The sequence below is a fragment of the Aeromonas sp. QDB54 genome (genome assembly GCF_027707385.1).
Taxonomy (GTDB): Bacteria; Pseudomonadota; Gammaproteobacteria; order Enterobacterales; family Aeromonadaceae; genus Aeromonas; species Aeromonas hydrophila.
Genome location: NZ_JAPCIT010000012.1, coordinates 1 through 56,307, shown reverse-complemented (window position 1 = coordinate 56,307; position 56,307 = coordinate 1). Strand labels below are relative to the sequence as shown.

The window sequence follows — 56,307 nt, the reverse complement described above, 5'->3', positions numbered from 1 at the left end:
CCCCGCCGGTGCCAGCGGGAACACCACCGGCTTGATGGTGGAGCTGAGATCCAGCACCAGCCGCAGACCGCCCTTCTCCAGCGGCGAGCTCTCGCGGATCTTGCGCACCAGCTCGCTCTTGTTCTCGATGCGGGCCAGATTGGTGACGTTGCTCGCCCCTTTCAGGTCGATCACCAGCCGGTCGGGGCCGGTCAGGGTGAAGTAGTTGTAATTGGGGGCGCTGCTCATGTCGAGCACCACCCGGGTGTTGTCCGGCGACGGCCACACCCGCACGCTCTTGAGCTGATTCGCCCAGGAGGGTAAGGCCAGCAGGGAGAGGGCAATAACAAGGATCAAGCGCACGTAGATGACAACCGTTCCAGAATGGCTTCGCCAATAGCGGTGCGGGCCTCTATCAGGACCTCACGCTGCTCGTTTGCATAACTCAGGGTAATGTCGAGATCGGGGGCAGGCAGCCAGCCATCGCCCTTCTCCGGCCACTCCACCAGACAGAGGGTATTGGCGCCGAAGTAGTCACGGATCCCCATGAACTCCAGCTCCTCCGGGTCGGCCAATCGATAGAGATCGAAGTGGTAGAGCTGCCAGTCGGCCAGCTCATAGGGCTCGACCAGGGTATAGGTCGGGCTCTTGACCTTGCCCTCATGCCCCAACCCCTGTACCCAGCCCCGGGTCAGGGTGGTTTTGCCGGCCCCGAGAGAGCCGTGCAAGAACACCGTGGTTGCCTGCTGGCAGGCGTGGGCCAGTCGGCCACCCAGTGCCACCGTTGCTGCCTCGTCCGGCAGTGTCATCATCAACTGTTTTGCCATGTTCTTCTTTAGCTTGTTATGGTGTCGGGATTTACCAGTCGACGGATAAAGGGCAGCAGGTCCGATGCCAGCATGCCCCGCTCTCCGTCTGCAGCGGCCAGATCGGCCGCTTCCCCGTGGATCACGGCGCCCAGTCGGGTTGCCTCGGCGGCAGACCAGCCCTGGGCCAAAAGGGCGGCGATTATACCAGATAACAGGTCGCCCATGCCGCCACTGGCCATGCCGGGATTGCCCTCGTCGCAGAGCGCCATCCCCTTGCCGTCGTGGATCAGCGTCCCCGCCCCCTTGAGCAGCACCACACCGCCGAAACGCTGCTGCAGACGCTGCACCGCGGCAAAACGATCCGCGGCAATCTCGGCAATGGTGCAGCCCAGCAGGCGGGCTGCCTCGCCCGGATGGGGCGTGAGCACCCAATTATCCTGATGACGGGGACATTGCGCCAGCCAATTCAATCCATCGGCATCCAATACCAGCGGCACCTGCTCGTTAACAAATGACTCAAAATGACGCCGACCCCACTCATCCCGACCCAGACCAGGTCCCACCACCCGCACCGAGGCCCAGCGCTCCTCGTCCCCGCCCTGACTGCCCATCAATTCGGCCTGGTAAAGGCTGGCGGGCAGATGGTCAGGATGCTGGCACACCCGCACCAGGCCGGCACCAGCCCGCAGGCAGGCACGAGCGGCCAGCACGATGGCCCCCTGCATCCCCGCATTGCCCCCCACCAGCAGCACCTTGCCGTGGGAGCCCTTGTGGGACGAGCGCTGGCGCGGCGCCAGCCGGGTGTGCAGGGAGGGATAATCGATGCGCTCGGCGGCCGACTGCCACCCGGGCGGGACACTGACGCCGAGGGGGTCACAGTCGAGGTGACCGACGCAGTCCACTCCGTCAGCGGTGAGCATGCCCTGCTTGATGCCGATGAAGGTGAGGGTGCGGCTGGCGCACACCACGGCCCCCATGGCGCAGCCGGTGTCGGCATTGAGGCCGGAGGGGAGATCCACCGATAGCACAGGCACCTGCAAGCCATTGATTGTTGCGACGATCTTTGTCATAAGCGGTGACAGTCGGGTATGGACACCGGTGCCGAGCAGTGCGTCGACCACCAGGTCCGGCGCCGGCAGCCGGTCGAGCTCGCCCGCTTCGGCCGACACCACTGCGCCCCCCGTCGCCAGCCACTCGTCTGCGGCCCGCCTGGCGTCTCCCGTCAGCTCGGCGGGATCCCTCAGCGCGATCACCTGAGGCTCCAGCCCCAACTGCCTTGCAAGGCGGGCCAATACATAGCCGTCGCCACCGTTGTTGCCAGGGCCGGTGAAGATCCACCAGCATCGGCTGTGCGGCCAGTGGTGGGTGGCGTAAGTGCGCAGTGCCGCCCCGGCCCGCTCCATCAGGGTGTAGAGTGCCAGCCCCTCGCGCTCGGCCCACTCCCGCTCCAGGGCACGGATCTGTTCAGCCCGCCACAGTGATTGTGGTAAACTGCGCACCTCTTTCCCGCTGATAGCATCCCCGATGATCTGTACCATGACGGCTCCTGACTCTCATCCATTCATCCGGGCCAGCCGGCACCGGGCACATGATGCAGTATGACGGCAACCGCCATGCCCGTCGGTCAACCTTGGCAACAAGACCCCAGAGATGCGATACAGCATGACAGTACACCTCCATCCCGGTCAGCACCCGGGCAGGCAGACGGCCCCATGACCACCACCGAACTCCATCAACTGGCCCAAGATATCAAGCTCTGGGCGAGCGAGCTAGGATTCGACCAGGCCGGTATCACCGACACGGATCTCACCCTCGAGGAGCCCAGGCTGCAGGCCTGGCTCGATGCGGGCCATCACGGCAGCATGGATTACATGGCGCGCCACGGCATGATGCGGGCCCGCCCCCACGAGCTGCTGCCGGGCACCTTGCGGGTGCTGTCGGTGCGGATGAACTATCTGCCGTTCGAGGCGGGCTTTGCCGCCACCCTGCGCGATCCCACCCTCGGCTACATCAGCCGCTACGCCCTCGGGCGCGACTACCACAAGCTGCTGCGCAACCGGCTCAAGCAGCTGGGAGAGCGCATCGAGCAGCGCTGCGAGGCGCTGGGCTGGCGCCCCTTCGTCGACTCGGCCCCCATTCTGGAGCGGCCGCTGGCAGCCAAGGCGGGCCTCGGCTGGGTGGGCAAGCACTCGCTGCTGCTCAACGAGTCGGCGGGCTCCTTCTTCTTTCTGGGGGAGCTGCTGCTCAGCCTGCCGCTGCCACTGGATGCCCCGGTGGAGAAAGAGCAGTGCGGCAAGTGCATGGCCTGCATCAACATCTGCCCCACCGGCGCCATCATCGCCCCCTACGTGGTGGACGGCCGTCGCTGCATCTCCTATCTCACCATCGAGAACGACGGGCCCATCCCCGAAGAGTTCAGGCCGCTGATGGGCAACCGCATCTATGGCTGTGACGACTGCCAGCTCATCTGCCCCTGGAACCGCTATGCCAACGCCAGCCCGGAGCCCGACTTCAGCCCGCGCCCCAATCTGCATCGCCCGCCGCTGTTGACCTTGTGGGGCTGGAGCGAGAGCGAGTTTCTCAAGCACACCGAAGGCAGCCCCATCCGCCGCATCGGCTATCAGCGCTGGCGCCGCAACCTGGCGGTGGCCCTTGGCAACGGCCCGGTCAGCCCGCAGGTCATGACGGCCCTGCAGCAGGCGCTGGCAGCAGCCGAGCCCATGGTGGCCGAACATATCGAATGGGCGCTGGCCACCCTGGCCAAACGCCAGCAGGATGACAACAAAAAGACGCGCTTGCTGATCCGCTGCATCGAAAAAGGTCTGCCGGATCACGCATAGACGATCTGCCCCTTGCCGGATCGAAGCCATTTTTTCATGCTCTGCCGACGGTCGATCGTCGGCACTATAAAAGGAACAAGCTGATGCAGATGTTGGGAGTGGATATCGGTGGCTCGGGGATCAAGGGATGCCTGGTCGACACCGCAACGGGCGAGCTGATTGGCGAACGTCACCGACTGGTGACGCCGCAGCCGGCCACCCCGGCCGCCGTGGCTCATACCCTCAAGGCACTGGTGGAACACTTCGACTGGAAGGGCCCGGTGGGCTGCGGCTTTCCCGCCACCATCCACAACGGCATCGCCAAGAGTGCGGCCAACATCGACAAGAGCTGGATTGAAACCGACGTCGCCCACCTGTTCGCCGACGTGACCGGCCAACCCTGCCACGTGCTGAACGACGCCGATGCGGCCGGCCTGGCCGAGATGCGCTTCGGGACCGGCAAGGATCGCAGCAAGGGGGTCATCATACTCATCACGGTCGGCACCGGCATCGGCACCGCCATATTCGTCAACGGTCAGCTGCTGCCCAACACCGAGCTGGGTCATCTGATGCTGGAAGGGATGGTGGCCGAGCACTACTGCTCGGATGCGGTGCGCAAGCGCGAGGATCTCTCCTGGGGCCGCTGGGGCAAGCGCTTCAACAAGTACCTGGCTCGCCTCGAGTTTCTGTTCTCCCCCGACCTCTTCATCCTGGGCGGCGGCAGCGCCGCCAAGCTCGACAAGTTCATCGACAAGATTGAGACCCGGGCCCCGCTGGTGGCGGCCGCCAACCTTAATCAGGCCGGCATCATAGGCGCAGCCCTGCACGCCGCCGAGCTCACCGCCGCCCGCCAATCGGCATGATGCCGTCGTGAACAAACAGCAGAGGCCCGGCATTGCCGGGTCTCTGCTGTTTTCAGCGCCCATTTTTCACCCTACTTATCGCCCGGGGACATGTCGCCCGGCCGGCTATTTCCTATAAGTCGTCGAGCCGATGGGCGCCGTGCACCAAGCGGGTCAGGCGGGTCTGCTCCTGCTCGGCCAGGCCGCCGAGCAGCCGTACCGTCTCCTCGGTCGGACACTCCCTGGCCAGATGGCTGAGCTCGCCGATGAGCTTCTCCTCCTGACGGCACACCAGCTGCACTATGTCCTGGGTCTGGGCCGTGGCGGGCAGGCTCAGGCGCCGGATCCCGGGCAGCAGATCCTCGCTGAAGCCTCGCTCCAGCCAGGTCTCCTTCACCCCTTCGCCAAGTTCACTCAGGTAGTCATCCAGCTGGCTCTTTGCCGCCTCCTCGCGCTGCTGCAGATAGGCCAGCAGCAGCCGGCTGCGCTCGCCATCCACCTGTGCCATGAGACGCCCGTAACAGAGCCCAAGCTGGTGATGCACCTGCTCCAGATAGAGCAGCAAGTCTTTGATTTGTTGAAATCGCATCAGGTTGCCCTCCTGTATATCGTGCCCTTCAAGTATAAAAAACAGGCAATTGCAATCCAAGCCAAAGCGCGGCCCTTGTTGTGCTGCATCAAGCCAGTGGCCAAGAAAGCAGCGATCGATACAAAGTGGAATGATTTGTGCCAACCCGGAGGCAATAAAAGGATGAGCAGGTGAATCCGGCTGGCGGCTAATAAAGGAGGTTGTAAGCGGATATTTACCATGTGATATTCGGCAATCATGCCATACCACCAAATACAATATTGATGTGAGCGAGATCACCGTCGGCGTTAGTCGGCAGGCGGGAATCCTTAGCACTTTTTTAGACGTCTAGATGTATAAAAGCGCGTTGACACGGCCATCCAGACATCTTAGCATCATCCTCCATGATGGCAGAGCAACCCAGTGAAACCTCTGCCCAATTCACCCGCCTGTAGCGCCCTGTGCTTTAAGGCTGTTAGCACGGAAGAATCCATGATTAAGTTGATCGGTCTCAACAAAGTCTACGGTAAAGGCAGTGATGCCGTGCACGCCCTGCGTGACGTGAGCCTGCATGTGCCGCAAGGCAAAATTTTCGGGGTGATCGGCGCCTCCGGTGCCGGCAAGAGCACCCTCATCCGCTGCGTCAACCTGCTGGAGCGCCCGACGGAAGGTCAAGTCATCGTCGACGGCCAGGATCTGGTCGCCCTGAGCGAGCGCGACCTGACCCAGGCACGCCGCCAGATCGGAATGATTTTCCAGCATTTCAACCTGCTCGCCTCCCGTACCGTGTCCGCCAACATCGCCTTCCCGCTGGAGCTGGCGGGCTGGAGCAAAGAGAGGATCCAGCAACGGGTCGAAGAGCTGCTGGCACTGGTCGGGCTGGAAGCCCGTGCCCACGCCTATCCGTCCGAGCTCTCCGGTGGCCAGAAACAGCGGGTCGCCATCGCCCGGGCGCTGGCGCCGGCCCCCAAGGTACTGTTGTGCGACGAGGCCACCTCGGCCCTCGACCCGCAGACCACCCGCTCGATCCTGACCCTGCTCAAGGAGATCAACGTCAAGCTGGGGCTCACCATCCTGCTCATCACCCACGAGATGGACGTGGTGAAGGGGATCTGTGACGAAGTGGCCATCATCAGCGACGGCCGCCTGATCGAACAGGGCGAAGTGGCCTGGTTCTTCAGCAATGCCAAGACCCAGCTGGCGCGGGATTTCATCCACTCCACCATCCACCTGGAAGTGCCTCAGGAGTATCAGGATCGGATGAGTGCGGAGCGGGTACCCGGCAGCTATCCGCTGGTGAAGCTCGGCTTTACCGGCAGCACGGTCGACACGCCGCTCATATCCGAGGCGAGCCGTCGCTTCAACATCGACATCAGCATTCTGAGCGCCGATATCGAGTACGCCGGGGGCGTCAAATTCGGTTTCCTGCTGGCAGAACTGTTCGGGGATGAAGCCCAGTGCGAGGCGACCCAGCAGTTCCTCATCGACAACCATATTCAGCTGGAGGTAATGGGTTATGTCCGAAGCCATGATTAATCTGCTGTTCACGGCCCTGGGCGACACCCTCATCATGGTGTTTGCCTCCGCCCTGTTCGGCTGTCTGCTCGGTCTGCCGCTCGGTGTGGCGCTGCACGTGACCAAGGCCGGCCAGATCCTGGCCAACCCGCTGCTCAACCGCACCCTGGGCATGGTGGTCAACGTGGGTCGCTCGGTGCCCTTCATCATCCTGCTGGTCGCCATCATCCCGCTGACCCGGCTGATCGTCGGCACCAGCATCGGCACCATCGCCGCCATCGTGCCGCTGACCGTCGGTTGCATTCCCTTCATCGCCCGTCTGGTGGAAGGGGCCCTGATGGAGGTGCCGGACGGCCTGCTGGAAGCGGCCAAGGCCATGGGCGCCAAGCCCCTGCAAATCATCACCAAGGTGCTGCTGCCAGAGGCCCTGCCCGGCATCCTCAACAGCGTCACCATCACCCTCGTCACGCTGGTGAACTACTCCGCCATGGCCGGTGCCATCGGGGGCGGTGGTCTGGGCGATGTGGGTATTCGTTACGGCTATCAGCGCTTCGACCCGACCGTCATGCTGGTAACCGTGGTTATTCTGGTCGTACTGGTTCAACTCATCCAGAGCGCGGGTGAGCGCCTGGTCAACAAATGTGATCATCGTTAATCGTCGATTTCTGACAGGAGGTTTTATGAAATTTGGCATCAAATCCGTTGCGGCAGCCCTGCTGGCCACTCTGGTACTGGCCGGTTGCGGTCAAAAAGAAGAGAACAAGACCCTGAAAGTAGGCGCCATCGCCGGCCCCGAGACCGAACTGGTTGAAGTGGCCGCCAAAGTGGCCAAGGAGAAATACGGCCTGACCGTCGAGGTGGTCAACTTCTCCGACTACGTCACCCCGAACGTGGCGCTGAACGATGGCAGCATCGACGTCAACGCCTTCCAGCACAAGCCCTATCTGGATGCCCAGATCCGTGATCGCGGCTTCAAGCTGGTGCCGGTCGGCAATACCTTCGTCTACCCGATCGCCGGTTACTCCAAGAAGATCAAGGCGCTGAGCGAGCTGAAAGATGGCGCCCAGATCGCGGTGCCGAACGATCCGACCAACCTGGGCCGCTCCCTGATCCTGCTGGAGAAGCAAGGTCTGCTGAAGCTGAAGGAAGGCGCCGGTCTGGAAGCGACCGTGCTGGACATCGCCAGCAACCCGCGCAACTTCAAGATCGTCGAGCTGGAAGCTGCCCAGCTGCCGCGCTCGCTGGAAGACGTGGACTTGGCCATCATCAACAACACCTTCGCCGGTCAGATCGGCCTGACCCCGACCGAGAACGGTCTGTTTGTTGAGGACAAAGAGTCCCCCTACGTCAACCTGATCGTCGCCCGCGACAACAACAAGGACGACGAGAAGGTCAAACAGTTCGTACAGGCTTTCCAGACCGACGACGTCTACAAGAAAGGGCTGGAACTGTTCAAGGGCGGCCTGGTGAAAGGTTGGTAATCACTCACTCGGCAAAAAAGGCCACGCAATGCGTGGCCTTTTTTTTTGCTGCCGTTATCATATCGGCGAGCACGGCAACACGAACATATTCAGCACATGAAAAAATGGTATCTGGCCTACTGCAAGCCAAAAGAAGAGGCCCGCGCCCGCGCCCATCTCGAAGCCCAGGGGATCGAGTCCTACTACCCCATGGTGGAAATTGAAAAACTGCGGCGGGGCAAGCGTGTCCCGGTGCGGGAGCCCATGTTCCCCAACTACCTGTTCATCTATGTGGATCTGGAAGAGGTCACCCCGGTCACCCTGAAGTCGACCCGCGGCATCAGCCGCATCATCCACTTCGGTCGGGAGTGGACCTCCATCAGCAGCCAGCTGGTCTATCAGCTGATGAGTCGGGACGACAGCGACGAGGCCCGCGCCAGCTACGCCAGCCTGCCGACCCAGGGCGACAAGGTGCTGATAGAATCCGGTCCGCTGGCCGGCTTCGAAGCCATCTATCTGGAGCCGGACGGCGACAAGCGGGCGATCCTGCTGGTGAGCCTGCTCAATCAGGAGACCAGCAGCAGCTTCGACAACCAGTCCTTCCGCCGGCTGGACTGACCCGGTCATAAATCACGGCAGCCCAGAGCAACCATCCCTTGCGCCAGCGAGGCTAAAAAAACGGGGCAGGCCCAGCGGCCTGCCCCGTTTTCACGACCCTTGTCCGCCTCAGGCATCCAGCTCGAAGCGGCTGATCACCGCCGTCAAGCGGCCGGTATCCTGCGCCAGCCGGGCCACTATCTCCTCCCCCTGCTGGCTGCGCTGGCTCGACTGTCGGCTCAGGCCGGCGATCTCCTCCACCGTTCCCGCCACCTCCTGAGCCACCCGTGACTGCTGCTCGGTCGCGGTGGCGATGGCACCCAGCTGGCCCGACAGATCCTGCACCAGCTGCAACATGGCATTCAGGGTGCCGGTCACCGAGTCGACGGCGCCACGCCCCTCCTCCACCAAGCGGGTGCCGCTGCCAACCGTATTGACGGTCTGGCGGGTCTGCTGCTGGATGCTGGCGATGGTCTGGCTGATCTCCTCGGTGGACTGGCTGGTGCGGCTCGCCAGCAGCCGTACCTCGTCGGCCACCACGGCAAACCCGCGCCCCTGCTCGCCGGCCCGCGCAGCCTCGATGGCGGCATTGAGCGCCAGCAGATTGGTCTGCTCGGCGATGGTGGCGATCACCTCGGTGACGCGTCCCACCTGCTCGCTCTGGCTGCTGAGCTGCCCCATCGCCTCGTTCGCCTCGGCAATCATGGCGGCGATCTGCTGCATGGTGGCGGTCATGCGGGCCAGCTCGTGGCCGCCCTGGCGAGTCTGCTGCTCCGCCTGCTGAGCGGCTCGCGCCGCTTCGGCGATATTGCCCGCCACATCCCGGGTACTGACCGACATCTGCTCGATGGCCGCCGCCACCGTATCGACCCGCTGATTCTGGCTCGCCAGATCGGTGACGATGGCGCGGGTGGTGCTGCCTACCTCGCCACAGGCCCCGTCCACCTGCCCCACCGCCCCCTGGATCTCCCCCACCAGCTGGCGCAGCTGGCCGGACATCTGGTTGATGGACCCCGTCAGCCCGCCCAGCTCATCCTGGCTCTGTACCGGCAGGGGGCGGGCCGGCAGCCGGCCGTTGGCCACCAGATCGGCCCGCAGCACCAGGCTGGCAATATCCCGGGTCAGGCGGCGACTGAACAGCAGCGCCACCAGGGTACCCAGCACGATCACCGTCAGGGTGGCCAGCAGCAGGGTGCGATTGATGGCCTGACCGGCGCTGGTCATCTTCTGGCCCATGCTTTCCACCTCGGCGCGGGTCTGGGTCACCTGGCCGGCCAGCTGGGTCGCCAGCTGACCGAGAGCCGGTTCAATCTCGGTCGCCATCAGATGGTTGGCCTGATCCCAGTCGGGTGCCTGCCGCTTGCTGATCACCTGCCCCACCAGCTCGGCGAAGGGGGCCGACATCTCCTCGAACAGCGACCAGATCCCCTTCTGTGCCTCGGTAAAGTTGGCCTCCTGCTGCTTCAGCTCGGCCACCCGCTGCTGGTGGAACTGGTAATAATCCTGGTATTTGGTGCGATAGTCCGGATCGCCGGAGATGAGGAAGTCGCGCAGGGCGGAGAGCGCATTGGAGAGGCCGTTGTAGGCATCCCCCACCTGCTTGAGCAGCAGGCGGCGATCTCCGGGCAGCTGATCCTGCGGGGTAGCCACCTCTTCGTTGGCAAAGGACTGCAGCTGATCTAGGGCCGACTCCGCCAGCGGCCCGGCCTCCTGCAGCATCAGAGTATGGGCGGGCAGGTTCTCGTCGGTATGGGCGATGTCCCACACCTTCTGCTGGCTGGTCTTGAAGGCCTTGAGCGAGCGGGCCAGTTCGGCGGTGAACTGCTGATGCTCGATCACCTGCCAGGCCCCCTCCCACTCTTGTTTGAGGCGGGCGGCCTGCGCCGGATCCTTGCCCAGGATGAGATAGGCCCGCAGGGAGGAGATGGTCGCCACCAGTGCCTTCTGGCTGGCCTCATCCCGTTGCAGGGCGGGTAGAGCCTGCTCCAGCAGGGCGTTGCCGGCCTGCCCGATACGACCGAGCTGGTGGTAAACAAGGCTGGAAGAGAGGATCACCAGCAGATTGATAAAACAGAAGCTGAGCAGCAACTTGCTTGAAATTTTCATGAACATCCTTGTTTCGTTGCGGGCATCCTGCCCGACATTCACTCCCCGAGCAGCGCCGGTAGCCGTTCACGCCAGGAGTCATGCCATCCCAGCAACTCCTCACGCGGCATGGGCCGGGCCGAGAAGAAGCCCTGGCACACGTCGCACCCCAGCCGCGCCAGCAGCCGCCAGGTGAGCTCATCCTCCACCCCTTCGGCGACGGACTTGAGCCCCAGTTTGCGGGCCAGCTCGATGCTTGACTCTATTATGGCCAAGCGGGAGGGGTCCTCAAAGCAGCGATCGACGAAAGAGCGATCCAGCTTGAGCTCGGTGAAGGGCAGCAGGGCCAGCTGCTGCATGGAGGAGTAGCCGGTACCGAAGTCGTCGATGGAGAGGCCGAAACCGTGCATGCGCAGGCGGGTCAGCACCTCCAGCGACTTGCCCAGATCCTTCACGAACGAGCTCTCGGTCACCTCCAGGGTGATGAGCTCGGGGTTGATGCTCCAGCGCTGGCACTGGTTGATCAGGGTATTGCACAGATCCCCTTCGATGAGGGAGGTGGTGGAGAGGTTCATCGACAGGTTGAGGGAGAGCCCGGTCTGCTCCCACAGATGGCCATCGCGCAGTGACTTGCTGATGATCACCTCGGTCAGCTGATCGATGAGGCCGTTGTGTTCCGCCAGCGGAATGAAGCGGGCCGGCGAGATGAGGCCGTACTCCGGGTGCTGCCAGCGCGCCAGCGCCTCCATGCCGACCCACTGGCCGGAGCCGAAGCTCACCTTGGGCTGATACCAGGGCAGCAGCTGATCCTGCTCCAGCGCCAGGCTCAACTCATCCAGGGTCAGGCGGTGGCCGTCCTCCTCCTGGGCTCGCTCCTGCTGCGGGCGCCAGGCGCCGATGAGCTGGCTGATCTGCTGCTGGCTGGAAGGCTTCTCGATGCGCCCCAGCACCTGCAGACCATAGGCGGCACTCATGCGCAGCACGGCCTCGACCACGTCATCCTCCAGCGCGCTGGAGAGGATGATGCCGCCGCGAAAACCGCCCAGCGAGAGGCGACGCAGCAGCGCCATGCCATCCATGCCCGGCATGCGCAGATCGCAAAACAGGATGTCGACCTGATGACGCTGACACATGGCCAGCGCCTCCACCCCGTCCTGCGCCTCCAGCAGGGCGCCGTAACCGAGCCCGCGGATCTGGTGCATCAACGCCTTGCGCTGGAACGCGTGGTCTTCCACCACCATGATCACCAACTCATGCTGTGTCTTGTTCATCGAGCCATAATCCAATTTCGCATGTAATAGAGTTCATCAGCGCCAGTACCGTCTGACTCAACTCGGTAAGTTCGTCCAGCTGCTTGAGGCGGGCCGCCGCTTCGAGCCGGGCCGCCTCCTCCGCCAGAGCCTGCTGCCCCACCATGCGGGCAGCCCCCTTGATGCGGTGCGCCGTCTCCACCAGGGCATAGGTGTCCTGCCTGGCCAGTGCCTGCATCATGTCATCGCCGTCCTGGCGATTGGAATCCAGATACTCCCGCGCCATGCTGCGCGCCACCGCCTCATCGCCAAACAGCGAGATCCAGCACTCCCCCTGCTCGCTGGCTGGCGGAGCGGGCTGGTCCGGCTCCTGGGTCTGAGGGCTCACCGGCAACCAGCGCATCAGCATCTGATGCAGCGTCTCCAGGGTATAGGGTTTGAACAGCATGTCGTTCATGCCGGCTTCCTGCATCTGCAGGCTGGCCTCTTCGGATGTATCGGCCGTCACCCCGATGACGGGAGCCGACTCCCCCTGTGCCCGCAGGGCCCGGGTCAGACTGTAGCCATCCATCACCGGCATGTGGCAGTCGGTCAGCAGCAGGGCGAATGCCTGCCCCTGCCAGGTACGCAAGGCCTTGTCACCGTCATCCACCACCTCGGCATCCACCCCGAGGATCGCCAGCTGGCGAGCCAGCAGCGCACGGTTGATGGGGTGATCGTCGGCCACCAGCACCCGTCCCTGCAATTTGGGGGCATTGGCTTCGACCGGGCTGGTCGCCGCCTCTCCCAGCAGCTGGTGACAGGTCTCCAGCAGCAGATCAGGATAGAGCGGAGACTGCCCCAGCCGCCACCAGGCACCCGACCCCATGCGGCCGCGCAGGGCCTCCTGCGGGGAGAGCACTATGCCCTTGAGGGCCGAGCGCTGCAAATGTGTCAGCCACTCGCTGCCAAGGGCCTGCTCGAGCCAGCTCTCCTCTGCTAATAACAAACCACTCACCGGCTGCTGCCACTGCTGTGGATCCATACGATGCAGCCTGGCCCCCAGCCGCTGCATCGCGCTCTGCAGGGCCGCATCCTCGCCAAACAGCCACCAATCGTGGCCTGCCAGCGGCGGGGCATCCCACTGACACGCCGCCAGCGGGAAGTCGAAGGTAAGCCGGGTACCGTGCCCCGGCTTGCTCTCGAGCACCAGCGTGCCCCCCATTTTCTGGGCCAGCTGGTGACAGATGGCAAGGCCGAGCCCGGTACCACCGAAGCGTCGGGTTATGTCGGACTCCACCTGCTCGAACGGGGTGAACAGGCGATCCTGCTTGTCCTCGGCAATGCCGATGCCGGTGTCGCTGACCGCGATGGCGAGCCGCTCCTTCTCAAAGCTGACCTGGATACGGATCTCGCCCCGCTCGGTAAACTTGACCGCATTGTTGAGCAGGTTGGAGAGCACCTGCCCCACCCGCACCGCATCGATGCGGGCCTGATCCGGCACCTCCGGCGCCCACCCCAGCGTCACCTTGAGCCCCTTGCCATGGGCCAGAGTGGCGTGACCGCGGATCACGTCGCAGATGACGGAGGCGAGGCGGCAATCCTGATAGTGCAACTGCAGCTGACCCGCCTCTATCTTGGAGAAATCGAGCACGTCGTTGACCAGATAGAGCAGGTTGTTGGTGGAGGTCACCACGTTGCGCAGCAGATAGCGCTGGTCGTCGTTCAGCTCGCTCATCTGCAGCAGCTCCAGCATGCCGTGCATGCCGGAGATGGGGGTCCTCAACTCGTGGCTCATGGTGGCCAGGAAGCGGCTGCGCACCTGCATCGCCTGCTCGGCATAGGCGCGCGCCTCCCTCAGGTCGTGCTCCTGGTGCTTGAGGGCCGTGATGTCCTGGATCACCCCGTTGAGGATCAGGTGCCCCTCCTCCTGCGGCACGAAACTGCCGCGCACCTGCAGATAGCGGGCTCCCTCCGGCCGCTCCACCCGCACTTCCAGATCGAGCGGGGCCAGGGTCTCGGCATGATTGGCCACCTTGCTGACGAAATCCTGCAGTGCCTCCTCGGTAAAACCGAACACCTCGCCGCCCGACTCGGCCGACAATATCTCCTGCCGGCTGGCGCCCAGGATCTCGCTCGCCCCCTGCGAGGCATAGAGGAAACGCCCCTTGCCGGGACCGAGCCAGAGATACTGATAGACGATGCCCGGCATGCTGTCGGTGATCTGGGTGAGCCGGGTCTCCGCCTTGCGGGCCCGCGCCTCGGCCTCCTTGATGCGGGTCACGTCGGTCAGCACCGTCAGGACCCCCAGCATGTCGCCCTTTGGCGAGCGATAGGGACGCTTGGTGTAGATGACGTGGAACATGGCGCCATCCTGACGGCGGCTGTTGCCCGCCCCTTCCAGCTGTTCGCCACTTTGCCATACCCCCGACTCTTCGCGCAGCACCCGCTCCCGCTCTCTGGCCGGCATGCGGTCCAGATCGTCGCCATCATCCTGGGTCAGCTCACCGATAAAGGCATCCCGATAGGCCTGGTTGCAGAGGGTGATGCGCTGCTCGCGATCCCGCAGCACCACCATGTTGGGCAGGGAGTTGAGCAGGGTCTGCACGAAGGTCAGCTGCTCGCTTAACTTGTGCTCGGCCAGCTTGCGCTGCACTATCTGGCGGCGCAGGGTTCGGTTCCAGCCCATGAACAGCAGCACGCAGAGCAGGAAAGCGCCCACGCCGACCGCGGACCAGAGCGCCACAGTGGCAGGGGAGATGCCGGTCTGGATGGTCAGCGCCAGCCACTTGTGCTCCAGCTTGGTCATCTCTTCCGGGCGGATGGAGAGCAGCACCTTGGTGAGGATCTGCTGCAGCATGGGGTCCTGCTGGTGCACCGCCATGGCGACCGGCACCCGCAGCTCGTTGCCGGAGAACACCACCTGATAGCGGTTGTTGAACCCCTTTTGCAGCGCCTGCTCCAGGGTGGTCATGCTCATCAGCACGTAGTCGACCTGATGCCCGTCCAGCAGCGGCAGCAGCTTGGTATCGCTGCTCACCGTCAGCGGATGGGCCCCCACCTCGTTGAGTACCAGCTCCTCCACCGAGCCGCCGACGATCCCCACCCGTCGCCCCTTGAGCTCGTTGAGGTTGTCCAGCTCCTCGCTCCCCTGTCTGGCGGCGATCACCCGGTGGATGAAGGCGTAGTCGGGAGTAAACAGGGAGTATTGACGCCGCTCCGCGGTCGGAGTGATGGCAGGCAGAAAGTCCAGCTTGCGCGCCTGGAACAGCGCCTGGGTCTCGGCCCAACTGCTGGTGGGCACCAGGGTAAACTGCAGGCCGGAGCGCAGGCTCACCAGCTTGAGCATGTCGGCGATGAAACCCTTGAGCTGGCCATTGCCGTCGATCTCGCTCACCGCCGGCCAGTCCGGTGCCACCCCGAAGCGCAGGGTCGGATGCAGGGCCAGCCAGTCGAGCTCGCTCTGGTTGAACACGATCTGGCGGGGACCGTTGGCCAGCTCGTAGTCAACTATTCCGCCGGTCTCCAGAATGCGGCGCCGCTCATCCAGCGGAATGTCGTTGAGGGCCAGCTCCAGCAAACCGAGCAGCCCCTGATTGTCGGGCCCCACCGCCATGGCCAGCGAGGTGTCCGTCACCCACTCCGGGGTCATCACCTTGAGCCCGGCCTGCTGCTGCAGGCGCTGCAGACGAACCAGAGAGGGCAGATCGGAGAGATAGGCATCCGCCAGCCCCTTCTTCACCATGAAGACAGCTTCGTCACTGCTGTCCGCCTCGGTGAGCTGGGTCATGCCAAGCTCCGCCAGCTCCTCGCAGGAACTGAAACCATGCTCGCACACCCAGCGCAGCTGACGCGCCGTCGCCAGAGTCGGCTCCCCTTCCTCTCGCGCCAGCAGCACGGCGCGCGGCAGGGTCATCAGATCCGAGGTAAAGCGCATCTTCTGCTGACGTGACTGGCTCGGGGTCACCCCGATCAGCATGTCCACCTCACCATCGAGCAAAGCCTGCTGGGCGCCGGCATAGTAGGGGTAAGTCTTGTAGCGCACGGTCAGCCCCAGCCGGCCGGCAATCAGGGTGGCAAAATCGTCGAGCGGGCCGCTGAAGCCACCCCGGCTATTGGCATAGATGTAGGGCGGCCAGGCTACCGACGGCATGCCGACCACCAGGTCGCTGCGCGAGGCGAGCCAGAGCCGTTCCGCCAGCCCCAGCTGATCCTTGTCCAGGGAGGTTTCTGCCGCAGCCACCAGGCTCCAGCAGGTAAACCAGCACAACAAAATGGCGCGATAACAGAGGCGCAGCATGGGTAACTCCTGAACGGCTTGGAGAGCGATCATAGGGATTTTGGCAAAATGTGCGAATAGAAATTCGTAACAGAACTCGTCCGGATACGAAAAACGGCAGGCTCACGCCTGCCGTTTTCTAGCAAGAAGGGGGCCAAGACCCCCTCTTGTCAGGTTATTCGGTTCCCGAGTCGGAAGCCGGTTTGATATTCCCGCTCACGGATGTGGGCGATCTGCACATTTTGCCCTTCCAGACCGATGTCCTTGAGCAGAGCAGGCGACAGATGCAGGTAGCTGACACGACGCTCCAGCCGGGTAATCCGTTTCTGGACCAGGGTTTCGACGGTGCGCAGCAGGGTCAGTTCGATAGACATAATATTCTCCAGTTGAACGTGCGGTTCCCCCGGAGAGAAGAGATCACCCTGCGGGACAACCGCGGGTGATGAAAAAGCAGGTGTTACCTGTTTCCTCCACGCGGCAGAAAAAGAGCACGAGTCTTCGCGCTGCTGATGCAGCGGTCGAACGCAACGTTTAGCATTGAATGTTGCATATCCGTCTCCTTACCGAGTGAAAGTTGAACAAGTTGCCACAGTCTAAAAAAAGACCGAATTTTATACAAGAACCTCACCCCCCATATGGGGAGGTGAGTCATCTGTCAATACTCATCCGGCACAGGCTGACCCGTGCCGCTCTGGCTCAGATCCCGGACAACAGCCGGAACTCCTCCAGCGCATAGGTATCCGTCATGCCGCTCACGTAGTCGAGCAGCAGCCGTACCCGGAAGTACCACTCCTGCTCCGCCCCGTCGCTGAAGCGCGGATCCCGACCGGCCACCGCCAACCGGTATGCCTTGAGATGACGGGCCGACAGCCGATGAAACAACCGGCGAGCAAAGAACAGCTCGCTGCCCCCCTGCCCGGCCAGCAGCCGCTCGAACTGCGTGGCCGGCAGCGCCAGCAGACAGGCATAGGTGGAGAGCACCCCGCGCAGGGCGGCATAACCCTCCAGCTCCAGCGCCTCCACCTCTGGGCGCATGAATACCAGCTCGCGAGCCACTTGCTTGAGGGTATCGAGCACCCGCGCCGCCGGTGCCTGACCGTGCAGCAGGGCCTGGGGATAGGCGCCGCTCAGGATCTGCGGGTGCTCGCTCACATAGGTGTGAGCGGCCAGTTCCACCAGATCCCGGGTCAGCTGCTGGCGAAAGTGGGGGAAGAAGCCCCTGCCCGAGGCGGTCGCCTCCGCCAGCAAGCCGGCCATGTAGGCGCCGTCATCGGCCAGCCGTAGCGCCTGTTGCAGCTCGCTCAGGCTGAGGATGCGCCGGTCCACCGCATCTTCGAGATCGGCGATGCAGTAGGAGATGTCGTCGGCCGCTTCCATGATGTAGACCAGCGGATGACGGCAGCCGGGGGCCAACCCCAGGCTCTGGCCGAGGGCGCGGTAGAGGGGTTGTTCGCTGAAGAAGATGCCGCGCTTGCTGGCCCAGCCGTGATGTTGACCGCCGTGCAGGGGTTGCTGCGGGTACTTGCACAGCGCCGCCAGCTGCCCCAGGGTCAGGTTCAGCTCGTGCAGGCTGTGCACCAGCCGCAGACTCTGGGCATTGCCGTCAAACACCAGCAGATCCTGGCGAAGCGTTGCCCACTGCGGGCTGGGGTTGCTGCCAAGGGCCTCGGCAAACAACCCATCCAGCGCCTGCGCCAGCCACTGGCTCATCACCTGCTCGCCAAAGTGACCGAACGGCGGGTTGCCGACGTCGTGCAACAGGCAGGACATCTCCACCAGATTGATGAAGGCCCCCTCGCACACCGACCCCGCCGGCAGGGCCGCCAGAATGCGGCGGCTGATCTGGCGGCCGGTCTCCTGCACCTCCAGCGAATGGGTGAGACGGCTGCGCACCGAGGCCTTCACGTCGAGCGGAAAGACCTGGGTCTTCTGCTGCAGCCGGCGCACCGGCGCCGCCTGCACGATGCGGGCGCGATCCTGTTCGGTCGCCTCCAGCAGATCTTCGTCACCCCAGCGATGGATGCGCTCGGGAGTAATCAAACGGCTATACATGTTGCGGCTCCTTGCCTGCGGCTCGCATCTACGAGAGCAGCCAGCGCTTCAAGCGGGCGATGTCGCCCGGACATTCGCGGCGCAGCGACTCTATCCAGTCTTCCACGTTCTCCCACCAGGCGGGATGATCCGGGCTCTGGATCAGCTGGGCCAGCTGCTGCAGCCGGCGCAGACCGATGGAGCCGGCTGCCCCTTTTATCTTGTGCGCCTCCTCCACCACGCCGGCCTGATCCCGGGCAATCATGTTGGAGTCGAGCACCGCCATGTAGTCGGGCATCATCTTCTCGAACAGCTCGACGCTGGAGATCAGCACCTGTTTGCCCACGGTATCGGCGTAATCGGTGAGGAAGGGCAAGTCCAGCAGCGCATCCTGACTGTCCGCATCCGCCTGTTCGTCCGCCTCATCCTCGGCCAAATCGGCAAACAGGTGGCCAATCACCTCCCGCACCGCCTTCGAGCCGAGCGGCTTGTTGATCACATCCTGCATGCCGTGATCCCGGTAGTACTGGCGATCGCCGGTGGCGTTGGCGGTAAGTGCCACCATGGGCGGCAGGCTGTCGCCGTAGCGGGCGAGCAGTTGTTCCGCCACATCGAAACCGGTCATGTCCGGCAGCTGGATATCCAGCAGGATCAGATCAAAATCGTCGGGATTGGCCATGGCCAGCGCCTGGGCGCCATCCCGCGCCACCTTGACCTCATGACCCAGCTTGTTGAGCAGGGCGCAGGCCACGGTCACGTTGAGCTCGACGTCCTCCACCAGCAGGATATCGAGGCAGGGCATCTCGGGCTCGGCCGCGGGCGCCTGGGCGGCGACGCAGTCCACCTCCAGCTCGGCGGTGAAGCAGGCGCCCTCGCCCGGATCGCTGTCTACGTAGAGCTGGCCGCCCATCGCCTGCACCAGCTGGCGGGAGACCGCCAACCCGATACCGGTGCCGGTGGCGTGCTTCTTGCCCTGCACCTGATAGTACATGGCGAAGATCTTCTCCTGCTGGGCACGGGGAATGCCGACCCCGGTGTCTTCCACCTCGAAGTGCAGGGCCAGCTTGCCCGGTGTGTCGGCCGGGTGAGTGAGGCAGCGCACCGTCACCCCCCCCTCGTCGGTAAACTTGACCGCATTGCCCACCAGATTCCACAACACCTGGCGCAACCGGGTCCCGTCCGCCATCACGAACTGCGGCACGTCGCCATCCCGGTCGAAATGCAGATAGAGCCCCTTCTGCTCCGCCTGGATGCGCGACAGCGTCTCCAGCTCGTCGAGGAAGGCTGGCAAGTCGATGGGGGTCGGGGCAATTTCCAGCCGGCGCCGGTCCAGCTTGTCGAGATCGATGATGTCATTGAAGATGTTGCCGAGCGTCACCGCGCTCAGGTGAATGGTCTTGAGCTGCTGGTGCTGCTTGGGATCGAGCGGCGTATCCATCAGCATCCGGCTCAAACCGACGATGCCGTTGAGCGGGGTACGCAGTTCGTGGCTGATGGTGGAGATGAAGGTGGTCTTGTCGCGGCTCGCCTTCTCCAGCTTGTCCTGATACTGCTTGCGTTCGGTGATGTCGCGACCAAAACCGAGCAGGCCGAGCCGCTTGCCAAAGCGATCGAAGAAGGGCACCTTGCGCAGCTCGAAGTAGGCCTTGCGACCGTCTGGGTACTCCAGCCACTGTTCATAGGTGAGCGGCTCGTTCTGGGCGAAGACCTGCTTGTCGGTCTCCACCACCTTGCTGGCGATGTCGTGCTTGTAGACATCGAACGGGGTCAAGCCGATGAGCTCCGCCTCCACCTTGCCGGTCAGCTCCTCCATGGCGCGATTGCAGCCGGAGAACTGCTCGTCTTCGTTGCGGTAGTAGACCAGATCGGGGGAGCAGTCGATGAAGGAGCGCAAGAGGGCGGTGCGCTCCCCCAGGTGCAGCTGGGCCTTCTCGCGCTGGAATACCTCGTTCTCCAGATCCTCGATGGCCTGCTGACGCAGGGTCTCGGCCCGGTTGGTCTCGGCGATCTGGGCGTTGAGGCGGCTGATGTTCTCCTGCAGCTGGCTGTTGAGCTCGAGATCCCGCTCGCGCATGTCCTGCAGCTTGCGCACCATGCGGGTCAGCCGCTGGCGGGAGTCCTCCAGCTGATCCACCACGATGGAGAGAAAATAGACGGCCCAGGGGGTGACCAGCAGGCCGAAGAAGACCGAACGCACCAGGTCGACGATGTCCACTGTGCCGCGCAGGAACAGGGTGACCCCCATCTGGATCGAAACGGCCAGCACTATGATGCCGGTGGCCAAGAACATGCTGAAGCGCACCAGTCCCAGCTTGGTCATCAGGTCGACGTAATATTGCGCCCAGGATTTGATTTGTTTCATCTTATTGTTTTCTCCCCGATATTCGCCGAACAGAATACCAGCACGGCGCGCCGAACTCTTGTGCCGTCGCACGATAAATTATCGGTTAACCTCCTCCGCCCGCTGGGGTAGCATGCCGGAGTCAATTCGGTCAGCCCGGGTTAAGCCTTGCTCGCTATAATGTTCGGCCGTTCAATTCAACCAACTGATATTTCAGGAGTCTCATCGATGCGTAATCTCACCCTGCTGAGTCTTGGCCTGCTGGCAGCCAATGCCGCCCACGCCGATCTGGGCGAGATCCCCAAGCAGTCCGGCTGGTCCGGTTTCCTGCTGGGCGGGGTCAACGCCGTCAGCTACAAGTCCAACTTCTATGCCGGCGATGACAACCACAGTCGCATCAATGACCTCGGTTCGCCTGACAGCGAGAGCGGCCTGACGCCGCTGCTCAACGCCGATATCCGCTACACCTTTGCTGATACCCGCACCCAGATCTTCCTCGGCAACCTGATCCAGGACGCGGTGCGCTTCGACTTCACCCAGCAGCTCGGCCTGCGTCAGGAGATGGGTGACAAGGGCATAGTCGCCACCTCGCTGGTGTTCAACGTCATGCCGGTCGAGCTGTGGAGCGATCCCTTCGCCACCGGGGTGGATCGCAGCTCCACCGATGTGAAATCAAAAGGGGCGCGTTTTGCCTGGGACAAGATCTGGGGCAGCAACTTCTACGGCAACCTGACCACCCGGGAAGTGGACATGGATGAGGAGCGCAGCGGCCAGCAGTATGACCAGAGCCACGGCACCCACTACGCCGACCTGCTGGATCGCAACGGCAAGATGCACGACATGGAGCTCTCCTACCAGTGGCACTTTGGCGGCAACCAGCTGCTGGAGCCGGCCATCGTCTACAAGCAGGCTCGCCTTGACGGCAGCGCCGAGAGTTTCAAGAACACCGGTCTGAAGCTGACCTATGCCAAGCGCGGCCCCCAGTGGTCCTTCGTCAGCAACCTCTATACCGGCAAGCGCAAGTATGACGAGGCGAACCCCATCTTCGGCCAGCGCGCCGATGCCGACGAATTCGCCATCAACGGCACCTTCTTCTGGCACAACCTGTTTGGCGTCAACGCTCTCGCCGCCACCTTCACCGCCGCCTATGCCAGCGCCGACTCGGACATCAACTTCTACGACAGCCAGTCCACCCGTTTCAGCACGGGTCTGCTCTACAACTTCTAAACCCGACCCTCACCAACAAACGAGGCCACCCCATGGGTGGCCTCGTCATTTGCAGCGGCCTGCGGCCATCAGATCCCGAGCGAGTCGAGCAGATCGTCGTGATCGTTGGCCACCGGGGCGGCGGCCGGAGCCGGCTGGGCAGCCTCGCGCTTGGTCTGGGCGATCAGGGCATCCGGATCCAGCTCCTCTTGATCCATGCCGTCGTTGTGGATGCGGATGAACTCGGTTTTGTCCATCGCCAGCTCCAGATAGAAGATGTTGTTGCGGGCGGTGAAGAAGGTGACCCGGCGCGACTCCGGACTATCGAGGTTGGTATCGACGCTCAGCATCACCTGCTTGTTGAGGGCCAGCATCTTCGGCTGGTTCTGGGTGATGTGGGTCTGCAGATCGCGGCCGACCTTGACGGTGAAGCTGCCGACGATCTGGTTCATCAGCTCGCCCATGACGTTGCTCACCTCGTCCGAGGTATGGGAGATGGCGAGATCCTCCTTGGAGAGCCCCATGCTGAGCATGTAGCTCTCGTACAGCTCCATGGCGGCGGAGGCGGAGAAGTTGATCACCACCAGGCCGGAGAAGCCGCCGTCAAACAGCACGAAGCAGCCGATATCCGGCTTGAGGCAGGTCTTGCTGATCCGCTGCACCATGCCGGAGAAACGCACCTGACTCTGGGTTGCCGCACTCAATACATCCGTGACCGAATGGCACAGGCTCAGCAGCACGTCCTCTGTGGTCAATACGGTATCGTTGTCGGCTCTTGTCACTATCATGGGACCTTCCTGAACATCGAAAATGGGCTTATCTATACCATAACTCTAACAGATAGCGCGGCTTGGGCTTCGAAATAGCGAGCCGCCTCTCAGTTGATTCAATTGTCAGTGCCAAGCGGACTGAATCCGGCCAGATTGGCCAGCTTGAGACGCCAGCTGGCCGCCTCTGCCAGCAATGCGGCTTCCTCATAGGGCACGGAGGGGTGAGCCCCCCAGATGGGACCGGGCCAGGCCTTGTCGGTACTGAAACGGGCGACATGATGCAGATGCAGCTGGGGTACCAGATTGCCGAGCGCCGCCACGTTGATCTTGTCCGGCCGCAGCGCCTGCTCCATCAGGGTGGCGACCGCGCAGGACTCCTCCATCAGCTGCTGTTGCTGCGCCGGTGCCAGGTGGTGAATTTCCCGCAGATTGGCCACTCTCGGCACCAGGATCAGCCAGGGATACTGGCTGTCCTTGGCCAGCAGGACGCGGCAAAGGGGCAGATCGCCGAGCAGGCGGGTATCTGCCTGCAGGCGGCTGTGCAGTTCAAACATGAAGACCTCGTTGACGTAAGGTGGGCGCGATGCACGATGAGAGCCCCCACGTTACTGCAACGGGCCGCAAACTTAAAGTCGCGGCACGGCCCAGCTGACAAAGCGCTTGCGAAGCGCAGGATCAGCCTTGAGGAAGAGTTGCTGCAACTGCCCCTCCAGCGCGCTGGCCGCCACCGGTTCAACCACAGCGGCGGTTGCGGTCACGGGCACGACCGTGCTCAATGCCGCCTTGCCGCCGCTCTGGTTGTATTCGACCAGCTTGGCCCGCCAGTCCATGCCAATCAGCATGCCGCTGGTGACCAACGCATCCTGCTGGCTGGCAATGCTCTGGCCACCGGCCTGCAGCCCCATGACGGGAGACTCGGCATACTGCGCCATGCCTCGTTCATCGCTCGGCAAGTTGGCTACCAGTCGTACCTGCTGCTGACTGGCTTGATAACGCAACACCTGCGGCGCGGAGCGCAGCTGGCGGTCATTCTCGCTGCTGCTGCGACTCGGGATCACCCCTTCATAACGCACCAGCAACTGCTGCTCCCCATCCGGCAGGGTGGCATGCTGCTCGTCGTGCAGCGTGCCCGCACTCACCGCCAGGATCTGGAAATCCGCCGGCACCGTCACTTCGACAGCCGCCCAAGCCGCACTGCCCAGTACCATCTTTATGCCCAGCGCTGCCCACAGCAGCGATACCCCACGCCCGTACCGATAACCCTTCATATTTGCTCATCTTCCTGTTCGCGTTGATGGGCGCAGGCTAGCAGCCAAAGATGACAGAAAAATAACGAGGGTTCAGAGCAGGTAGTGGGGGCGCTCGGCAAACCACTGGGCCAACACCTGCTTGAACAGCCGGATCTTGCGCGGCACCCGCCGCTGCTGGGCGTGCAGGACGTGCAGCGGGTGCAACCCGGTCTGCCACTCCGCCAGCACGGTGACCAGTTCCCCCTGCGCCAGCCAGGGCTCCACCAGCATCAGCGGGCACTTGGCGTACCCCATGCCGGCACGAGCCAGCTGCAGCACGGTACTGTAGTGGTTGGCCCGCACCTTGCCCTGCACCAGGATGTGCGCCTCCTCCTCTCCCTTGCGAAAGTGCCACTGCTCCCAGGCCGGGTTGTGGCCCTGCAGCAGACAGGGCCGTCCGCCCAGCTCGTAAGGGGTGGCGGGGATCCCCTCCCGCGCCAGCAGGGCCGGGCTGGCCACCACCACGTCCTTGAGCTGACCGAGCGGCAGCGCCACCAGGTTGTCGGGAATGCTGCTCATGGCGCGCAGGGCGATGTCGTGCTCCCCCTGGCTCATGTCGATCATGGCGTTGGTGAAGTTGAGTTCGACCTGAACGCCGGGACAGAGCTCGGCAAAGCGAGCCAGCAGATCGTTCACCATGCGATCGCCGGTACTGACCGGGCAGGTGAAGCGCAGCCGGCCACTATCCTCCTCGGTCAGCGCCTGGATATCCTGCTCCGCCTGGCGAGCCAGCGCGAAGATCTCGCCAGCCTGCTGATAGAGGGTCCGGCCCGCCTCGGTGAGGCTGAGTCGGCGAGTGGTACGCTGCAGCAGCTGGGCATTGAGGGTCGATTCCAGCGCGCTGACGTGACGGCTCAGCATCCCCTTGCTCACCCCCAGGCTGTCGGCTGCGGCCGAGAAACTGCCCTTTTGCACCACCTCGTAAAAACTGGCCAGGTGGGAGATGTCCATTCATTAGCTCCAATATGGAAACAATGCGTTTATTTTACGCGCTTTTTCTCTCTTTTCATCGCGCTAGAATCAACACATCCCAACCAGGAGTGAAACAGATGAAGATTGTGATTGTGGGTGCCTCCGGCACCGTCGGCTCCGCCGTCAGCGAGTTGCTTGCCAAAGACCACCAGGTGATCCGGGTCGGTCACAGCCAGGGGGACGCCACGGTCGACATGCGCGACCCCGCCTCCATCAAGGCGCTGTTCGCCAAGCTGGGCCAGTTCGATGCGCTGGTGGTGGCCAGTGGCAGCGTGGCCTTCAACGCCCTCACCGAGATGACCGACGAGCAGTGGCAAGTGGGGCTTCAGAGCAAGCTGATGGGCCAGATCAACCTGACCCGGGCCGCCATCCCCCACCTGAACGACAAGGGCTCCATCACCTTGATCAGCGGCATCCTGAGCGAGGAGCCCATCAACTGGGGGGCGAGCGCGACCACCATCAACGGCGCCATCGATCACTTCGTCAAGGCGGCAGCCTGCGAGCTGCCGCGGGGTCTGCGCATCAACGTGGTGAGCCCGACCGTGCTGACGGAGTCGATGGATAAATACGCCAGCTTCTTCCCGGGCTTCGTCCCCGTGCCCGCCGCCAGGGTGGCGCAGGCCTACCAGAAGTCGGTACTGGGGGTGCAGACCGGCCAGGTATTCAGGGTCAACGGTTGATCGCCGCCCTGCTGCCACCCAGCCGGCACGGCAACAAAAACGGGCCCCGTGATGGGGCCCGTTCCATTGCTGCCAGCGTACGTGGCTTATAGCCAGCAGATAGCAAACGTTTGTTTTTACGACAACAAAAAAGGCGGTGTGCCTCAGTCGATCAGCCCATACTGCGCGCGCAGCACTTCGATGATCTCCTGCTTCGGATTGGCGCTGCGTACCAGCGGCTGACCGATGATCTTCTCGGCAATCCCCACATAGGTGTTGGAGATGTCCATCATCACCTCGGTCGGCAACTTGTTGTCGCGGGCCAGGGCGAAGCGCTCGGGCATGCGGTGCTTGTTGAGCAGGATGTCCGGATCCGGGAAGTGGTTGAGCAGCCACTGGCGGAAACCCTCTTTCGACTTCTCGACGATCTGGCCGTCGCGCAGGGCGGCGCCATCCCAGATGCGGGAGCTGTCGGGGGTGCCCACTTCATCCATGTAGATCAGCTTCTCGTTGCCGGCGGCGTCATTGACGTAGCCAAACTCGAACTTGGTGTCGACGAAGATCTGATCCAGCTCGGCCAGCGCATCACTGATGACGTTGAAACCTTCCTTGAGCAGCACTTCGTAGCGGTCGATGTCGGCCGGCTTGCTGAAGTTGAAGCCCCGGTAGTGGCGTTCTATGTCGGCACGGGAGACGTTGACGTCGTCGGCTTCCGGCACGCCGTCCAGCCCGGTCAGCACGCCCTTGGTGGAGGGGGTGATGAGGATCTCAGGCAGCTTCTGATCCTTCTTCAGTCCTTCCGGCAGGGTGATGCCGCAGAACTCGCGCTCGCCATCCTTGTAGGCACGCCACATGGAGCCGGTGATGTACTGGCGGGCAATCGCCTCGATCATCACGGGGCGGGCTTTTTGCACGATCCAGACGAAGGGATGGGGGATGTCCAGGATGTGGCTGTCGGCCAGCCCCTTCTCCTTGAACAGCTTGAACCAGTGGCTGGAGATGGCGTTGAGCGCAGCCCCTTTGCCCGGCACGCCGTTGAGCCCGTCCACGCCCTGCCAGATGCAGTCGAAGGCCGAGATCCGGTCACTGATCACCATGATGGCGAGCGGCGCATCTGCCGGCACGTCGTAACCCTTCTCGCGGATGAGGCGGGCACTGTCTGCGGCGGTCAGCCAGTAGACGCTGCGCACCTTGCCGGAATGGACGGGTTTATCGGTACGGATCGGCAAATCATCGTTCACCGCCAATACTTGATCTGCAAGACTCATGGTAAGTAACACTTCCTGTTTGTGGGGGGTTTACATAACAAAACAGGGGCACAAGGCCCCTGTTTCTATTCTGTTTTTGCAGCTTGGTCAGCCAGACCCTTGGCGAATGCCTCGGACAGACTGATGTACATCTGGGAGATGACACCGGACGACACGGGCTTCTTGTCCTTGTCGAACAGGGTGATGGAGGTCTTGCCCCCCGCCATCTCGCCAAGCTGGAAGCGATACTTGTCTTCGTCCAGCTTGAACGGCTCGCTACCCTTGGCCTTCCAGAATTCGCTGCCCGGCTCGTCGTACTCCACGTCGATCCAGCCCAGCGACTGCTGGGTATCCTTGATGGTGAAACCGTAGGCCGGCAGCACCTGATTGAGACGGCGCCACACCTGGTCGAACGAACCATCGACGATCCAGGCGCTCAGCTCGTTGTTGTCCAGACCCAGTTCCAGCCCCATGCCATCGTTGGCCTTGTGCTGTTCGCGGGACTTGAGCTGCTTGTCGTAGTAGAGCGAGAACTGGTTGAGGGCCCGGGTCGCGTAGCGCTGGGCATCCGCCGGGGTCAGCTCCTTGCTGGTCTCGCCATCGACGGTCTCTTCATGATCCAGTACCCGCACCGACATGTTGACGGCGTGGCGCTGAGGATCGTTGCGCAGGGTGAACTGGTAGCGCTGACGAATGACGAAGTCATCGTCCTCTTCACTCCAGCCGTCGAGCGCCTTGGTGTTGTCAAACCAGCCGGTCTGCAGCACGCCGGCCTGCTGATCCAGCTTCTCGGTGGTCACCTTGTACTGGGCGAGGAAGTTCATCAGGAAGGCCCAGGTATCGCGCTCCACGCTCTGGGAAGTGCTGAGGGCGTAGAAGGCCATGGTGGGTTCGCCGGCATTGGCCACCACCTGGCTGCCCGGTACCACGGTCAGCAGCTGGGCGGGTGGGCGCACGTCAACCTTGGCACCCAGCGCACCGTCACGGCTGCTCTCGGGCAGGGCCGGAATGTCGAAACTGCTGTTAAAGGCGGGGGTATTCAACCCGGCCGGCACCAGAAACGCACGGCCTTCAAGGCGGGCATCCTCGTACTCGAAACCACGGTTGGCCATCTTGCGTTCCTGGGGTGAGCTACAGGCTGCCAGCACGGCAACGGTCGCCACACTCAGCACCAGGCGCACTGCATTTCCCTTTCCATTTGCTTTAAACACTCGCCATCAACTCCGCAGTCGTCAGTGCTCGCGCCATCGCCTGTTCGCCCTCGGGGGTGAGGTCGGTGAGCGGCAGACGCAAGGTGGCCGTCGCAATCAATCCCAGCTGGGCACAGGCCCACTTCACCGGGATAGGACTCGGTTCGCAGAACAGAGTCTGATGCAACGGCATCAATCGATTGTTGATGTCGTGCGCTCGTCCGGCATCACCGGCCAGCGCAGCACGACACATGTCGGCCATCTGGGCCGCTGCAATATTGGTGGTGACCGAAATGACTCCGTCCCCGCCTTGCAGCATGAAATCACATCCACTGGCATCATCGCCACTATAAAGCGCGAATTGTGCGCCGCACAGCTCGCGCAGCAGCGGCGTACGGCTCAAGTCCCCGGTCGCCTCTTTCAGGCCTATGATGCCGGGCACCCTGGCCAGTCGGGCTACCGTCTCCGGTTTGAGATCGCAACCGGTACGACCGGGCACATTATAAAGAATTTGGGGCAGACCACTAGCCTCGGCTATCGCACAATAGTGACGATAGAGGCCTTCCTGGGTGGGTTTGTTGTAATAGGGGGTGACCGAGAGACCCGCCACCACGCCGGTTTCGGCGAAGCGCCTGGCCAGGGCGATAGCATGGGCGGTATTGTTGGAGCCGCAGCCGGCGATGACCGGAATGCGTCCGGCGGCCAACGCCACGGTTTTCTCCACGACGGCGATGTGCTCCTGCTCGCTCAGGGTCACCGACTCCCCCGTGGTCCCGACCGCCACGATGGCGCTGGTCCCGGCGCTGACATGATAGTCGACCAGAGTGGCCAGACTGGCCCAATCGACTTCACCTGAAGCCAGCATGGGGGTAACGAGGGCAACAATACTACCGCGCAACATGGATATTTCTCCCAATTTTCAGGGGCGTTATGGTAAAGCTGCCCCCTTGGAAAAACAAGGGAGGCCAGGGGCAAGCCGTGTTACCATCCGGCAAAAACGCACTGCGCGAGCCGCGGTGGAACACGCCGGACGCTGGTCGTGACACCCCGATACCGTGCTCGTTGCAACGAGATTCTCAACAAGGTTGCCATGCAGGATCGCTGGCAGTGGCCCATGGCCAGCCCGTTCGGGCTATGCCACTGCATCCACATTTGCAACCCGCTAATGGACGAGAGAAGATTTATGACTCATTACCTGGTCGTAACGGCCATCGGCACGGACAGGCCTGGCATCGTCAATGAGGTCACCCGCCACGTCAGTGGGTGTGGCTGCAACATTGTCGACAGCCGTCTTGGCATCTTCGGCAATGAATTCACCTTCATCATGCTGCTGTCCGGTGACTGGAACAGCCTGATGCAGCTCGAGATAAGCCTGCCCCTGCGCAGCCAGGAGTGGGACCTCATCACCATGATGAAGCGCACCGAACGCCACCAGTCGCTGCAATACGACATCAGCGCCAACGCCGAGATCCTGATCCGGGACCAGCCGGGCATCGTAAGCCAGTGCACCCAGTTCTTCAGCGATCACGGCTGGGACATCCAGGCCATGCAGACCATCACCCTGGAACAGCAGCCGTTCAACCTGCTCAAGGCCAGCTTTCAGCTCAATCTGGCCAAGCAAGGTGAGGCGGCCGGCTCGCAGACGGCCTTCGCCGGATTCTGTCGTGAACTGGGCGCAGAATCGTTCGAATTCATCGTCAATCACAAACACGCCTGACGGCTCATCCAAGGAGATCCCATGCAACCTTTATCCGCTGGCAGCCTGGCCCCCGATTTTTCCCTGTCCGATCAAGACGGTAACCAGGTACGCCTTGCCGACCTGCGCGGCAAGAAAGTGCTCGTCTACTTCTATCCCAAGGCGATGACCCCGGGTTGCACCACCCAGGCCTGCGGCCTGCGCGACGTCAACGCCGAGCTGGCCGCCCTCAATGTGGTGGTGCTCGGCATCAGCCCGGATAGCGCCAAGCGGCTGAAAAAATTCGAGGAGCGCGACAACCTGAATTTCCGCCTGCTGGCCGATGAAGATCATGCGGTGGCCGATGCGTTTGGCGTCTGGGGCCCGAAGAAGTTCATGGGCAAGGAGTATGACGGTATTCACCGGCTGAGCTTCCTCATCGACGAAGAGGGCAAGATTAGCCATCGCTTCGACAAGTTCAAGACCAGCGATCACCATCAGGTGGTGCTCGACCTGCTCAAGGGCTGAACCCCAGATACCGGTACTGCCGATATGGAAAGGGCCTGCAAGCGCAGGCCCTTTTTTATTCGCATGTCGTTGCCTGCCTCGCGTTGCGGGCTGGAGGCTCGATGCCCGGTCCTTCGGCTCGCCTGCCAGGCAAGTGACTGGCGGCGACGTTCTCGTTTGTCATGAAGGCGCCGGCTTGCATCCACGATGGGATGCCTTGGTGACGGGTCTTTTGGCACAGGCCAAATGACGCCCTTATTGTTGCGCCAGCGAGCCAGAAAGCAAGCCGCCAGCCGTTACATTTAATTAACCAGCCGGGGCCGACGTTGATTTCCCGCCCCGCTATCTCGCCAACCTCCCCTGCCAGATCAAAAAATTCATCTTATATATGGGTTAACGTGGCCCCAGTTTCATTTTCCAGTGAGAAAAGCCCATGAACATGAGCCACACCGAACGTCTGATCCTGAGCAACCAGTACGAGATCCTGGCCAAACTCAATCCGGAAAAGGCGGCGTTTTACCAACGGGCCAGTACCATCATCGAACGCGGCTACTGCCTGCAGATCCTCGAACTGGAGAAGAGCTTCGGCCATCTGGATCTGGCCACCTGCCAGGAGGTGATCGACACCCTGGAACTGCACCACGCGCTGGCCATCTCCTGGGGCAACCTGGAAGCGGCCGATCAGAGCGAAATCAATGCCAGCCGGCTGGAGTTCAACGGCTACAGCCGCAGCCAGGAGCGGGAGCTGGCCGACTACGTCTGCTTCCTGCTGGAGGTGGACAAGCGCTTCCCCGAGCTCAAGTGCCCGTGCGACGAGCTCTCCAGCGACATCGCCATGCGCGACAAGTACCAGCGCATGCTGGCGGTGTGGCGCCAGTGCCCGCGTCAGTACAAGCTCTCCATTCAGGAGATCCGCAAGGTTCTGGCAGCCTGATAGATATGAAAAAGGCGCCGCGAGGCGCCTTGATCCGAGTCATGGGCCACAGGCCTCACTCGTAGAGGAAGGATTTGTCCAGCTGCTTGAAGGCGGCGTTGAGGGTATCGGCCAGCTCTTCGTATCTGGGCTGGGCCACCAGTTGGCGGCGACCACCCTGCTCGTTCATCTTGCCGTTGATCTCGCGATACCAGCTGGCAAGGGAGGGCGGCAGCCGGGTATCGGCGCGCTGACCGAGCCAGTAGTAGCCCTGCAGCGGCAGGCTGAGCAGAAACAGCACCGAGGTCATGACGGAAGGCCAGTAGTGCAACTCGCCGAACTGGAACTGCAGCATGACGCTGAGCACCGCCAGTGCCGGAATGACCTTGAGGGCGAACTCGGTGGCCTTGATCACCCTATTCTCCGGGAACATGGAATTAAGCTCGGGACGGCGGGGCCAAAGGGTCATATAATGACGGCCTTGCTGTAACTTAGTTCCAAAAATGTTCATGCTCATGCTACCTCCGAGCTCTTTTTGAACGTATTAACGGCAAAACCACGACAATATTTGATGCGCAATAACAAAGGTTGAGGATGACTTTGTTATTTTTCAACAATCGGGTTATCCTTTGTACGCCCAATTTTTGCGCCAACGGCCTGCCGTTGCGCTGTCAGGGACGTCTGGATTTCGGGTCTTGTATCACTATACAAGGGGCAAGCAACAGATTGCCAACCCTCATAAGGATAAGTTGAAAGTTTTTGGACACGGCTCGTCCAACGCATCCTCCTACACAACCCAATCTGCGATAGGATTTATTCATGAGTAAGCTGGTTCTTGTTCTTAACTGTGGCAGCTCGTCCCTGAAGTTTGCTGTCATTGACGCAACCACCGGTGATGACCTGCTGTCCGGCCTGGCCGAGTGCTTCAACCTCGACGACGCCCGCATCAAGTGGAAACTGAACGGTGAGAAAGGCAGTGCCGATCTGGGCGCCGGTGCCGCTCACCAGGAAGCGCTGGACTACATCGTCAACAAGATCCTGCCGCTCAACCCGGAGCTGTCCAAGAACCTGATCGCCATCGGCCACCGTGTGGTACACGGCGGTGAGCGCTTCACCTCCTCCGTGCGCATCTGCGACGACGTCATCGCTGGCATCGAAGCCGCCGTACCGTACGCGCCGCTGCACAACCCGGCTCACCTGATCGGTATCCGTGAAGCCCGTCGCGTGTTCCCGGCGCTGGCCGAGAAGAACGTTGCCGTGTTCGACACCGCGTTCCACCAGAGCATGCCGGAAGAAGCCTTCCTGTACGCCCTGCCGTACAAGCTCTACAAAGAGAACGGCATCCGTCGCTACGGCGCCCACGGCACCAGCCACTACTACATCAGCCTGGAAGCCGCCAAGCAGCTGAACAAGCCGGTAGAAGAACTGAACATCATCAACTGCCACCTGGGCAACGGCGGTTCCGTCTGCGCCATCAAGAACGGCAAATCCGTCGACACCTCCATGGGTCTGACCCCGCTGGAAGGCCTGGTGATGGGTACCCGTTCCGGTGACATCGATCCGGCCATCATCTTCTTCCTGCACGACAAACTGGGCATGAGCGTGGCCGACATCAACACCATGCTGACCAAAGAGTCCGGCCTGCAGGGTCTGACCGAAGTGACTTCCGACTGCCGTTTCGTTGAAGACAACTACGACAGCAAAGAAGAAGCCAAGCGTGCCATGGACGTTTACTGCTATCGCCTGGCCAAGTACATCGGCGCCTACGCCGCCGCCATGGACGGTCGTCTGGACGCCGTGGTCTTCACCGGTGGTATCGGTGAAAACTCCGCCCCGATCCGTGAAATCACCCTGAACAAGCTGGGTCTGCTGGGCTTCGACGTCGATCACGACGCCAACCTGAAGGCTCGTTTCGGCAAGGGTGGCGAGATCACCAAGGCTGGCTCCACCAAAGCCCTGGTTATCCCGACCAATGAAGAGTGGGTCATCGCCCACGACGCGCTGGAACTGGTTGGCGCATAATTTCGCTGTAGAGCAAGGCCGCCCAAGGGCGGCCTTTTCCTGATCCCAAAAATGAACAAGGGGTATAAAGTGGCACGCACTATTATGCTTATCCCGGTCGGCACTGGTGTCGGCGTAACTTCCGTGAGCCTTGGCGTTGTTCGCGCCATGGAACGTCACGGTGTCAATGTCAGCTTCTTCAAACCGGTCGCTCAGCCGCGTCCGGGTGAAACCGGTACCGAGCGCTCCACCGCCGTGATCCGCGCCGCTGCCAACATCAACCCGCCCGAGCCGTTCGCCCTCTCCTACGCCGAGAACATGATCACCTCCAGCAACACCGATATCCTGCTGGAAGAGATCGTGGCCCGCTTCGAAGAGCACGTGAAGGCCAGCGGTGCCGAAGTGCTGGTCATCGAAGGCATGGTGCCGACCGACAAGCAGCCGTTTGCCAACAAGCTGAACTACGATGTCGCCAAGGCGCTGGACGCCGACATGGTGTTCGTGACCCATCCGGGCAACGACTCCAGCCAGAAGCTGAAAGAGCGTATCGAGCTGGCCTGCTCCAACTTCGGTGGCGTCAACAACCCCCGTATCGTTGGTTGCGTCATCAACAAGGTGGGTGCACCGGTTGACGAGCATGGCGTGACTCGCCCCGACCTGACCGAGATGTTCGAGGCCCACCACCACACCTCCGATGCCGCCCATAACCTGGAAGTGCTGCAGGTATTCGGCAAGAGCCCGCTGCGCATCCTCGGCTGCATCCCCTGGAATACCCAGCTGATCGCCCCGCGCGCCAAGGATCTCGCCAAGCACCTGGCCGCCAAGATCCTGCACAAGGGTGAGCTGGACAGCCGTCGCCTGCAGACAGTGACCTTCTGTGCCCGCTCCATCCACAACATGATCGAGCACTTCCGTCCGGGCAGCCTGCTGGTCACTTCCGGCGATCGTTCCGACGTCATCGTCTCTGCCTGCCTGTCCGCCATGAACGGCGTCAAGCTGGGTGCCCTGCTGCTGACCGGCAACTACCACCCGGAACCGCAGGTGATGGCACTGTGCCAACAGGCCATGGCCACCGGCCTGCCGATCATGATCACCGGCACCAACACCTGGCAGACTGCGGTCAGCCTGCAGAACTTCAACGTCGACATTCCGGAAGATGACCGCGAGCGGATCGAGCTGGTGCAGGACTATGTGGCTGGCCACATCGACAAGCACTGGATCGAGTCTCTCTCAGCCAAGTCCACCCGCTCCCGTCGCCTGAGCCCGCCGGCTTTCCGCTACCAGCTGACCGAACTGGCCCGTCAGGCCAACAAGCGCGTCGTGCTGCCGGAAGGGGAAGAGCCGCGGACCATCAAGGCTGCTGCCATCTGTGCCGAGCGCGGTATCGCCCGTCCGGTCCTGCTGGGCAACCCGGAAGAGATCCGTCGCGTTGCCGAACAGCAGGGCGTGGTCCTGACCGACCGCGTCGAGATCATCGATCCGGTTGCCGTGCGCGAGCGCTATGTGGCCCGTCTGGTCGAGCTGCGCAAGAACAAGGGCATGACCGAAGTGGTTGCCCGCGAGCAGCTGGAAGACAACGTGGTACTGGGTACCATGATGCTGGAGCGCAATGAAGTTGACGGCCTGGTATCCGGCGCGGTACACACCACTGCCAACACCATCCGTCCGCCGATGCAGATCATCAAGACAGCTCCGGGCTCTTCCCTGATCTCCTCCATCTTCTTCATGCTGCTGCCGGACCAGGTACTGGTCTACGGTGACTGCGCGATCAACCCGGATCCCACTGCCGAGCAGCTGGCCGAGATCGCCATCCAGTCCGCCGACTCCGCTGCCGCCTTCGGCATCGAGCCGCGCGTAGCCATGATCTCCTACTCCACCGGCACCTCCGGCGCCGGCGCCGATGTAGAGAAAGTGCGTGAAGCCACCGAGCTGGCCAAGGCCAAGCGCCCCGACCTCATCATCGATGGCCCGCTGCAGTACGATGCGGCCATCATGGAGAACGTGGCCAAGTCCAAGGCACCGAACTCTCCGGTCGCAGGTAAAGCCACCGTGTTCGTGTTCCCGGACCTGAACACCGGCAACACCACCTACAAGGCGGTACAGCGCTCCGCGGATCTGGTCTCCATCGGCCCGATGCTGCAAGGCATGCGCAAGCCGGTCAACGACCTGTCCCGTGGCGCCCTGGTGGACGACATCGTCTACACCATCGCCCTGACCGGTATCCAGGCAGCCCAGGCCGAGTAATCGTCCGAGCTTATCCCTGTTGAAAAACCCGCCGCAAGGCGGGTTTTTTTATGGCTGACGGGCAAATGTTGATCCGCGAGATCAAACCAGGATCCAGTCAGGATCCCGCATTCTCGTTCAGAGGCCAGCCCGGCAAGGGCGGCGGGATAAGCAAACGCTCACACCCGCCAGAGGCGATTGCACAATTGCGCCCCAGCCGAGATCAGATCCAAATACTTCTTTAAGATCAGCACACTAACGTCAGACACACCGCTAATCTACAGACTTTTCCACAGCTTTTGTGGATAGTTTACCGATCATTTGAAAGAAAATGACAGACTCGGCCACGCCTTGCGCCCATGAAAAAGGGCTCCGAAGAGCCCCTTTTGACAACAAACCCGCCAGCCACCTACTCAGGGGCGCAGCGCCTTGTCGGCGCGGGAGATACCGCAGACACCGGAGCGCACCACTTCGATGATCTCGTTGGTCTGGGCAGCCGTCTTGATGAAGGCGTCCAGCTTGTCGCTGGTACCCACCAGCTGCACCGTGTAGAGCTCGGGGGTGACGTCGACGATCTGGCCGCGGAAGATATCCGCCAGCCGTTTCAGCTCGTCACGACCACCACCGGCGGCGCGCGCCTTGACCAGCGCGATCTCCCGCTCGATGTGCTCACCCTCGCTCAAGTCGCATACCTTGAGCACGTCCACCAGCTTGTGCAGCTGCTTCTGGATCTGCTCCAGCACCCGCTCGTCACCCATGGTGACGATGGTCATGCGCGACAGGGTGGGATCCTCGGTGGGGGCCACCGTCAGGGTCTCGATGTTGTAGCCGCGCTGGGAGAAGAGGCCCACCACCCGGCTCAGGGCGCCGGATTCGTTCTCCAGCAGAACGGAAATTATATGTCTCATCAGGTTCTCTCCGTCTTGCTCAGCCACATCTCGTCCATGGCACCGAACTTTATCTGCATCGGATAGACGTGCTCATCCGGGTCGACCGAGATGTCCATGAACACCAGCCGATCCTTCATGGCGAAGGCCGTCTCCATGGCGCTCTCCAGCTCGGCCGGATCGCTCACCGCGATGCCGACGTGGCCGTAGGCTTCCGCCAGTTTGACGAAGTCCGGCAGCGACTCCATGTAGGAGTGACTGTGGCGACCACCGTAGAACATCTTCTGCCACTGCTTGACCATGCCCAGCGCCCGGTTGTTGATGGAGATGATCTTGATGGGTACCCCGTACTGCATGCAGGTGGAGAGCTCCTGAATGTTCATCTGCACCGAACCGTCGCCGGTGACACAGCAGACCACCGCATCCGGGTTGGCAAACTGGGCGCCCATGGCGGCCGGAATACCGAACCCCATGGTGCCCAGGCCCCCGGAGTTGATCCACTGGCGCGGCTTGGCAAACGGGTAGTAGAGGGCGGCAAACATCTGGTGCTGGCCCACGTCAGAGGCCACGAACGCCTCCCCCTTGGTCACCTTGTAGAGGGTCTCGATCACCTGCTGCGGCTTGATCAGGGTGGGGTGGGTCTCGTAGGCCAGGCAGTTGCGCGAGCGCCACTGGCCGATCTGGCTCCACCAGTCCGCCAGTACCTGTTTGTCGTTGTCGAAACCACACTCGCGGATCACTTCCAGCATCTGCTCCAGCACGGTTTCCACCGAGCCGACGATGGGCACATGGGCCTGCACCGTCTTGGAGATGGAGGTAGGATCGATGTCGATGTGGACTATGGTGGCGTTGGGGCAGAACTTGGCCACGTTGTTGGTGACGCGGTCATCGAAGCGGGCACCCACGGCGAAGATCAGATCCGCGTTGTGCATGGTCTTGTTCGCTTCGAAGGTGCCGTGCATGCCCAGCATGCCGATGAATTGCGGATGGGTGCCGGAGAAGGCCCCCAACCCCATCAGGGTAGTGGTCACCGGCAGGTTCAACAGCTCCGCCAGCTTGGTCACCAGGTGATCCGCATTGGCATTGATGGCACCGCCGCCGACGTACATCACCGGGCGCTCGGCCTCCACCAGCAGCTTGGCGGCCCGCTTGATCTGCCCCTTGTGGCCCGACTTGGTCGGATTGTAGGAGCGCAGGGACACCGTCTCGGGATACTGATAGGGAAACTTCTCTTTCGGGTTCTGCACGTCTTTGGGCAGATCCACCACCACCGGCCCCGGGCGGCCGCTGGCAGCAATGTAGTAGGCCTTCTTGATGGCGTCGGGAATGTCGCTGGCCTTCTTGCACAGGAAGCTGTGCTTCACCACCGGGCGGGAGATGCCGATCATGTCGGTCTCCTGGAATGCATCCTCCCCGATCATGCTGGTCGGCACCTGGCCGGACAGGATCACCAGGGGGATGGAGTCCATGTAGGCGGTCGCGATCCCCGTAATGCAGTTGGTGGCACCGGGACCCGAGGTCACCAGCACAGTGCCCACCTTGCCGGTGGAGCGGGCGTAACCGTCCGCCATGTGCACCGCGGCCTGCTCGTGCCGCACTAGGACATGCTCCATCTTGCCGTTTTCAAAGAGAGCGTCATAGATGTCGAGCACTGAGCCACCAGGGTAGCCGAAAACGTGCTCAACTCCCTGATCTTCCAGCGCTCTAACCACCATCTGGGCGCCTGATAACATCTCCATGATAAAGCCCTCCAGGCTTTGCTCCGTTAAGCGAAAGCTATCGGCAGTCCGCTGCTTCCCGGCACCGCCGGTCCGTGCATTGTTGTTGTCTGAATACGGATCCGGCGAGTTCGGCGCTGTCGATAGTAGAAAAATAGGTTTTTTCCATCATTCACCCGAAAAGCGGGTGAAAAACCAACTTAACCCGCTTGTGAACGCTTGTCCACGGCTTTGTCTGACCAGAACAGTCATAAATTTCAAACAGCTATTAACATTCAGTGACTTGAGGAAAAGGGTGGGGACAATGCGGGGAAGTTGGGGGAATGACCAGCGGATCATGCTGCCACGGCCGCCCTGAATGGAAAAAAATAAGCCCACCGCCAGGGTGGGCCCGCAAGCCTGGCAGGGGATCAGTGATCCTCTTCCGGCTCCGCCAGCCAGATCTGCTGATCCGGATCCGTCTCCTCGCAGACCGAGATACTGACCCCCATGTCCAGCAGCTCGTGCAGGGTGAGATTGTCCGCCAGATTCATGGTGTCGCCGTTTTCATTGGTAAAGCGCATGGTGTCCGTCCTCTCCTTGGTGGGATCCCTCTCAGTCTAGTCAAAGGCGCTCACTTGCGATAACCAACTGCTGTTTAGCGGGCTGCCCCCCTCCAGTTCGCTCAGCCGATCGCACACCTCTTCCGGGAACAAGGTGCGAGCCCACAGCCGGCGGGAAAGCGCCGGCACGCTCTCCTGCGCTCCGTCCGCCAGCCAGCCCGCCAGCTCGCTGGCCACATCGGGGTAGATAATCTGGCCAGGGGCGGCGGCATCCAGCCAGGCCCGCACCGCGTTGGCATCGAGTGCATCCATCAGACGGGCCAGCCCCATCAGCTCCAGGGTCTTGCTGTTGGTCAGCTGCTCGAACTGGCCCCCCAGCGGCTTGACCAGTAGTTTCTTGCCAAGGGAGAGCGCCTCCGAGGCGAGCTCGAAGCCACCGTTGGTGATGACCCCGCGACAGCCGGCCAGCATCTGCTTGAACCCCTCCCTCGCCTGCGGCTCGAACGCTATGTTGCGCCACTGGCTGGCGCTGCGAATGGCCGGATGAAAGCAGACGAAGCGTTGCTGGTTGAAGCGCGACAGCAGGGCAGCGATCGCCTCGGTCTGCTCAAACGGCAGATAGACCAGGATCTGCTGATTGTCGGGTGCAGGCGGGATGGCGTCTATGATAGGCGGCAGCAAGGGCTGACCGAAGTGAAACCAGTGCAACCCGAGCGCCTGGCGTACCGGCGCGAAGTGGCGCATCAGCTGACGGTTGAAGCCGCTCTCCCCCCAGCGCGGAATGGGCCAGTCGAAGCTCGCCTGGTGGCTGATGGTGAGACTCGGCTTGCCCCAGCGGCGGGCGGCGTGGGCACTGATCGGTTCGAAATCACTGATGACGAGATCGTAATCGCGGCAGTCGAGCTCCCGCATGTCGCGCCAGAAACGCAGCGGTGAGAGCCCCTTGAGGGTTCGCCACCCAGAGATGGCCCCCTCGTGGCTGACGAAGGTGATGCCGGGAAAGGCACGATAATCGCCGAATTCGGCCATCTCGAAGTAGCCGTCCGCGGGGCGGCCGCTGAACAGATAGTCCACCTCCAGACCACGGGCTCGCAGCGCCCGCGCCAGGGTGCGACTGCGGCTGATGTGACCGTTGCCGGTGCCCTGTACCCCGAACAGGATCCTCATCATTGGCCCCAGCCGAGCGCCAGCAGGGCGCAGCCACCGCCGAGCAGGGCGCCGGCCACCAGATCGCTAAGATAGTGCACCCCGAGCAGCAGACGGGACGCCCCCACCAACGCGGCCCAGACAAACAGCAAGGGGGCCCAGAGCGGGAAGCTGGCGGCCAGCACGGTTGCCATCAGGAAGGCGGCAGCGGTGTGGCCGGAGGGCAGGCTGTAGCGATCGGAAGGGGTGATGAAGACCGGCAGCCCCACCGGGCGCTGGCGCTTGAGCAGATTTTTCAGCAGCAGGTAGAGCGGCAGCTCGAAGGCGAAGGCAAGCAGCGCCAGCTTCACCAGCTCGCGCTCGGCCTCCCCCTGCCACCAGAGCAGGGCCGCCAGCACGGCGTAGAGCGGGCCGTCACCGGTACGGGAGATGAGCCGGCTGATCCTGGCCTGTGGCCGGTTGTAGGCGTGCAGCAGGCAGATACGGCACACCTGCAGGTCCCATTGCTGGATCTTGTTCATAACCCCTCCTTCCCTGAAGTCTTGGAGCAGACTAGGGCGACGGGGTGACACTTGGTTGAACGTGGGATAACAGATTTATGAAAAAAGGGCCGAATGGCCCTTTTTGCTGTCCAGGTGGCAAATGATCAGTTCAGGGTGCCGCGCAGACCGTTTTCCATCAGGCGGCAGTTGTGATCCGCCAGGCGGGCCATGAAGTGTTCATCCACAGTCAGGCCGAACACCTGCTCGTAGAGATCCTTCATCACGAACGGCTGCCACATCATGCTGAGGAAGGAGATCTTCAGCATCTCGGGATCCAGGTTGTCACCCAGCTCGCCATTGTTCTTCATGGACTCCAGCAAGGCATCGAACTGGGGCAGCTGGCGTTCCAGCAGACGGTTCAGCACAAAATCCCGACCAGGGCTTTTCTCGGTCGATAATGCGCTGGAGATGGCGGAGGTCAGCTCGCTGTTGGGCGCCATCACCTGATAGTAGGTGTTGAGCAGGTCGTTGAGGCTGCGGTTGCCGGCCTCATCGTGCCAGGCTTGGTCCAGCGGCTCGGCCACATCGCCCAGCACCGCCTTGTAGAGACCCTCTTTGCTGCCGAAGTAGTAGTGGATCATCGCCAGATTGGAGCCAGCCAGCTCGGCGATCTCACGGGTCGTCACCTTGCTGTAGGGGGTGTTGAGAAAACGCTCACGGGCGGCAGAGAGCAACTTGTCACGAATGTCAGAACGTCCGACCGGACGACCAGGTCTACGTTTTTCCATTTAATACCTCGGATAATTCAGCAAAAACTGACAAGTCGATCTGATTGCACAGATGATCGAGTACAGCAGGAATGACCAGATAATCGTGCAAGGGCCGAATATGGGACAAGTAAATTTGCACTCCTTTACAATCCGATTAAATAAACCAGCGAAATGAACCGGGTCTGCGCGGTTGACACAGCATAAAAATCTCGATATTGGTAAAAGCGTTATCGACTGGAAGGATTGATTCATCATGCGTATTGCCGCTCCGCTACTATTAATCTCCCTAATCGCGACCAGTCGCGCGGGATCCTTGTAGCCGGGCTCAGGCATAGCCGGAATTTACAAAAACCCGTGCACCCTGCACGGGTTTTTTTATGCCGCCGCAGGATGCACGTCACCGAACTTAGGAAGAGGGAAGTCACATGTCAGATCGGGTCATCATATTCGACACCACCCTGCGCGATGGTGAGCAGGCTCTGGCGGCCAGCTTGACGGTCAAGGAGAAGCTGCAGATCGCCCAGGCGCTGGAGCGGCTCGGTGTCGACGTCATGGAGGTGGGGTTCCCGGTCTCCTCCCCCGGCGACTTTCAATCGGTGCAGACCATAGCCCGCCATATCAAGCAGAGCCGGGTCTGTGCCCTCGCCCGCGCCTTGCCCAAGGACATCGACGCCGCCGGCGAAGCCCTGCGGGTCGCCGAAGCGTTTCGCATCCACACCTTCATCTCCACCTCCTCCATCCACGTCGAAAGCAAGCTGAAAAAGAGCTTCGAAGACGTGCTGGAGATGGGGGTCAGCGCCATCAAGCATGCCCGCCGCTACACCGATGACGTGGAGTTCTCCTGCGAGGATGCGGGCCGCACCCCGATAGACAACCTGTGCCGCATGGTGGAGGCCGCCATCAAGGCCGGTGCCCGCACCATCAATATTCCCGATACCGTGGGCTACACGGTACCGACCGAGTTCTCCGGCATCATCCAGACCCTGTTCAACCGGGTACCCAACATCGATCAGGCCATCATCTCGGTACACTGCCACGACGATCTGGGCCTCTCGGTGGCCAACTCCATCGGCGCCGTGCAGATGGGGGCCCGCCAGATCGAGTGCACCATCAACGGCATCGGCGAGCGGGCCGGCAACTGCTCGCTGGAAGAGGTGGCGATGATCCTGAAGACCCGCGCCGACCTGCTCGGGGTGCACACCAACATCCGCCACAGCGAAATTCATCGCACCAGCGCCCTGGTCAGCCAGCTCTGCAACATGCCGGTGCAGCCCAACAAGGCAATCGTCGGAGCCAACGCCTTCTCCCACAGCTCCGGCATCCATCAGGACGGCGTGCTCAAGGCGAAAAACACCTACGAAATCATCACCCCGGAGAGCATCGGCCTCACCCAGAACAACCTCAACATGACCTCCCGCTCCGGCCGCCACGTCATCAAGCACCGGATGGAGTCCATGGGCTACGCCGAGAGCAGTTACGACCTCGACGATCTCTACGGCAAGTTCCTCACCCTGGCCGACAAGAAGGGGCAGGTGTTCGATTACGATCTGGAGGCGCTCGCCTTCTTTAGCCAGATCCACGAAGAGCCGGAGCACTTCAAGCTGGAGTACCTTGGCGTGCAGAGCGGCAGCTCGGTGATGGCCACCGCCTCGGTGAAATTGAAGGTGGGCCAGGAGATCGTCAGCGAAGCCGCCACCGGCAACGGCCCGGTGGACGCGGTCTACCAGTGCATCAACCGCATCACAGGCTACGAGATCAGCATCGACAAGTACGAACTCAAGGGCAAGGGGGAAGGCAAGAACGCCCTCGGCCAGGTTGACATAGTCGCACAGTACAAGGGCCGCAAATTCCATGGCATGGGCCTGGCCACCGACATCATAGAGTCTTCCGCCCAGGCGTTGATCCACGTGATCAACAGCATCTGGCGCGCCGATCAGGTGGCCGAACAGATGGAACGCAACGTCGCAAAAACAGACAAGATCAATACGGAGAGCGTGTGAGTATGAGCAGTTATCGGATCGCAGTATTGCCGGGTGACGGCATTGGCCCGGAAGTGATGGCCGAGGCTGTCAAGGTGCTGGAAAAGGTGCAGGCCAGATTTGGCTTCGCCCTCGACTACGAGCGCCATGACGTGGGCGGCATCGCCATCGACAACCACGGCACCCCGCTGCCCCAGAGCACCATTGCAGGCTGCGAGGCGGCCGATGCGGTGCTGTTCGGCTCGGTGGGTGGCCCCAAGTGGGAGCACCTGCCCCCCAACGGTCAGCCGGAACGCGGCGCCCTGCTGCCCCTGCGCGCCCACTTCAAGCTGTTCTGCAACCTGCGTCCGGCCCGCATCTACACCGGCCTCGAGCAGTTCTCGCCGCTGCGTGCCGACATCTCCGATCGCGGTTTTGACATCGCCTGCGTGCGCGAGCTGACCGGCGGCATCTACTTCGGCCAGCCCAAGGGGCGTGAAGGGCAAGGCCCCACCGAGAAGGCGTTCGACACCGAGGTGTACCATCGCTTCGAGATAGAGCGCATCGCCAAGATCGCCTTCGAATCGGCCCGCGTGCGCAAAGCCAAAGTGACCTCCATCGACAAGGCCAACGTGCTCGCCTCCTCCATCCTGTGGCGCGAGGTGGTCAGCGAGGTCGCCAAGTCCTACCCGGACGTGGCGCTGAATCACATGTACATCGACAACGCCACCATGCAGCTCATCAAGGATCCGTCCCAGTTCGACGTGCTGCTCTGCTCCAACCTGTTCGGTGACATCCTCTCCGACGAGTGCGCCATGATCACCGGCTCCATGGGGCTGCTCCCCTCCGCCAGCCTCAACGAATCCGGCTTCGGCCTGTTCGAGCCGGCCGGTGGCTCGGCGCCGGACATCGCCGGCAAGGGGATTGCGAACCCCATCGCCCAGATCCTCTCCGCCGCCCTGATGCTGCGCTACAGCCTGGGCCAGGAAGCCGCCGCCCAGGCCATCGAGCAGGCCGTGGCCCAGACCCTGGCCGAGGGTTACTTCACCGCCGACCTGCATCAGGCCAGCGCCCGTCACCCGGTGCAGAGCACGGCCGAGATGGGCAGCCAGATCGCCGCGCGCATCTGACCCCACGGCATCGATAACAAGGAAACCGAGCAATGGCCAAGACCCTCTATCAGAAAGTATTCGACGCCCACGTGGTACGGGAAGTGGAAGGGGAAACGCCCCTCATCTACATCGACCGCCATCTGGTGCATGAAGTGACCAGCCCGCAGGCATTCGATGGCCTGCGCGCCATGAACCGCCAGTTGCGCCGCCCGGATCTGACCTGGGCCACCATGGATCACAACGTATCCACCACCACCAAGGACATCGCCGCCTCCGGCGAGATGGCCCGCATCCAGATGGAGACGCTGGCCGCCAACTGCAAGGAGTTCGGGGTCCGTCTGTATGACCTGAACCACCAATACCAGGGTATCGTCCATGTGATGGGCCCCGAGCTCGGCATCACATTGCCTGGCACCACCATCGTCTGCGGCGACTCCCACACCGCCACCCACGGTGCCTTCGGGTCGCTGGCGTTCGGTATCGGCACCTCCGAAGTGGAACACGTGATGGCCACCCAGACCCTGAAACAGGGCCGCGCCAAGACCATGCGTATTTCAGTCAACGGCAAGCTGGCCGAGGGCATCAGCGCCAAAGACGTGGTGCTGGCCATCATAGGCCGGGTCGGCCATGCCGGCGGTACCGGCTATGTGGTGGAATTCGCTGGTGAGGCCATCGAAGGGCTCACCATGGAAGGGCGCATGACGGTGTGCAACATGGCCATCGAGCTCGGCGCCAAGGCCGGCATGATCGCCCCCGACCAGACCACCATCGACTACATCCGTGGCAAGGAGTTCGCTCCCAAGGGCGAGGCGCTGGAACAGGCCATCGCCTACTGGCAGAGCCTCAAGAGCGACGAAGGTGCCCACTTCGATGCCGAAGTGGTGCTCGACGCCGCCGACATCGCCCCGCAGGTTACCTGGGGCACCAACCCGGGTCAGGTGATCGCCGTCAATGAACCCATTCCGGCGCCGGAATCCTTCAGCGATCTGATGGAGCAGCAGTCAGCCCGCAAGGCGCTGGCCTACATGGACCTGCAGCCGGGCCAGAAGCTCTCCGATGTCGCCATCGATAAGGTGTTCATCGGTTCCTGCACCAACAGCCGCATCGAGGATCTGCGCGCTGCCGCCGCCATCGCCCGCGGTCGCAAGGTCGCGGCCGGCGTGCAGGCCCTGGTGGTGCCGGGCTCCGAGCAGGTGAAGGCCCAGGCCGAAGCCGAGGGGCTGGACAAGATCTTCATCGAGGCAGGCTTTGAGTGGCGCCTGCCCGGCTGCTCCATGTGTCTGGCCATGAACAACGACCGGCTGCAACCGGGAGAGCGCTGCGCCTCCACCAGCAACCGCAACTTCGAAGGGCGTCAGGGCCGTGCCGGCCGCACCCATCTGGTGAGCCCGGCCATGGCCGCCGCCGCCGCCGTTACCGGCCGCTTCGCCGATATTCGTGCGCTGTAATTGGAGAGCAACAAGATGACAGGATTCAAACAGCATAAAGGGATCGCCGTCCCCCTCGACAGCGCCAACGTCGACACCGACGCCATCATTCCCAAGCAGTTTCTGCAGAAGGTCAACCGCATCGGTTTTGGCAAGCACCTGTTCCACGACTGGCGCTTCCTGGACGATGCAGGGGAGCAGCCCAACCCCGAGTTCGTGCTCAATCAGCCGCAGTTCGCCGGTGCCAGCATTCTGCTGGCCCGCGAGAACTTCGGCTGCGGCTCGAGCCGCGAGCACGCCCCCTGGGCGCTGGCGGACTACGGCTTCAAGACCATCATTGCCCCGAGCTTTGCCGACATCTTCTACGGCAACGCCATCAACAACGGCATGGTGCCGGTGCGCCTGAAGGAGGAGGAGGTCGAGGCCCTGTTCCAGCTGGTTGCCACCCAGCCGGGCATCGAGATCGAAGTGGATCTGGAGGCCAATCAGGTGCGCGCAGGTGCCCTCGCGTTCAGCTTCGAGATCGACGAGTTCCGTCGTTACTGCCTGCTCAACGGGCTGGACACCATCGGCCTGACCCTGCAGCACGAAGCCGCCATCAGCGCCTTCGAGGCGAAGCAGCCCAGCTGGATTTGACCCATCAGGTGCCATAAAACGAGTAGAATCAACAGGGAGCCGCGGCTCCCTGTTTTATTGTCAGGCCAGCCTATACACCATGGCTGGCCACCTCTTGTATGCCCGACGGGACACTCGAATGAAGATGACGATCGCCCTCCCCCTGCTCTGCGGCCTCTGGCTGGCGCTGCCGGTCTGTGCCGGGCAGACCTATTTCAACAGCAGCGGCGGGCAGCTCAACGTCGGCTGGCAGGACAAGGACGGCAAGGCACAGCAGCTAACCTATCGGCTGGAGGCGGGCAAGCTGCCGCCACTCATCGCCTATCGGCCGGCCCGCATGCAGGAGGACGTGCTGCAGAGCCTGCTGCAACAGGGGATGGCCGAGTTTCCTACCGTGCAGTTTTCCCTCTCTCGTCCCCAGATGGAGCTCAAAATCAAGGGACGCCAGCCCGAGCAGGTCAACAAGGCCATGGGCTGGCTTACCCAGCAACGGGACAAGCTGGAAGCCGAGTGGCTCAAGCAGCACTATTTCCAGCCCTTCACCGCCCCCGACGGCGCCGCCGCCATCAAGCAGGACCATGTGCGCATCGCACTGGAGAGCCGCAGCGAGCTGGCGCCGCTGGCCGAGCAGCTCAAGCAGCAGGGCAGCACCGAGACCGAAGCCCGCCAGAAGACGGTGGCTCATATGCTCGACTTCGTGCAATCCATCCCCTATCAGCTGCTCGACAGCCAGTCGGGGCGCCAGGGGAAGGGCTTTTTAACCCCGCGCCAGGTGCTGGAGCAGAACCAGGGCGACTGCGACAGCAAGGTGACCCTGATGGCCGCCATGCTGGCCCAGCTCTTTCCCGAGTTGAAACAGGCCATGGTGTTCGTGCCGGGTCATGCCCTGCTGGGAGTGGCGCTGCCAACCAAGCCGGGTGAGGCCACTCTGAACCGGGAAGGAGAAACCTATCTGCTGATGGAACCCACCGGCCCGGCCCAGCTGGCGATGGGCCAGCTGGCACCAACCAGCAAGACCCTCATCGACAGCCAGCAGCTGAGCGTGCAGCCGGTTCGCACGAATAAATAACGCCGCCCGTCGGGGCCGTCGTGAAAACCAAGGGAAATACGCCAGAATGAAATCGACCAGCGCGGGGCTGGTCGATGCATGACGAAGGGTGTGACGGTCGGTCAGGCGAGGGCCTGGAACTCGATGGCCAGCAGCAGCCCATCCTCTTCTTCCAGCACCCGAATGATGCGGGCCTGCGCCTCGAAGGGGGGCAGCAGGTTGTTGTTGGTGGCCAGGCTCACCCGAATGGGTTGGCTCACATCGAGCTGATGCTCGGCGACGGCGATCCCCATGCCGTTGGCGCTGAGATCCCGGCAGACCCCTTCCAGTACCTGCTGTTGCTGAAAGATGGTGACGGGGGCATTGATTATCATGCGCTGGAAGGCGCGTCTTTCCTTGGTGCTGGTGATCACGCGAACATCCTCTGTTGTCTGACGCCGTCTCGCTGGCCCGCAGGAACAATTGTGCTGGCCTCCCCCCAAGAACGTTAATACAATGCGGTTCGTTTCTCAAACGGGGTGCGGTTTACCGCTGAGATTATACCCGTGAACCTGATCCAGATAATGCTGGCGGAGGAATTTGAGGCATGGCGCTCATTTTTTGCGCCCTCATCCGCTGGCACCTCATTGCTAAGGGAGTGCCGCTCATGAAAACCCTGCTGCTGGTCGCCACCAGCCTGCTCAGTGCCCAGGCCTTCGCGGCCGACACCCTCACCGTCTACACCTACAACTCCTTCACCGCCGAGTGGGGACCCGGTCCCAAGATCAAGCAGGCCTTCGAGAAAGAGTGCGGCTGCACCCTCAAACTGGTGCCGCTTGAAGATGGCGTGGCCATCCTCAACCGGCTGCGGCTGGAAGGCAAACACAGCAAGGCCGACCTGGTGCTGGGGCTGGACGATGCGCTCGTCAGCGAAGCCAAACAGAGCGGCCTGTTTGCCCCCCACGGCAGCAAGCTGGACGGGGTCAAGGTGCCGGGCGGCTGGCAGGACGATACTTTCGTCCCCTACGACTACGGCTACTTCGCCTTCGTCTACGACCAGAGCAAGCTCAAGAACCCGCCCAAGAGCCTGAAAGAGCTGGTGGAGCGCCCGGACCTCAAGGTGATCTATCAGGATCCGCGCACTTCCACCCCGGGTCAGGGGTTGATGCTATGGATGAAGTCGGTCTACGGGGATAAGGCACCTGCCGCCTGGGCGCAACTGGCCAAGAAGACGGTCACCGTCACCAAGGGCTGGTCCGAGGCCTACGGCATGTTCCTCGACGGCGAGGCGGACATGGTGCTCTCCTACACGACCTCCCCCGCTTACCACCTGATTGCCGAGAACAAGCCCCAGTATCAGGCCGCAGCGTTTGAGGAGGGTCACTACCGCCAGGTGGAAGTGGCCGCCAAGCTCAACAGCGCCACCCAGGGCAAGCTGGCGGATAAGTTCCTGCAGTTCATGACAAGCCCCGCATTCCAGAACGAGATGGCAACCGGCAACTGGATGTATCCGGTGATTGACACGCCGCTGCCCAAGGGCTTCGAGCAGATGATCACCGTTGCTAAGCCGCTCACCTTCAGCAGCGATGAGGTGGCAGCCAACCGCAAGAACTGGATCCGCGAGTGGCTGCAAGCCGTCACCCAGTGAGCCGTATCTTCGCCAGAGCGCAGGCTCGCCCCCTCTGGTGGCTGCCGGGTAGTGCCGCCACCCTGATCATCCTGCTGCTCTCCCTGGGGCCGCTGGCGGCCCTGTTGTGGCAGGCCGGGGCGCTGGCGCCCCGTACCCTGCTGGCCGACCCCTACCTGCGCCACGTGCTGGGCTTCAGCCTCTGGCAGGCGCTGCTCTCCACCCTGTTGAGTCTGGGGCTGGCCATTCCGGTGGCCCGCGCGCTGGCGCGGCGCCGTTTCATCGGCCGCCGCCTGCTGCTCAAGCTGTTCGGCCTCTCGCTGGTATTGCCGGTCATCATCGCCATCTTCGGCATCGTCGCGGTACACGGCAAGCAGGGCTGGTTGCCACAGCTGCTGCACGGGCTGGGGCTCGCCCCCGGCAATTACCTTTATGGCCTGCTCGGTATCCTGCTGGCCCACGTCTTCTTCAACATGCCGCTGGCGGCACGCCTGTTGCTGCAGAGCATAGAGAGCATTCCCGAGTCCTCCTGGCGCCTCGCCAGCCAGCTCGGCATGCGCTCCTCCCATATTTTCCGGCTGCTGGAGTGGCCGCTGATCCGGGCCCAGTTGCCAGGCTTGGCCAGCCTCATCTTCATGCTCTGCTTCACCAGCTTCGCCACCGTGCTGGCGCTCGGGGGCGGCCCCAAATCCACCACCCTGGAGGTGGCCGTCTATCAGGCGCTGCGTTTTGACTTCGATCTCGCCACCGCCGGCGGACTGGCACTGGTGCAGCTCATCCTGACCGCCGCCCTGCTGATGCTGCAGCACAAGCTGCAGAGCAGCCCGGCCAGCCGGATCACTTCTCATCGCCCCTGTCTGCGCCCGGACCGCCATCAGCCGGGAACCGGTCTGGTGGACGCCCTCACCCTCGGGATCGGGCTGGCCGTGTTCCTGCCCCCCTTGCTGGCCATCGTGGTAGCCGGCCTCAACCCCGGCCTGCCAGATGCACTGACCTCAAGCAAGTTGTGGCTGGCCAGCGGCCAGTCGCTGCTGATCGCGCTGGCGGCGGGCAGCCTGGCCACCCTGCTCGGCAGTGCGCTGCTGCTCACCAGCCGTCACCTGCGCGTGCGGGATCGCAAGCGGCGGGCCGCGGCCCTGTGGGAGGCCAGCGGCTCGGTGATCCTGATGATCCCGGCGGTAGTGCTCTCCACCGGCCTCTTCATCCTGTTCATGCCGTTCGCCGACGTGTTCGCCCTCGGCCCCTGGCTGGTGGTGCTGGTCAACGCCCTGATGGCGCTGCCCTATGTGCTGCGTACCCTCTCCGCTCCCATGCAATTGGTGGTGCGCCAGTACGACCGGCTAGCCGACAGTCTGGGGGTACACGGTCTGCATCGCCTTCGGCTGGTGGAGTGGCCCCTGCTGCGCCGCCCGCTGGCCCAGGCGGCCGCGCTCTCGATGATCCTGTCGCTGGGAGATCTCGGTGCCATCGCCATGTTCGGCAGCCAGGAGCTCACCACCCTGCCCTGGCTGCTCTATCAGCAGCTCGGCAGTTACCGGTTGACCGAGGCGGCCGCCACCGCCCTGCTGCTGCTGCTGCTCTGTTTCTCCCTGTTCTGGCTGGTCGAACGTGGCCTGGGAGGCAAACATGCCGATCATTGAAGCGCACGCCCCTACCGTTTATTCGGCTGCTCCGGTTGGCCGAGCTGCCCCTTGGAGAAGAGAACATGCTGAATATTGATCAGCTGGTCACCAGCTACCCGGACTGGCGCGTCAGTTTCAGCGCCACCCTGCCCAAGGGAGAGATCACCGCGCTCATCGGCCCGAGCGGCGCAGGCAAGTCGACCCTGCTCGGCATGATCGCCGGTTTCGTGCCGGTAGAGTCCGGCACCCTCGACTTCGATGGCGAGGAGCTGCTGCCGCTGGGCCCAGCCGCGCGACCGGTCACCACCCTGTTTCAGGATCACAACCTGTTCCTGCATCTGTCGGTGTTCGACAACATCGCCATCGGCCTGCACCCCGGTCTGCGCCTGAACGCTGCCCAACGGGCCCAGGTGAAGGATGCCGCGAACCGGGTCGGCCTCGGCGAGATGCTCACCCGGCTGCCGGAACAGCTCTCCGGCGGCCAGCAACAGCGGGTCGGGCTGGCCCGCGCCCTGGTGCGGGGCAAACCGCTGTTGCTGCTGGATGAACCCTTCTCGGCGCTCGATCCGGCCCTGCGCCGGGAGATGCTGGCGGAGGTGGCGAGGCTCGCCTGCGAGCAGGGCATTACCGTGCTGATGGTGTCTCACAACCCGGAGGATGCCCAGCTCATCGCCGACCAGGTGTTGTTCGTGGATGAGGGGCGCATCGCCCTGCAGGGTACGCCGGATATCCTGCACAACAGCGATCACCCCGGGCTGCTGCGCTATCTTGGACAATGATCCAAGGACACTGAACTGGTGGCGGGATCAAAAAAGGGAAGCCAAGTGGCTTCCCTTTTTCATATGAAGATAGTCAATCAAATCAGAGGTTTTCCTCGGCAAAGGAGGCGAGCTTGCTGCGCACCACCCCGTTCAGGAAGATGTTGGCACTGCCGTCGAAGTCCTTGAAACGCTCGACGATGTAGGTCAGACCCGAGGTCACCGGGCTCAGGTAGTTGGAGTCGATCTGGGCCAGGTTGCCGGAGCAGACGATCTTGGTGCCTTCGCCACAGCGGGTGATGATGGTCTTGATCTGGGACGCGGTCAGGTTCTGGCACTCGTCCAGCAGCACGAAGGTGTTCTGGATGCTGCGCCCGCGCATGAAGTTGACCGATTTGAACTGGATGTTGGCCTTCTCCATGATGTAGCTGAGGGACCCGCTCATGTTCTCGTCCTGCTTGTGCAGCACCTCCAGGGTGTCGGTCACCGCCGCCAGCCAGGGCATCATTTTCTCTTCTTCGGTGCCAGGCAGGAAGCCAATGCTCTCGGCGATTTCTGGGGTATTTCGGGTGACGATCACCTTCTCGTAGATCCCCTTCTCGATCACCAGCTCCAGCGCGGCAGCCATGGCCAGCAGGGTTTTGCCGCAACCCGCCGGGCCGGTCAGGATCACCAGATCAATGTGCGGATCGAGCAGCGCATCGAGCGCCATCCCCTGATAGACGTTCTTGGGATGTACCCCCCACGCCTTGCGGGACATCAGCCGTTCGCGCCCCAGATCCTTGATGCGGATCTTCTGGCTGTCGTGGCTGAGCACCCGGGCGGCGAAAAAGTTCTCTTCATCGATCAGGTACTGGTTGACGTGAATGCCCTCCAGCAGGTTGGCATCGATGACGTGGACGGTATCGCGGCCATGAGTCTCGCTGTCGCACTCGCCGACCCGCTCCCAGAAGCTGCCAGGCACCACCTGGAAGCCCTTGGCCAGCAGGCGGATGTCGTCGATCAGCTGGTCGCTGCGGTAATCCTCGACGTGGGCAAGCCCGGCGCCCTTGGCCTTGAGCCGCATGTTGATGTCTTTGGTGACCAGCACCACCTGACGTTTCAACTCATGCTTTTGCAGGTAGAGGGCCGCGTTGATGATGCGGTTGTCGGCCTCCTTGTCGGTGAACACCTCGGCATCCTGCGGCAGATGGTGGTCACTGAAGATGGAGATGTGACCGCTCGCCTCACCGGCCAGCGCTACCCCTTGCGCAATCTGTTCCGGCGTTGCATCGCGGAATACATCCTCCAGCGCCCGGATGGCCACCCGCGCATCACGGCTGACGTCCTTGTGGCGATCCTTGATGTTGTCGAGCTCTTCCAGCACCGTCATGGGGATGAGCACGTCGTGCTCTTTGAAGGAGTAGATGGCGAGGGGTTCGTGAAGCAGAACGTTGGTATCCAGGATAAACAGCTTTCGGTCCGTGTTGTCCATAAGCATCCTCCTTGGCACTGAAGGTGCCACGTGTGTGAATCTCAGATGTCATTGAAACCACACGGCCGTGACAGTTTTATTACCCCCAACGCTACGCCCGATTTTACTATCGCGCAACAAATCGCGTGTACTGCCGGTGCGTTCGAACAGAAAAGCAGCAATGAAAAAGGCCGGCCTGTTGTCTGCGATCAATCACTCAACCGCACTTGGAATCGCCGCAGTTGAGGCAGGTCATGCAGCCATCCTTCTGCACCAGCACCTTGCTGTGGCACTTGTAGCAAAGCGCTGCACCGGGTGGGAAGCCGCTGCCGGCCTGCTGCTCGTCAGCTTGTTGCCGAGCTTGCAGCTCGGCCTGCTTGTCGGCCAGGAACGCCTGCTGGTGTTCATCCAGCCCGGCCACCTTGAGCATGCCGATCTCGGTGAGATGGGTTTCGATCACGTTGCCAATCTCGGCGATAAGCGAGGGTACGTACTTGCCCTTGTTCCAGTAGCCGCCCTTGGGATCGAACACCGAACGCAGCTCCTCCACCAGAAAGGTGACGTCCCCCCCCTTGCGAAACACCGCCGAGATGATGCGGGTCAGCGCCACTATCCACTGGTAATGTTCCAGGCTCTTGGAATTGATGAAGATCTCGAACGGACGCCGGGTCTCGTGTACCGTCCCCTCGTTGAGAATGATGTCGTTGATGGTGATGAACAGCGAGTGCTCGGAGACATGTTCCGGCGTCTTCAGCTTGTAGGTGGTGCCCATCAACCGCTCCGGCCGCAACACCGTCTCGTGCATGTGAACCACGTCATCCTGCACAGGGGGTTGCTGCGGTTCATCCCGGGTTTTCACCTGGTAGGCGACGATTTTCCTGTCGATTTTCTTGACCATGCGCTCGTCCTCAGAATTTACCGTAATAGCCTTCTTTCAAGGCATCGTAGAGGTTGGCAGCGGTGTGCAGCTCGCCATCGTATTCGATCTCCTCGTTCCCTTTCGCCGTGACGACCGAGCCATCCTCCAGGGTGAACTCGTAGAGGGTATTCTCCAGATCCTGCTCCTTCACCAGCACCCCCTGGAAAGCTGCCGGGTTGAACCGGAAGGTGGTGCAGCCCTTGAGCCCCGAATCCGACGCATAGAGGTAGATGTCCTTGAACTGCTCGAACGGAAAGTCGGTCGGCACATTGGCCGTCTTGGAGATGGAGGAGTCGATCCAGCGCTGGGCCGCCGCTTGAATGTCTACGTGCTGGGCCGGGCTGATGTCGTCGGCGGTGATGAAGTAATCCGGCAACCGGGTTGCCTCATCCTCGGCATAAGGCATGGCAGCCGGATTGACCAGCTCGCGGTAGGCCAGCAGCTCATAGGAGTAGACGTCCACGCTCTCCTTGCTCTTCTTGCCCGGCTTGATGACGTTGCGACTGTAGTGGTGGGCAAAGCTCGGCTCGATGCCGTTGCTGGCGTTGTTGGCCAGCGACAACGAGATGGTGCCGGTCGGTGCAATGCTGCTGTGGTGGGTGAAACGCCCCCCCACCTCGGCCAGCTCGGCAACCAGGGCGGGATCCACCTCGGCCACCTGTTGCATGTAGCGGCTGTAGCGGGCGTGCAGCACCTTGCCCTTCACCTTGTCACCGAGCTTGATGCCGTCTGCCGCCATCTCGGGGCGCAGCCGCAGCAGCTTGCCGGTCACCTCGAATTCCTGCTCCATGATGGGCGCCGGGCCTTTCTCCTTCGCCAAGGCCAGGGACTCGCGCCAGCCGGTCAGGGCCAGCTCCTGAGATACCTGCTCGGTAAAGGCGACGGCGGCAGCAGAGCCGTATTTTATCCGCAGCATGGTGAGGGCCGAGCCGAGGCCGAGGAAGCCCATGCCATGACGGCGTTTGCTGATGATCTCCTCACGCTGCTTGGCAAGCGGCAGCTGGTTGATCTCCACCACGTTGTCCAGCATGCGGGTGAAGATGGCCACCACCTTGCGAAAGGCGGACCAGTCGAAGGCGGCCTGTTCGGTGAAAGGGTCGCGCACGAACCGGGTCAGGTTGACCGACCCCAGCAGGCAGGCACCATAGGGGGGCAGAGGCTGCTCACCGCAGGGGTTGGTGGCGCGGATCTCCTCGCAGAACCAGTTGTTGTTCATCTGGTTGACCTTGTCGATCAGGATGAAGCCGGGCTCCGCATAGTCATAGGTGGAAGTCATGATGACGTTCCAGAGCTTGCGCGCCGGCAGGGTCTTGTAGACCTTGCAGGCGACCTGCCCCAGCTCGTTGAACACCACCCCTTCCCTGTTGGGCCAGTCGGCCCAGAACACCTGAGCGGGATCGTCCAGCGCTATGCCGTCCTGCTCCACCTCCCTGGCGGTGTAGGGGAAGATTAGCTGCCAGGGGGCATCCTCTTTCACCGCCTTGACGAACTCTTCGGTGATGAGCAGAGAGAGGTTGAACTGACGCAGACGGCCATCCTCCCGCTTGGCCTGGATAAACTCGACCACATCGGGGTGACGGATATCCATGGTGCCCATCTGGGCGCCGCGACGACCACCGGCGGACGAGACGGTGAAACACATCTTGTCGTAGATATCCATGAAGGAGAGCGGGCCTGAGGTATAGGCCCCGGCACCGGAGACAAAAGCCCCGCGCGGACGCAGGGTCGAGAAGTCATAGCCGATGCCACAACCGGCTTTCAGGGTCAGTCCCGCTTCGTGCACCTTGCCGAGGATGTCGTCCATCGAATCCTCGATGGTGCCGGAGACAGTGCAGTTGATGGTCGAGGTCGCCGGCTTGTGCTCGAAGGCTCCCGCATTGGAAGTGATGCGGCCCGCCGGAATGGCACCGTTGCGCAGTGCCCACAGGAAAGGCTCATACCAGACGTCCGGCTGCGACTCCTGGCCAGCCAGGGCAAGGGCGACCCGCTGGTAGGTTTCATCGATCGTGCCATCAATGGGGACGCCATCCTTGCTCTTGAGACGATACTTGCTGTCCCAGATCTCGAAGGAAGTGTCCTGCAGGGGGATCAGGCGAGAGGCGCTCTCACTCTCCTGCACCGGGTTGGATTTAGCCATGTTCAATCAACCTCATGTGAATGGAACAACGTCACGACAGTAGCAACAAACACAACCAATAGCGAACAAACAAAACAAAAACACTATATGTAGTATTTTTAATAACGAGAGAGCCTGTCTCATCCTAAAAAAACGCCCCGGCCAGCAGTGTGCTGGGCCGGGGCATTGACCGATTCATCGCCCGGGAAACGTGCTTCCCGGTCCAGATCAGGGTTTCTTGACGTACACGGTCGGGGTATCGCCCGCCATGTTCAGATAGAACTCATAGACGCCATCCGCATCCGGTGAGAACTTCATGTCTTCATACTTGGAGCAGGGGTTGACCGGCACGGCTTCACCGCCCAGCACGGCAACGCCGTCACTCGGACTCTTGTAGCCGAAGTTGGTGCCACAGCTCCAGCCGGAGTCGGCAAACTTGAACTTGTAAGGAGCCCACTCTTTTTTGAGCGTGCCCTTGGCCATGTAGAGCTTGTCGGCAACCTTGACCACCTTGCTCTCATCGGTTGCCATCCAGTCGTTCATTTCACCACGCAGGTAGATGGACTTGCCACCGAAATCGCTGTTGTCTGCAGCCGCTTGCTCAGCGCCACCGTGAGATGCGCAACCGCCTAATACCAGGGTTCCCGCCGCCAGCATCATCGTTACTGTTCTTTTGAACATGTGTCCATTCCTCAGATTATTGTGATTCCTTGGCCCATCAAACGTGGGCAAACGAATTAAAGCAGAGCGGGCATCACAAGAAAGGTAGAGGCATCACATTCTGTGCTTTTTCTGTTCAGCAATTGAATTGATGGACAAATATCAGCCAGACAAGAGGCAGACTAGATTGGCCCCTTGAAGATCCAGACACTTCGCCCCTCTTAACTTAAGAGGTAGTCTTGGAGCTATGTTCAGTACTAGT

51 protein-coding genes and 1 riboswitch (1 of these 52 only partly in view) are annotated in these 56,307 nt (G+C 62.1%); of the genes, 21 read left to right on the top strand and 30 right to left on the bottom strand.

The features are described from left to right. The 3 genes in view from PG881_RS13330 to PG881_RS13320 are tightly spaced (at most 8 nt apart) and all read right to left on the bottom strand, a layout consistent with a single transcriptional unit that may run on beyond the window. Positions 1 to 342, bottom strand: partial view of an N-acetylmuramoyl-L-alanine amidase gene (locus PG881_RS13330; protein ID WP_270800563.1) — the 5' end (the start) only. It extends 1,224 nt beyond the left edge of the window; only the first 342 of its 1,566 coding nucleotides appear in the window; its start codon is at positions 340 to 342; the stop codon falls past the left edge of the window. Continuing rightward, positions 333 to 806 (bottom strand): tRNA (adenosine(37)-N6)-threonylcarbamoyltransferase complex ATPase subunit type 1 TsaE, encoded by a 474-nt coding sequence (tsaE, locus tag PG881_RS13325; protein WP_017410299.1) that lies wholly within the window; start codon positions 804 to 806, stop codon positions 333 to 335. The genes PG881_RS13330 and tsaE overlap by 10 nt, the downstream gene beginning before the upstream one ends. An 8-nt stretch (positions 807 to 814) precedes the next feature. Then, on the bottom strand, positions 815 to 2,326 hold the full coding sequence (locus tag PG881_RS13320; RefSeq protein ID WP_270800561.1) for an NAD(P)H-hydrate dehydratase: 1,512 nt from the start codon (positions 2,324 to 2,326) through the stop codon (positions 815 to 817). Between the two features lie 174 nt (positions 2,327 to 2,500). On the opposite strand from PG881_RS13320, the gene queG reads away from it, so the two are divergent. Further along, positions 2,501 to 3,628 carry a tRNA epoxyqueuosine(34) reductase QueG gene (gene queG, locus PG881_RS13315; protein WP_270800559.1) on the top strand — a complete coding sequence of 376 codons (1,128 nt, stop codon included), beginning with the start codon at positions 2,501 to 2,503 and terminating at the stop codon, positions 3,626 to 3,628. 83 nt (positions 3,629 to 3,711) lie between these two features. Beyond that, on the top strand, positions 3,712 to 4,470 hold the full coding sequence (gene ppgK / locus PG881_RS13310; protein WP_029303843.1) for a polyphosphate--glucose phosphotransferase: 759 nt from the start codon (positions 3,712 to 3,714) through the stop codon (positions 4,468 to 4,470). Between the two features lie 112 nt (positions 4,471 to 4,582). On the opposite strand, the gene PG881_RS13305 is transcribed toward ppgK, so the two are convergent. Beyond that, the gene (locus tag PG881_RS13305) at positions 4,583 to 5,038 is read right to left on the bottom strand and encodes a hypothetical protein (RefSeq protein ID WP_016349602.1); all 456 of its coding nucleotides are present in this window, start codon (positions 5,036 to 5,038) and stop codon (positions 4,583 to 4,585) included. After that, positions 5,038 to 5,277, bottom strand: a complete 240-nt coding sequence (locus tag PG881_RS13300; RefSeq protein WP_244088769.1) for a hypothetical protein — start codon at positions 5,275 to 5,277, stop codon at positions 5,038 to 5,040. Before PG881_RS13300 ends, PG881_RS13305 begins: the two co-directional genes overlap by 1 nt. Positions 5,278 to 5,509: 232 nt before the next feature. Here PG881_RS13300 and metN point away from each other — a divergent pair, with 232 nt between their 5' ends. From metN to rfaH, 4 genes are all read left to right on the top strand, one after another. Continuing rightward, the gene (metN, locus tag PG881_RS13295) at positions 5,510 to 6,553 is read left to right on the top strand and encodes a methionine ABC transporter ATP-binding protein MetN (RefSeq protein ID WP_011704855.1); all 1,044 of its coding nucleotides are present in this window, start codon (positions 5,510 to 5,512) and stop codon (positions 6,551 to 6,553) included. Next, a complete protein-coding gene (locus PG881_RS13290) occupies positions 6,534 to 7,187 on the top strand; it encodes a methionine ABC transporter permease (RefSeq protein WP_011704854.1) in 654 nt (217 codons plus the stop codon). The genes metN and PG881_RS13290 overlap by 20 nt, the downstream gene beginning before the upstream one ends. A gap of 25 nt (positions 7,188 to 7,212) precedes the next feature. Next, positions 7,213 to 8,013 carry a methionine ABC transporter substrate-binding lipoprotein MetQ gene (gene metQ / locus PG881_RS13285; protein ID WP_011704853.1) on the top strand — a complete coding sequence of 267 codons (801 nt, stop codon included), beginning with the start codon at positions 7,213 to 7,215 and terminating at the stop codon, positions 8,011 to 8,013. 96 nt (positions 8,014 to 8,109) lie between these two features. Next, positions 8,110 to 8,610 carry a transcription/translation regulatory transformer protein RfaH gene (gene rfaH, locus PG881_RS13280; RefSeq protein ID WP_016349600.1) on the top strand — a complete coding sequence of 167 codons (501 nt, stop codon included), beginning with the start codon at positions 8,110 to 8,112 and terminating at the stop codon, positions 8,608 to 8,610. Positions 8,611 to 8,718: 108 nt separating this feature from the next. Here rfaH and PG881_RS13275 read toward each other — a convergent pair whose 3' ends face one another. The 6 genes from PG881_RS13275 to arcB all read right to left on the bottom strand — a co-directional run bounded on the left by PG881_RS13275 (position 8,719) and on the right by arcB (position 20,575). Continuing rightward, on the bottom strand, positions 8,719 to 10,695 hold the full coding sequence (locus tag PG881_RS13275; protein ID WP_270800553.1) for a HAMP domain-containing methyl-accepting chemotaxis protein: 1,977 nt from the start codon (positions 10,693 to 10,695) through the stop codon (positions 8,719 to 8,721). A 38-nt stretch (positions 10,696 to 10,733) separates the two neighbouring features. Beyond that, on the bottom strand, positions 10,734 to 11,945 hold the full coding sequence (locus PG881_RS13270; RefSeq protein ID WP_270800550.1) for an EAL domain-containing response regulator: 1,212 nt from the start codon (positions 11,943 to 11,945) through the stop codon (positions 10,734 to 10,736). Continuing rightward, complete coding sequence (locus tag PG881_RS13265; RefSeq protein ID WP_270800547.1) at positions 11,926 to 16,203, bottom strand: ATP-binding protein; 4,278 nt, start codon at positions 16,201 to 16,203, stop codon at positions 11,926 to 11,928. The genes PG881_RS13270 and PG881_RS13265 overlap by 20 nt, the downstream gene beginning before the upstream one ends. A 149-nt stretch (positions 16,204 to 16,352) precedes the next feature. Next, complete coding sequence (locus PG881_RS13260; protein ID WP_011704847.1) at positions 16,353 to 16,556, bottom strand: hypothetical protein; 204 nt, start codon at positions 16,554 to 16,556, stop codon at positions 16,353 to 16,355. Positions 16,557 to 16,878: 322 nt separating this feature from the next. Then, the gene (gene dgt / locus PG881_RS13255; protein ID WP_270800545.1) at positions 16,879 to 18,234 is read right to left on the bottom strand and encodes a dGTPase; all 1,356 of its coding nucleotides are present in this window, start codon (positions 18,232 to 18,234) and stop codon (positions 16,879 to 16,881) included. A gap of 28 nt (positions 18,235 to 18,262) precedes the next feature. Next, positions 18,263 to 20,575, bottom strand: a complete 2,313-nt coding sequence (gene arcB, locus PG881_RS13250) for an aerobic respiration two-component sensor histidine kinase ArcB (protein WP_270800542.1) — start codon at positions 20,573 to 20,575, stop codon at positions 18,263 to 18,265. A gap of 207 nt (positions 20,576 to 20,782) precedes the next feature. Here arcB and PG881_RS13245 point away from each other — a divergent pair, with 207 nt between their 5' ends. Further along, positions 20,783 to 21,781 (top strand): DUF2860 family protein, encoded by a 999-nt coding sequence (locus PG881_RS13245; RefSeq protein WP_045790557.1) that lies wholly within the window; start codon positions 20,783 to 20,785, stop codon positions 21,779 to 21,781. 68 nt (positions 21,782 to 21,849) lie between these two features. On the opposite strand, the gene PG881_RS13240 is transcribed toward PG881_RS13245, so the two are convergent. The 4 genes from PG881_RS13240 to PG881_RS13225 form a co-directional block, all read right to left on the bottom strand. Next, positions 21,850 to 22,548, bottom strand: coding sequence for a DUF3334 family protein (locus PG881_RS13240; protein ID WP_016349593.1), 699 nt, complete (start codon positions 22,546 to 22,548; stop codon positions 21,850 to 21,852). Between the two features lie 98 nt (positions 22,549 to 22,646). Beyond that, positions 22,647 to 23,084: an HIT domain-containing protein gene (locus PG881_RS13235; RefSeq protein WP_011704842.1), complete on the bottom strand. Its 438-nt coding sequence runs from the start codon at positions 23,082 to 23,084 to the stop codon at positions 22,647 to 22,649. Positions 23,085 to 23,156: 72 nt separating this feature from the next. Further along, complete coding sequence (locus PG881_RS13230) at positions 23,157 to 23,798, bottom strand: DUF2057 domain-containing protein (protein ID WP_270800521.1); 642 nt, start codon at positions 23,796 to 23,798, stop codon at positions 23,157 to 23,159. Positions 23,799 to 23,870: 72 nt separating this feature from the next. Then, positions 23,871 to 24,770, bottom strand: a complete 900-nt coding sequence (locus PG881_RS13225) for a LysR family transcriptional regulator (protein WP_270800519.1) — start codon at positions 24,768 to 24,770, stop codon at positions 23,871 to 23,873. A gap of 98 nt (positions 24,771 to 24,868) precedes the next feature. Here PG881_RS13225 and PG881_RS13220 point away from each other — a divergent pair, with 98 nt between their 5' ends. Next, positions 24,869 to 25,471, top strand: coding sequence for a short chain dehydrogenase (locus PG881_RS13220; protein ID WP_016349590.1), 603 nt, complete (start codon positions 24,869 to 24,871; stop codon positions 25,469 to 25,471). A gap of 143 nt (positions 25,472 to 25,614) precedes the next feature. Here PG881_RS13220 and PG881_RS13215 read toward each other — a convergent pair whose 3' ends face one another. The 3 genes from PG881_RS13215 to dapA form a co-directional block, all read right to left on the bottom strand. After that, complete coding sequence (locus PG881_RS13215) at positions 25,615 to 26,718, bottom strand: phosphoribosylaminoimidazolesuccinocarboxamide synthase (protein ID WP_024944314.1); 1,104 nt, start codon at positions 26,716 to 26,718, stop codon at positions 25,615 to 25,617. Between the two features lie 65 nt (positions 26,719 to 26,783). Then, positions 26,784 to 27,908 (bottom strand): outer membrane protein assembly factor BamC, encoded by a 1,125-nt coding sequence (gene bamC / locus PG881_RS13210; RefSeq protein ID WP_011704837.1) that lies wholly within the window; start codon positions 27,906 to 27,908, stop codon positions 26,784 to 26,786. Continuing rightward, positions 27,901 to 28,788, bottom strand: a complete 888-nt coding sequence (gene dapA / locus PG881_RS13205) for a 4-hydroxy-tetrahydrodipicolinate synthase (RefSeq protein ID WP_270800516.1) — start codon at positions 28,786 to 28,788, stop codon at positions 27,901 to 27,903. Before dapA ends, bamC begins: the two co-directional genes overlap by 8 nt. Before the next feature lie 282 nt (positions 28,789 to 29,070). On the opposite strand from dapA, the gene PG881_RS13200 reads away from it, so the two are divergent. The 3 genes from PG881_RS13200 to PG881_RS13190 all read left to right on the top strand — a co-directional run bounded on the left by PG881_RS13200 (position 29,071) and on the right by PG881_RS13190 (position 31,003). Beyond that, complete coding sequence (locus tag PG881_RS13200; RefSeq protein WP_016349586.1) at positions 29,071 to 29,604, top strand: glycine cleavage system protein R; 534 nt, start codon at positions 29,071 to 29,073, stop codon at positions 29,602 to 29,604. 21 nt (positions 29,605 to 29,625) lie between these two features. Then, on the top strand, positions 29,626 to 30,090 hold the full coding sequence (gene bcp / locus PG881_RS13195) for a thioredoxin-dependent thiol peroxidase (protein ID WP_017779107.1): 465 nt from the start codon (positions 29,626 to 29,628) through the stop codon (positions 30,088 to 30,090). A 412-nt stretch (positions 30,091 to 30,502) separates the two neighbouring features. Beyond that, positions 30,503 to 31,003, top strand: coding sequence for a YfbU family protein (locus tag PG881_RS13190; RefSeq protein WP_016349584.1), 501 nt, complete (start codon positions 30,503 to 30,505; stop codon positions 31,001 to 31,003). 55 nt (positions 31,004 to 31,058) lie between these two features. Here the strand turns inward: PG881_RS13190 and yfbV are convergent, their stop codons facing one another. Further along, the gene (yfbV, locus tag PG881_RS13185; RefSeq protein WP_011704832.1) at positions 31,059 to 31,499 is read right to left on the bottom strand and encodes a terminus macrodomain insulation protein YfbV; all 441 of its coding nucleotides are present in this window, start codon (positions 31,497 to 31,499) and stop codon (positions 31,059 to 31,061) included. 302 nt (positions 31,500 to 31,801) lie between these two features. Between yfbV and PG881_RS13180 the strand changes: the two genes are divergently transcribed. After that, on the top strand, positions 31,802 to 33,004 hold the full coding sequence (locus tag PG881_RS13180) for an acetate kinase (RefSeq protein WP_011704831.1): 1,203 nt from the start codon (positions 31,802 to 31,804) through the stop codon (positions 33,002 to 33,004). Between the two features lie 51 nt (positions 33,005 to 33,055). After that, a complete protein-coding gene (gene pta, locus PG881_RS13175) occupies positions 33,056 to 35,227 on the top strand; it encodes a phosphate acetyltransferase (RefSeq protein WP_017410280.1) in 2,172 nt (723 codons plus the stop codon). A gap of 392 nt (positions 35,228 to 35,619) precedes the next feature. On the opposite strand, the gene ilvN is transcribed toward pta, so the two are convergent. From ilvN to PG881_RS13145, 6 genes are all read right to left on the bottom strand, one after another. Then, positions 35,620 to 36,114: an acetolactate synthase small subunit gene (gene ilvN / locus PG881_RS13170; RefSeq protein WP_011704829.1), complete on the bottom strand. Its 495-nt coding sequence runs from the start codon at positions 36,112 to 36,114 to the stop codon at positions 35,620 to 35,622. Continuing rightward, positions 36,114 to 37,832: an acetolactate synthase 3 large subunit gene (locus PG881_RS13165; protein ID WP_270800509.1), complete on the bottom strand. Its 1,719-nt coding sequence runs from the start codon at positions 37,830 to 37,832 to the stop codon at positions 36,114 to 36,116. The genes ilvN and PG881_RS13165 overlap by 1 nt, the downstream gene beginning before the upstream one ends. A 389-nt stretch (positions 37,833 to 38,221) precedes the next feature. Beyond that, complete coding sequence (locus tag PG881_RS13160) at positions 38,222 to 38,374, bottom strand: hypothetical protein (protein WP_011704826.1); 153 nt, start codon at positions 38,372 to 38,374, stop codon at positions 38,222 to 38,224. Between the two features lie 36 nt (positions 38,375 to 38,410). Continuing rightward, a complete protein-coding gene (locus tag PG881_RS13155) occupies positions 38,411 to 39,520 on the bottom strand; it encodes an MJ1255/VC2487 family glycosyltransferase (RefSeq protein WP_270800507.1) in 1,110 nt (369 codons plus the stop codon). Further along, a complete protein-coding gene (locus PG881_RS13150; RefSeq protein WP_043162413.1) occupies positions 39,520 to 40,020 on the bottom strand; it encodes a phosphatase PAP2 family protein in 501 nt (166 codons plus the stop codon). Before PG881_RS13150 ends, PG881_RS13155 begins: the two co-directional genes overlap by 1 nt. Before the next feature lie 125 nt (positions 40,021 to 40,145). Next, a complete protein-coding gene (locus PG881_RS13145; protein WP_011704823.1) occupies positions 40,146 to 40,769 on the bottom strand; it encodes a TetR/AcrR family transcriptional regulator in 624 nt (207 codons plus the stop codon). 407 nt (positions 40,770 to 41,176) lie between these two features. Between PG881_RS13145 and leuA the strand changes: the two genes are divergently transcribed. The 5 genes from leuA to PG881_RS13120 all read left to right on the top strand — a co-directional run bounded on the left by leuA (position 41,177) and on the right by PG881_RS13120 (position 46,932). Next, on the top strand, positions 41,177 to 42,751 hold the full coding sequence (gene leuA, locus PG881_RS13140) for a 2-isopropylmalate synthase (protein WP_011704822.1): 1,575 nt from the start codon (positions 41,177 to 41,179) through the stop codon (positions 42,749 to 42,751). A gap of 2 nt (positions 42,752 to 42,753) precedes the next feature. Beyond that, entirely contained in the window at positions 42,754 to 43,839 is a 1,086-nt protein-coding gene (gene leuB / locus PG881_RS13135; RefSeq protein ID WP_270800505.1) for a 3-isopropylmalate dehydrogenase, read from the top strand. A gap of 32 nt (positions 43,840 to 43,871) precedes the next feature. Further along, positions 43,872 to 45,269 carry a 3-isopropylmalate dehydratase large subunit gene (gene leuC / locus PG881_RS13130; protein ID WP_201903921.1) on the top strand — a complete coding sequence of 466 codons (1,398 nt, stop codon included), beginning with the start codon at positions 43,872 to 43,874 and terminating at the stop codon, positions 45,267 to 45,269. Positions 45,270 to 45,284: 15 nt separating this feature from the next. Next, on the top strand, positions 45,285 to 45,884 hold the full coding sequence (leuD, locus tag PG881_RS13125) for a 3-isopropylmalate dehydratase small subunit (protein ID WP_270800501.1): 600 nt from the start codon (positions 45,285 to 45,287) through the stop codon (positions 45,882 to 45,884). Positions 45,885 to 46,002: 118 nt separating this feature from the next. Beyond that, positions 46,003 to 46,932 carry a transglutaminase domain-containing protein gene (locus PG881_RS13120; protein ID WP_270800499.1) on the top strand — a complete coding sequence of 310 codons (930 nt, stop codon included), beginning with the start codon at positions 46,003 to 46,005 and terminating at the stop codon, positions 46,930 to 46,932. Positions 46,933 to 47,033: 101 nt separating this feature from the next. On the opposite strand, the gene PG881_RS13115 is transcribed toward PG881_RS13120, so the two are convergent. Next, entirely contained in the window at positions 47,034 to 47,324 is a 291-nt protein-coding gene (locus PG881_RS13115; protein ID WP_017410271.1) for a PilZ domain-containing protein, read from the bottom strand. A 91-nt stretch (positions 47,325 to 47,415) separates the two neighbouring features. After that, a riboswitch (TPP riboswitch) is annotated at positions 47,416 to 47,506 on the top strand. Between the two features lie 51 nt (positions 47,507 to 47,557). Between PG881_RS13115 and thiB the strand changes: the two genes are divergently transcribed. The 3 genes from thiB (at position 47,558) to thiQ (ending at position 50,918) form a co-directional block, all read left to right on the top strand. Beyond that, complete coding sequence (gene thiB, locus PG881_RS13110) at positions 47,558 to 48,538, top strand: thiamine ABC transporter substrate binding subunit (protein ID WP_270800684.1); 981 nt, start codon at positions 47,558 to 47,560, stop codon at positions 48,536 to 48,538. Beyond that, positions 48,535 to 50,157, top strand: a complete 1,623-nt coding sequence (gene thiP / locus PG881_RS13105; protein ID WP_270800682.1) for a thiamine/thiamine pyrophosphate ABC transporter permease — start codon at positions 48,535 to 48,537, stop codon at positions 50,155 to 50,157. The genes thiB and thiP overlap by 4 nt, the downstream gene beginning before the upstream one ends. 65 nt (positions 50,158 to 50,222) lie before the next feature. Beyond that, complete coding sequence (gene thiQ / locus PG881_RS13100) at positions 50,223 to 50,918, top strand: thiamine ABC transporter ATP-binding protein (protein ID WP_270800497.1); 696 nt, start codon at positions 50,223 to 50,225, stop codon at positions 50,916 to 50,918. Positions 50,919 to 51,000: 82 nt separating this feature from the next. Here thiQ and PG881_RS13095 read toward each other — a convergent pair whose 3' ends face one another. The 4 genes from PG881_RS13095 to PG881_RS13080 form a co-directional block, all read right to left on the bottom strand. Then, positions 51,001 to 52,371: a PhoH family protein gene (locus PG881_RS13095; RefSeq protein WP_011704812.1), complete on the bottom strand. Its 1,371-nt coding sequence runs from the start codon at positions 52,369 to 52,371 to the stop codon at positions 51,001 to 51,003. Between the two features lie 196 nt (positions 52,372 to 52,567). After that, the gene (locus tag PG881_RS13090; protein ID WP_270800495.1) at positions 52,568 to 53,248 is read right to left on the bottom strand and encodes a TSCPD domain-containing protein; all 681 of its coding nucleotides are present in this window, start codon (positions 53,246 to 53,248) and stop codon (positions 52,568 to 52,570) included. Positions 53,249 to 53,258: 10 nt separating this feature from the next. Next, the gene (locus PG881_RS13085) at positions 53,259 to 55,406 is read right to left on the bottom strand and encodes an adenosylcobalamin-dependent ribonucleoside-diphosphate reductase (RefSeq protein ID WP_270800493.1); all 2,148 of its coding nucleotides are present in this window, start codon (positions 55,404 to 55,406) and stop codon (positions 53,259 to 53,261) included. A 207-nt stretch (positions 55,407 to 55,613) separates the two neighbouring features. Continuing rightward, entirely contained in the window at positions 55,614 to 56,066 is a 453-nt protein-coding gene (locus tag PG881_RS13080; protein WP_139704397.1) for a pullulanase, read from the bottom strand. Between the last annotated feature and the right edge of the window lie 241 nt (positions 56,067 to 56,307).

What these genes read in the sequence shown, in the direction of transcription:
- PG881_RS13260 (WP_011704847.1), bottom strand. Translation starts at nt 16,556, where the DNA reads ATGTCTATCGAACTGACCCTGCTGCGCACCGTCGAAACCCTGGTCCAG.
- pta (WP_017410280.1), top strand. Translation starts at nt 33,056, where the DNA reads ATGAACAAGGGGTATAAAGTGGCACGCACTATTATGCTTATCCCGGTC.
- PG881_RS13120 (WP_270800499.1), top strand. Translation starts at nt 46,003, where the DNA reads ATGAAGATGACGATCGCCCTCCCCCTGCTCTGCGGCCTCTGGCTGGCG.
- PG881_RS13160 (WP_011704826.1), bottom strand. Translation starts at nt 38,374, where the DNA reads ATGCGCTTTACCAATGAAAACGGCGACACCATGAATCTGGCGGACAAT.
- ilvN (WP_011704829.1), bottom strand. Translation starts at nt 36,114, where the DNA reads ATGAGACATATAATTTCCGTTCTGCTGGAGAACGAATCCGGCGCCCTG.
- PG881_RS13245 (WP_045790557.1), top strand. Translation starts at nt 20,783, where the DNA reads ATGCGTAATCTCACCCTGCTGAGTCTTGGCCTGCTGGCAGCCAATGCC.
- PG881_RS13150 (WP_043162413.1), bottom strand. Translation starts at nt 40,020, where the DNA reads ATGAACAAGATCCAGCAATGGGACCTGCAGGTGTGCCGTATCTGCCTG.
- PG881_RS13225 (WP_270800519.1), bottom strand. Translation starts at nt 24,770, where the DNA reads ATGGACATCTCCCACCTGGCCAGTTTTTACGAGGTGGTGCAAAAGGGC.
- thiQ (WP_270800497.1), top strand. Translation starts at nt 50,223, where the DNA reads ATGCTGAATATTGATCAGCTGGTCACCAGCTACCCGGACTGGCGCGTC.
- leuA (WP_011704822.1), top strand. Translation starts at nt 41,177, where the DNA reads ATGTCAGATCGGGTCATCATATTCGACACCACCCTGCGCGATGGTGAG.
- PG881_RS13080 (WP_139704397.1), bottom strand. Translation starts at nt 56,066, where the DNA reads ATGTTCAAAAGAACAGTAACGATGATGCTGGCGGCGGGAACCCTGGTA.
- PG881_RS13190 (WP_016349584.1), top strand. Translation starts at nt 30,503, where the DNA reads ATGAACATGAGCCACACCGAACGTCTGATCCTGAGCAACCAGTACGAG.
- PG881_RS13265 (WP_270800547.1), bottom strand. Translation starts at nt 16,203, where the DNA reads ATGCTGCGCCTCTGTTATCGCGCCATTTTGTTGTGCTGGTTTACCTGC.
- leuC (WP_201903921.1), top strand. Translation starts at nt 43,872, where the DNA reads ATGGCCAAGACCCTCTATCAGAAAGTATTCGACGCCCACGTGGTACGG.
- dgt (WP_270800545.1), bottom strand. Translation starts at nt 18,234, where the DNA reads ATGTATAGCCGTTTGATTACTCCCGAGCGCATCCATCGCTGGGGTGAC.
- PG881_RS13320 (WP_270800561.1), bottom strand. Translation starts at nt 2,326, where the DNA reads ATGGTACAGATCATCGGGGATGCTATCAGCGGGAAAGAGGTGCGCAGT.
- PG881_RS13215 (WP_024944314.1), bottom strand. Translation starts at nt 26,718, where the DNA reads ATGAGTCTTGCAGATCAAGTATTGGCGGTGAACGATGATTTGCCGATC.
- arcB (WP_270800542.1), bottom strand. Translation starts at nt 20,575, where the DNA reads ATGAAACAAATCAAATCCTGGGCGCAATATTACGTCGACCTGATGACC.
- tsaE (WP_017410299.1), bottom strand. Translation starts at nt 806, where the DNA reads ATGGCAAAACAGTTGATGATGACACTGCCGGACGAGGCAGCAACGGTG.
- bcp (WP_017779107.1), top strand. Translation starts at nt 29,626, where the DNA reads ATGCAACCTTTATCCGCTGGCAGCCTGGCCCCCGATTTTTCCCTGTCC.
- PG881_RS13270 (WP_270800550.1), bottom strand. Translation starts at nt 11,945, where the DNA reads ATGAACAAGACACAGCATGAGTTGGTGATCATGGTGGTGGAAGACCAC.
- ppgK (WP_029303843.1), top strand. Translation starts at nt 3,712, where the DNA reads ATGCAGATGTTGGGAGTGGATATCGGTGGCTCGGGGATCAAGGGATGC.
- PG881_RS13200 (WP_016349586.1), top strand. Translation starts at nt 29,071, where the DNA reads ATGACTCATTACCTGGTCGTAACGGCCATCGGCACGGACAGGCCTGGC.
- PG881_RS13275 (WP_270800553.1), bottom strand. Translation starts at nt 10,695, where the DNA reads ATGAAAATTTCAAGCAAGTTGCTGCTCAGCTTCTGTTTTATCAATCTG.
- dapA (WP_270800516.1), bottom strand. Translation starts at nt 28,788, where the DNA reads ATGTTGCGCGGTAGTATTGTTGCCCTCGTTACCCCCATGCTGGCTTCA.
- leuB (WP_270800505.1), top strand. Translation starts at nt 42,754, where the DNA reads ATGAGCAGTTATCGGATCGCAGTATTGCCGGGTGACGGCATTGGCCCG.
- PG881_RS13180 (WP_011704831.1), top strand. Translation starts at nt 31,802, where the DNA reads ATGAGTAAGCTGGTTCTTGTTCTTAACTGTGGCAGCTCGTCCCTGAAG.
- leuD (WP_270800501.1), top strand. Translation starts at nt 45,285, where the DNA reads ATGACAGGATTCAAACAGCATAAAGGGATCGCCGTCCCCCTCGACAGC.
- thiB (WP_270800684.1), top strand. Translation starts at nt 47,558, where the DNA reads ATGAAAACCCTGCTGCTGGTCGCCACCAGCCTGCTCAGTGCCCAGGCC.
- PG881_RS13290 (WP_011704854.1), top strand. Translation starts at nt 6,534, where the DNA reads ATGTCCGAAGCCATGATTAATCTGCTGTTCACGGCCCTGGGCGACACC.
- PG881_RS13155 (WP_270800507.1), bottom strand. Translation starts at nt 39,520, where the DNA reads ATGAGGATCCTGTTCGGGGTACAGGGCACCGGCAACGGTCACATCAGC.
- rfaH (WP_016349600.1), top strand. Translation starts at nt 8,110, where the DNA reads ATGAAAAAATGGTATCTGGCCTACTGCAAGCCAAAAGAAGAGGCCCGC.
- PG881_RS13085 (WP_270800493.1), bottom strand. Translation starts at nt 55,406, where the DNA reads ATGGCTAAATCCAACCCGGTGCAGGAGAGTGAGAGCGCCTCTCGCCTG.
- PG881_RS13300 (WP_244088769.1), bottom strand. Translation starts at nt 5,277, where the DNA reads ATGATTGCCGAATATCACATGGTAAATATCCGCTTACAACCTCCTTTA.
- PG881_RS13235 (WP_011704842.1), bottom strand. Translation starts at nt 23,084, where the DNA reads ATGTTTGAACTGCACAGCCGCCTGCAGGCAGATACCCGCCTGCTCGGC.
- PG881_RS13305 (WP_016349602.1), bottom strand. Translation starts at nt 5,038, where the DNA reads ATGCGATTTCAACAAATCAAAGACTTGCTGCTCTATCTGGAGCAGGTG.
- PG881_RS13090 (WP_270800495.1), bottom strand. Translation starts at nt 53,248, where the DNA reads ATGGTCAAGAAAATCGACAGGAAAATCGTCGCCTACCAGGTGAAAACC.
- yfbV (WP_011704832.1), bottom strand. Translation starts at nt 31,499, where the DNA reads ATGAGCATGAACATTTTTGGAACTAAGTTACAGCAAGGCCGTCATTAT.
- PG881_RS13095 (WP_011704812.1), bottom strand. Translation starts at nt 52,371, where the DNA reads ATGGACAACACGGACCGAAAGCTGTTTATCCTGGATACCAACGTTCTG.
- PG881_RS13230 (WP_270800521.1), bottom strand. Translation starts at nt 23,798, where the DNA reads ATGAAGGGTTATCGGTACGGGCGTGGGGTATCGCTGCTGTGGGCAGCG.
- queG (WP_270800559.1), top strand. Translation starts at nt 2,501, where the DNA reads ATGACCACCACCGAACTCCATCAACTGGCCCAAGATATCAAGCTCTGG.
- metN (WP_011704855.1), top strand. Translation starts at nt 5,510, where the DNA reads ATGATTAAGTTGATCGGTCTCAACAAAGTCTACGGTAAAGGCAGTGAT.
- PG881_RS13240 (WP_016349593.1), bottom strand. Translation starts at nt 22,548, where the DNA reads ATGATAGTGACAAGAGCCGACAACGATACCGTATTGACCACAGAGGAC.
- PG881_RS13165 (WP_270800509.1), bottom strand. Translation starts at nt 37,832, where the DNA reads ATGGAGATGTTATCAGGCGCCCAGATGGTGGTTAGAGCGCTGGAAGAT.
- PG881_RS13220 (WP_016349590.1), top strand. Translation starts at nt 24,869, where the DNA reads ATGAAGATTGTGATTGTGGGTGCCTCCGGCACCGTCGGCTCCGCCGTC.
- metQ (WP_011704853.1), top strand. Translation starts at nt 7,213, where the DNA reads ATGAAATTTGGCATCAAATCCGTTGCGGCAGCCCTGCTGGCCACTCTG.
- PG881_RS13145 (WP_011704823.1), bottom strand. Translation starts at nt 40,769, where the DNA reads ATGGAAAAACGTAGACCTGGTCGTCCGGTCGGACGTTCTGACATTCGT.